Genomic DNA, 57,671 nt, shown 5'->3' on the forward strand with positions numbered 1-57,671 from the left:
ACTGCCCACTGGCCCCTCTCATCCCCGAAAACCCAGGGAGACCCCCATGCTGAGCACCTCGACCGACGACCAGCTCGCGCGATCGCTGGGAGGTGGGTTCACCAGTTCCCACGCCGAGGTCAACGGCGTACGGCTGCACTACGTGACCGGCGGCGAAGGCGAGCCGCTGGTGCTCCTCGGCGGCTGGCCGCAGACCTGGTGGCAGTTCCACCGGATCATGCCGGCGCTTGCCCGCACCCACCGCGTGATCGCGGTTGACCTGCGCGGCATGGGCGGCTCCGACAAGCCCGCGTCCGGCTACGACAAGAAGACGATGGCAGCGGACATCCACGCCCTGGTGCGCCACCTCGGCCATGGCAGCGTCCACATAGCCGGGCACGACATCGGCGCCATCGTCGCGTTCGCGTTCGCCGCCAACCACCCCGAAGCCACCCGCAAGCTCGCCCTCCTCGACGTCACCCACCCCAACGAGGGCTTCTACGAGCTGCGCATGCTGCCGCGACCAGGTGACGAAGCCTTCTACGGACACCATCTGTGGTGGTTCGCCTTCAATCAGGTGCCTCAGTTGCCGGAGCAGCTGATCTCCGGCCGCTCTCGCTACCTGATCGACTCGGTCTTCGACACCCTTCTCAAGGACCCCTCATCCATCCCGGACGGCGACCGGCAGATCTTCGCGGACGCCTATGCCGCACCGGACGCGATCCGCGCCGGAAACGCCCGGTACCAAGCCTTCCCGCAGGACATCGAGGACGGGAAGACGTACGGACGCCTCACCGTCCCGGTCCTGGGCCTCGGGGGCGAGAGCAGCGGCTACCAGGTGATGCGTATGGCACTACCCGCACAGGCGGAGAACGCCCGTGTCGTCGAGATACCCGACAGCGGTCACTTCGTGGCCGAGGAGCAGCCCGAGACCGTCATCCGGGAACTGAACGGCTTTTTCCAGGCCGGCTGAGGCCACGCCCAGCAACCCACCGCACACCCGAAGGGAACAGAGAGCCAACAGTATGACCATGACCAAGCCGTTTCGGATGGGCCCCGACCAGGGACAGCATGTCTGGCACCTGGGCGCGATGCTGCGCTTCCTCGCCACCGGATCACAGACCGAGGGCCGCTTCTGGCTCGCCGAGTTCACCGCCCCGCAGGGCAATACGCCCCCCATGCACGTCCACACGCGCGAGGACGAGACGTTCATGGTCGCCGAGGGAGAGCTCACGGTACGCGTGGGCGAACAGACCCTCGAACTGGGACCGGGCGACCTCGCCTACGCACCCCGCCACATGCCGCACGCCTTCCGTGTGGAGTCGGAGCAGGCACGCTTCTTCGTCCTCAGCTCTCCGGCTGGCTTCGAGAACTGGTTCATGGAGACGGGCATCGCAGTCCCCGACCCGTCCGCCTTCCCCCCGGCCGATTTCCAGGACCAGGCCCCCGATCCGGCCGCGTTCGCAGCCTCCCTGGCCAGGTATGGCAGCAAGCTGCTCCACTGAGCCGCTCATCCCGGAGCCGTGGGGCGGCTCGATCGACCTCGCGGGCTCGAACAGCACGATGATCGACAAGGCGTCGTCGTTCGTGCCGGCGGACAACCCGCTGCCGGAGGCCGACCCGTACGGCTGGTGACGCCCTGGCCGCCGTGGCGAAGCAGTCGCTCTCTCCGTGCGGAGCTGACACGACATTCACAGCCCGCGCCTCAGCGCCGTACGCGTCGCTGAGGCGCTCTCGCGCGTGCAGGGCTCCCAGCCCATGGTCTTGCCGCAGGCCACCTGTGCGAATATCTATGCAGGGGTGTGGGCGTCGCTCACCACACTGAGTGGCGGGTCCGTGAGGGAGGCCGGAAGTGGTGTCCGTTTCGAGTGCTGACGAAGAAGTGCGGATCATGACGCATGTCGCGCGTCTCTACCACCTCCAGGGCATCCGGCAGCCGGAGATCGCCGCGCGCCTCGACCTGTCGCAGGCGAAAGTGTCGCGACTGCTGAAGAAGGCTCAGGATCGCGGCATCGTCCGCATCACGGTCACTCCGCCGTCGGGCACGTATCCCGAACTGGAGGACGGACTGCAGGAGCGTTACGGGCTACGCCTGGCGCTGGTCGTGGAGACCGACCCGGACACCGAGCGGACGATGCTGGCTGACCTGGGAGCCGCTGCCGCGTACTACCTCCAGACCACGCTGCGCTCCGGGGACAAGGTGGGCATCTCCTCCTGGAGCGCGAGCCTGCTCGCCATGGTGCAGGCCATGCAGCCTGTGCCCAGCCTCAAGAACGTGCGGATCATCCAGGCCGTGGGCGGCGTGGGCGATCCGGCCGCAGCCGCGCACGCCTCCCGGCTCTCCGGTCAGCTGGCCCAGCTCGTCAACGGCGAGGCCGTGTTCCTTCAGGCTCCGGGGCTCGCAGGCAGTGTGGAGAGCGCCCGGGCCCTGCGGGAGGACCCGTATGTGGCCGCCACCCTGCGCGAACTCGACGACCTGGACCTTGCCCTCGTGGGCATTGGAGAGATCACACCGTCCAGCACGCTCGCGCGGAGCGGGAACACCTTCTCCGACGAGGAGCGGGCAGCACTGGAGAACATGGGGGCCGTGGGCGATGTGTGCCTGCGGTTCTACGACGTGCAGGGTGCGCCGGTGGAGTCCGACCTGGACATGCGCGCGGTGGGCATCACGAGGGAGCAACTGGCTGCGGCGGGCCGCAGGGTGGGCGTCGCCGGTGGCGGCCGCAAACACACGGCGGTCCGTGGTGCTCTGGCCGGTGGCTTCCTGGACGTACTGGTGACGGATCAGGAGACCGCGGCGGCCCTGCTGGCGTGACACGAGTCCGGGGGCCGCACACGATGCGGCCCCCGGATGACGGTGGAGGTGGGACGTGGCCGCCCGCGTCACCAGCAGACGTAACCGCCGTCGACGAGCAGGTCGGCGCCGGTGACGTAGGCGGCGGCATCGGAGGCCAGGAAGACGGCCGGGCCGACCATCTCCTCGACCCGCGCGATCCGGCCCAGTGGGGTCTCGCCCGCGAACACCTTGAGATTGTCCGCGACTTCGGGCCGCTCGTTCATCGGCGTGAGGGTGTTGCCCGGGCTGATCGAGTTGACGCGGATGCCGCGGTCGGCCCACTCGGTGGCGAGGCTCTTGGTCAGGTGCATCACGCCGGCCTTGGAGGAGTTGTAGTGGGCCTGGAGCAGCCCGCGGTTGGCGATGGTGCCGGACATGGAGGCGATGTTCACGATGGCGCCGCCGCCGTGCTCCAGCATGACGCGGGCCTCGGCCTGGGAGCTGAGGAAGACACCGGTGAGGTTGATGTCGACGACGCGGCGGAAGTCCTCGGCCGTCATCTCCTCGGCGGCGGCGGCACCGGCGACACCGGCAGAGTTCACGGCGGTACGGATCGGGCCGAGCGCCTTGACCGCGGTGGTCACAGCAGCGCGCAGCGACTCGGGATCGGTGACGTCGCCGCTGAGCGCCACCGCCTTGCGCCCGGTGGCGATGATGGTCTCAGCGGTGGCGCGTGCGGCGTCCTCGTTGCGGTCGAAGCAGGCGACATCGGCGCCGCTGGCTGCGATGCCGAGGGCGATCGCCCGGCCGATGCCGCTTCCGGCGCCGGTGATGAAGGCGGGCTTGTCCTGCAGCGAGAAGGCTTGAGGGGTGAACGTCATGATGCGGCTCTCTTTTCGGGCGCCGGGGGAGCGATTCGGGGGAGACGACGCGGCTGGGCCCTGTCATGCGACAGGGCTCGCCAGAGCGGTGTGTCAGGCATGCCGCCCGCGGGCGCAGGCGACGGCGTCGCGCCAGTCGGCCATGCGCCCGTTGCGCCAGGCGTCGTCGTGCCGCGGCAGGAAGCGCGTGGCGTGAGACGACGACAGACCGGCCAGGTCGGCGTCGTCCCAGACGCCGAGGGCGGTGCCCGCCAAGTGGGCGGCGCCGAGCGCGGACACCTCGGGGCGGCCCGCGGGCAGGACAGGTCGGCCGATGAGGTCGGCCTGCAGGGCCATCAGGCGCTCGTTGCTGGTGGGCCCGCCGTCGGCGCGCAGTTCCGCAGCGGGGGTCCCGAGTGCCGTGTCGAACCGGGCGAGGGTGTCGGCGACCTGGAACGCCATCGATTCGACGGCGGCCCGGGCGACCTCGGCCGCCCCGGTACCGAAGCCCATGCCGATCAGCACGGCCCGCGCGGAGCGGTCCCAGTACGGTGCTCCGAGCCCGGAGAACGCGGGAACCAGATAGACGTCGTGATCCTCCTGGGCATCCGCGGCCAGGGCGGCGATCCCGGCCGAGTCGGTGCCCAGGAGCTGAGCTGCCCAGCGGATGGCTGTGCCGGCCGAGGCGATGTTGGCTTCCAGCGCGTGGGCGGCCCGCTCGTCGCGACCTCGCCGCCAGGCCAGGGTGGCGGCCACCCCGTCAGCGGGCTCGTACTCCTTCGGATTGAGCACCATCAGCGAGGAACCTGTCCCGTACGTGGCCTTGACGACCCCGGGGCGACCGTGGCTCTGCGCGAACAATGCGGCATGCGAGTCGCCGAGCACCGCGCCGATGGGCAGGCCGTCGCCCAGACCGGGCACATCACGGGTGTGGCCCAGCTCCGCGCCGCCACCGTCGGACACGGCGATCCTGGGTAGCGCGGCACGCGGGATGCGGAACACCTCCAGAAGGTCCTCGTCCCACTCGGCCCGGTCAAGGCGCATCAGCTGGGTGCGGGAAGCGCAGCCGGTCTCGGTGGCGTCGGTGGCACCGCTGGTGAGGCGGTGCAGCAGCCACGCGTCGACGGTTCCGACCCGTAGCCGGCCGGCCGAGGCCCGCTCCCGGCCGGGGTCGATCCGGTCGAGCAGCCACTCGGCCTTGGTCGCCGAGAACATCGGGTCCACCGGCAAGCCGCTGCGTGCCGTGATCATGGCGCCCTGCGGGGAGGCCTCGAGCTTGGCGCAGCGCTCGGAGGTGCGCCTGTCCTGCCAGCTGACCAGCGACGACAGGGCCTCGCCGGTGGCCGGGTCCCAGGCCAGCACGGCCTCGCGCTGCACGCTCAGCCCGAGTCCGGCGACGCGTGTGCCGTGCGCGGCGGCCTGCGCCGCGAGTTCCCCGGCGACCTCCGTGACACTGCGCCACAGGCATGCCGGGTCCTGCTCGACCCAGCCCGGCTGCGGGTACTGCTGCGTCAACGGCCGGTGCGCGGTGGCAACGACCTGGCCGTCCTCAGCGACCAGCAGGCCCTTCGTGCCGCTGGTGCCCTGGTCGAGAGCGAGCAGGGCACCGCGCACCGCAGTCACGCGGCCGCTCCCTGCCCCGCGGCGGTCAGCTCACCGGCGGCGCGGGCGATGGACTGAGCGTCGATGCCGAAGTACTGGGCAAGGAAGCCGGCGCTGCCGGTCGGCGTGAACTCGTCACGCACCCCGAGCAGCCGCATCGGAACGGGCTGCCGCGTCGCGAGGAACTCGGCGACAGCGCTGCCGAGCCCGCCGGCGATGTTCGCCTCCTCGACCGTGACGATCCGCCCAGTCTGCCCGGCCGCGTCCAAGATCGCCTGCCCGTCGAGCGGCTTGATGGTGGAGAAGTTGAGCACGCGGGCCTGGACGCCGTCCGCCGCCAGCTTGTCCGCCGCGTCCAGCGCCGCGGACACCGTGGTGCCCGTGGCGATCAGCGTGACGTCGTCACCGTCGCGCAGGCGGGCCGCCTTGCCCATCTCGAACGGCACGCGCGGGGTCAGCGCGGGAACCTTGGTGCGGCCGATGCGGAGGTACACCGGTCCGTCGTACGCGTGAGCCCAGCGCACCGCCTCGCGGGTCTCGGCCGGGTCGGCCGGGTTGAGGACCACGAGCTCGGGAAGTGTGCGCAGCCAGGCGAAGTCCTCCACGCCGTGGTGGGTGGGACCGAGCTGCCCATAGGCGAAGCCCGGGCTCATCGCGCACAGCTTGACGTTCGTACGCGAGTACGCGACATCGGCCTTGATCTGCTCCAGAGCACGCCCGGTGAGGAACGGCGCGGCAGCGCAGACGTACGGGATTCGTCCGCCGTTGGCGAGCCCGGCGCCCGCGCCGACCATCAGCTGCTCGGCGATGCCGACGTTGACGAGGCGCTCGGGGAACTGCTCCTGGAAGCCCTTGAGGTTGGACGAACCGACGGAGTCGTTGCACACGGCCACCGTGCGCTCGTCCTGCTCGGCGAGCTCGATGAGCGTTTCGGCGAAGGCTTTGCGGCAGTCGAACAGTTCGGCATTCATGGTGGCTCCGGTCACGGTGGTCATCGGGTGCTCAGCTCCTGGAGGGCGGCGGCGGTCTGCTCGGCGGTCGGCACCTTGTGGTGCCACTCGGCACGGTTCTCGATGAACGACACGCCCTTGCCCTTGACCGTGTCGGCGATCAGGCACAGTGGCCGGCCGTCGGCCGCGCGCTCCTGGCTGAGCTCCTGGTACAGGGCCTCGTGATCGTGGCCGTCGACGGTGCGGACCTCGAAGCCGAACGAAGCCCACTTGGCGTCGAGCGGGTCCAGGGCCGAGGTCTCCTCCGTGGCTGCCCCCTGCTGGAATCGGTTGCGGTCGACGATCACGGTGAGCCGTCCGAGCCGTTGCTGGGCAGCACTCATGGCCGCCTCCCAATTGCTGCCTTCCTGCAGTTCGCCGTCACCGGTCAGTACGAAGGTACGCCGCTGGGAGCCGTCGAGCTTTGCGGCCGTGGCCATGCCGACGGCGACGGGGAAGCCGTGCCCCAGCGGACCGGTGTTGGTCTCCACGCCGGGGACCTTGCGCCGGTTGGGGTGCCCGTTCAGGGGGGACAGCGGCTCCATGAAGGTGGCGAGCTCGGCCTCGTCGAAGAAGCCGGCGTGGGCCAGCGTCGAGTAGAGGATTCCCGCCGCGTGCCCCTTGCTGAGGACGAACCGGTCGCGCTCCGACCACTGTGGGTCGCCGGGACGGACCTCGAGGACGGCGAAGTAGAGCGTGGTGACGATGTCGGCGGCCGAGTAGTCCCCACCTATGTGCCCCTGGCCGGCCTTGTTGATCATCGCGAGGTCGGCGCGGCGGATGGAGTACGCCAACTCACGCAGTCGAGCGGTGCGTTCACCGGGGAGCGCACTGCTCAGTTCGCGTTGGATCGCCCCGAGCCGCTCGGTCGCGTCGGGGACTGCTGCGAGCATCATCTGCATATCCATTCAGGCTTGCGTGTCGATTCACTTGAAGTGAAGCTCGCTCGTCGGCTCGCGTCAAGTGGTGAGGGTGGGCGCCAGGGTCCGGGGTGGCGGTTCAGGTCCGGGGAGGGGTTGACGATCTCTACCGTGCGGGCTTTACTGCTCGCGAATAGACACGCAATGCTGCATGGAAATTCACCTATGGTTTGTGCTCGGCGCTCAGCGCCCGTCGAGGCGGCCCCGAGCTCACGTTCCGCCTGTGCGTGACGCCGAGGCCGCAGTTGCCGGCGCGGCAGGACCTGACCGCATGCGCCGCCGCCCTGGCGTGGTGCTGCACAGCACTCGCACAACACCCCACCCGCACCAAGGAATTCGGAGGATCCCCATGGCCGAGCGGCGTTATGAGGGCAAGACAGTGGTCGTCACCGGAGCCGCCCGGGGGATCGGGCGGGGCATCGCCGCACGCTTCGCGGACGAGGGCGCCCATGTCGTCCTCGCAGACCTGGACCCGGCGGTCGACGAGGCGGCCGAGCACATCACCTCGCGCGGTGGCAGCGCGCTCGCCGTGCGCACCGATGTCACCGACTCCGACCAGGTCGACGAGCTGTACGCCACGGCCGAAAGCACCTTCGGGGCGGTCCACGTCTCCGTGCAGAACGCCGGCGTCATCAGCATCCACCGCCTCGAAGACCTCACCGACCGCGACTGGGACCGCGTGATGGCGGTCAATACCAAGGGCGTCTTCCTCTGCGCCCGGGCCGCGACGGCCGTCATGCGCCGCCATGGCATCCGAGGCCGCATCCTGAACGCCGCCTCCGGACAGTCCCGGCAGGGCTTCATCTACACCCCGCACTACGCGGCATCCAAGTTCGGCGTCATGGGGCTGACCCAGAGCCTCGCCAAGGAGCTGGCGGCCGAGGGCATCACGGTCAACGCGTACGCCCCCGGCATCGTCGGCAGTGACATGTGGGACTACAACGACCGCGCCTGGGGCGAACTGCTGGGCGACTACGGGCCTGGCGAGCTCATGAAGGAGTGGGTGGCCGGCATCCCGGCCGGCCGCGCGGGCACCCCCGACGACATCGCCAACGTCCTGCTCTTCCTCGCCAGTGAAGCCGCCGAATACGTCACCGGCCAGACGATCAACATCGACGGCGGCATGTTCATGAGCTGAACCCGCCGCTCACCCCTCCCCAACTGCCCTGCCCGCAAAGGAGCGAGCATGTCCAGGACTTCAGCATCACCGATCGCAGCAGTGGCATCGGCAGCCTCCGAACCGAACGGTACCCAGGACCCGACGCACGACCGCCCGCACTGGACGACCCGCCTCGGCATGCCCAGAGCCCTGCTGCTCGGGTACATAGGTCTGCTGCTGTTCATGATCGGCGACGGCGTCGAATCCAACTATCTCTCGCCGTTCCTCGTCGACCGCGGCTTCACCGACGGGCAAGCGGCCTCCGTCATCACCGCGTACGGCGTCGCGGCGGCCATCGCCTCCTGGTTCTCAGGCACCCTGTCCGCGCTGTGGGGGCCCAAGCGCGTCATGATGCTGGGCGCCGGCATCTGGATCGTCGTCCAGGTGGTCTTCCTCTCGGTCGCGCTGCCGAGCGACAACTACGTCGTGGTGATGCTGAGTTATGCCGTGCGCGGCTTCGGCTACCCGCTGTTCGCGTTCTCCTTCCTCATCTGGGTCATCGCCATCGCGCCGACCAAGCGGGTCGGCACCGCCATCGGCTGGTTCTGGTTCGGGTTCACCGGTGGGCTGCCCACCTTCGGTTCACTCGTGGCCAGCGGAGCCATTCCCCTGGTGGGCGAATACGGCACCCTGTGGGTGGCACTGACGCTCGTGATCGTCGGCGCGCTGGTGTGCGCCTTCGGCCTCAAGGAACCGACCGGACGCCGCCCCATGGTGGAGAACGCCACCTTCAAGGGGCAGATGATCAGCGGCATCGACATCCTGTGGCGCAGCCCCAAGGTCGCGCTGGCCGGTCTGGTCCGCGTCATCAACACCGCACCGCAGTACGGCTTCTTCGTCTTCCTCCCGGTCTTCTTCACCAAGACCATCGGACTGACCCTGCAGCAGTACCTGCTGATGGTCACGCTGATGTTCGCGGCCAACCTCCCCGCGGGACTCTTCTTCGGCTCGCTCGGCGACCGGATCGGGTGGCGCCGTACCGTGACGTGGTTCGGCTGCGTGGGATGCGCCGTCGCCACCCTGGCCGTCTACTACGGACCGATGGCGGTCAAGGACAACTTCTGGGTGGCCACGGTGTGTGCCATGTTCTGGGGCTTCATCCTCTCCGGCTTCACCCCCATCCCCGCCCTGCTGCTGTCGATGGGCCGTCCCGAAGACCGAGGCAGCGCCTTCGCGGTCTACAGCCTGTGCGCCGGCCTCGCCGCCTTCGTCGGCCCGGCGCTGGTCACCGTCTTCCGCCCGCTGGTCGGCGTGGAGGGCCTGGTGTGGGTCTTCACCCTCCTGTACTTCGCCGCAGCGGTCATGTCCCACTTCCTCAAGAGTCCGGCCGACCCGCAGAACCGGGAGGAAGAGCCGGCCGTTGCCGCGGAGCCGCGGGAGATCGCAGTTTTGTGACCCTCCGCAGAGCAGTGTCCTGGGGCCGCTTGGCCCGGAGCGTAGCTCGCATTCGGTGACCAGGCTCCGGGCGTAGGCGGCCCAACGGGCGTCAGAGTGCCGAACGTACTCAGTTGAACTCCGAGGTTCGGCGCCCTCATCGCACCGGCCGGTCCCAGTGAGCCCACGGTGCGAGATGTCCGGGGCCACGGAAATCCCTACGGCGTGGTGGACCGGGTGACTGGGGGCGAGGAGGGGTGTTCGGTGGCCGTCGATGGCGAGGTAGCAGAGGCCCGTTTCACCGCTCACAGGAGCTTGATCAGCGCTTTCGTAACAGGCCCAGGTCCTTGGCCGCGGCGTGCCGCCGGGGCGCAGCGTGCCTCGGGTACTCGGGCAGACGCTCGGGGAGAGCCCGTTCGAGGGCATCGAGCATCGTCGCCATGTCGTCGATCTTCACGCAGGAGATTCCGAAGGTGACGGTGCCTGCGCGGACGCCGAACTCGCAGGCCAGTCTCGGAATCGTATGTCCGAGCAGGACACCGATGGCAGCCGATGAGTGCCGAGCTGATCGCGCCGTCCCACGTATCTAAGAAAAATTTGATGACGACCAAGACCATTGTGGTGGTGTAGAAGTCTTGTTAGGTTCACGCCTATGTCCAAAGATCAATCCGGCCCTGCCGCCGGTATAGGGGCACGGCTGCGCCGCCGCAGACGGGCCCTCCATCTGACGCTCAAAGCCGTGGCGGAGCAGGCCGGGCTCACCGAGGGATATCTCTCTCAGGTCGAGCGTGACCAGGTCAACGCGAGCGTGCGTACCCTGCAACGGCTATGTGACGTACTGAAGTTGAGCGTCGGCGACCTCTTTGAGCAGGGCGGCTCGGCCGCGAGCCCGGTGCTGCGGTTCCGTGACGCGCACGGCATGTCGTTCGGTGACGGCGCCACGAAGATCAAGTTGACCCCCGGCTCCTTCGACCACCTCGAAGTGCTCCTCGGTCACTTCGCCCCTGGCGGCTCCACCGGTGTGGAGCCGTACACCCATGGCAGCTCCGAGGAGATCCTTCTCGTGCTGTCCGGCGAGGTGGAGGTGTGGGTCCGCGACCAGCACCACCGGCTCGGTGCCCTCGACTCGGTCCATTACCTCAGTAGTGATCCGCACCGCGTCGTCGAGACGACTGGCGTGGACGAGGCCAGGGTCCTGTGGGCGATGGCGCCCCCCACCTACTGAGCCCCACCTGCTGCCCCCCCACCTGCTCAGCCCTCATCCTTCTGAGCTCCGCCACCTTCTGATTCCCGTCACCGCGTCCCGGACGCCCTGATTCCCTTGCGTCCAACTGGAGTTGTCGCATGACCGTGTACCGCAACGGTGAGATATCGCATTGGATACAGGCGTCCCGGCGCGCGGACGAGCCCTCGGGCCCGCCGGCGCGCCGGGACGCCGCACTGCCCGACGAGGAGCAGGACCTCGTGGTCGTCGGCGGTGGTCTGACCGGCCTCTGGGCGGCGTACCACGCGATCCTTGAGCAGCCGACGGCGAGGATCACCGTGATCGAGGCCGAGGAGGTCGGTTACGGGGCCTCGGGGCGCAACGGCGGCTGGCTCTCCCCGCTCATCCCCGGCAACCGTGCCGTGTACGCCAAGAGCGCGCGCCGGCGCGGGGAGGACGGTGCCGCCGCGATCGCCGCGTTCCAGCGGCAGATGGACGGCGCTGTCGATGACACGCTGAGCATCCTCGACAAGGAAGGCATCCAGGCCGACCAGCGGCGCGGCGGGCATGTGCGGGTGGCCACAACTCCAGCCGCCCTGAAGCGACTTGAAGGCACCTACGCCGCAGATCTCGCTGCCGGATACCGGGCCGAGGACCTCGAACTCCTCGACGCCGACGCCGTCAAGCGGCGCATCGCCATCGGGCCCGCGCTCGGCGGCCTCCTCACCCGTACCACCGCCCGCGTCGACCCCGCCAAACTGGTCCACGGCCTCGCGGCGGTCGTCGAGGCCAAGGGCGTCCGGATCTGTGAGAACACGCGGGCCTCGCGCATCGCGGCGGGTGCTGTCGCCACCTCGCGCGGCACCGTGCGCGCCAAGACCGTGCTGACCTGCCTGGAGGCGTACTCCGGCCAGGTCGAGGGCGATGTCCCCGGGCTCGGCAGGCGGGACGTGATTCCCGTCAACTCCTCGATGATCGTGACCAATCAGCTGTCAGCCGAGGCGTGGGAGCGCATCGGCTGGCAGGAGCGCGAGTGCCTGGGCGACGCCGCCCACACCTTCGTCTACGCCCAGCGCACCGCCGACGACCGCATCGCCATCGGCGGCCGCGGCACGCCGTACGCCTTCAACTCCGGCACCCCGGAAACCGGCGCCGTCGACGCCCGCACCGTGCGCACTCTCGCGGAGCGGCTCCAACTCTTCTTCCCCGACGTCCAGTTCACGGTCGAGCACGCCTGGCGGGGCGCCATCGGCGTAACCCGTGACTGGTGCGCCGGCGTCTACTTCGACCCCGCCACCCGCGTCGGCGTCGTCCGCGGCTTCGCCGGGCACGGCGTGACCGCGACGCAGCTCGCCGCCCGCACACTGCTCGACCGGGCGGCGGGCCGGGACACCGAGCTGACCCGGCTGCCGTGGAACGACCACGACTCGGGACGCTGGGAGCCCGAACCCCTGCGCTGGATCGGTGTCCACGGCATGTACCGGCTGTTCGGTGTCGCCGACCGGTGGGAGGAGAGCCGGCACTCACAGAACACCTCGCTCATCGCCCGTTTCGGCTCCCGACTGGCAGGACTCAGCGAATGAGAACCCCCATGACACCGACCACGGCACCGGCAACGCAGAAGTCCTCCGGGACACCCGCCACGACACCGCCTGCGGGAGACGTCCGGCGCGGCCTGTGGAGCATGGCCTTCACGGAACTGTGGGAGCGCTATTCGTTCTACGGACTCCAAGGCATCCTCTCGTTCTATCTGCTGTACGCAATCGGGGAGGGCGGCCTCGCCCTCGACCCGGCCGTCGCCTCCGGTATCGTCGGCGGGTACGGCGGCGCGGTCTATCTGTCGCAGATCCTCGGCGCCTGGCTCGGCGACCGGCTCGTCAGCCCGCAGAAGATGGTCCTGTACGGGGCCGTCGTCATCACCGCGGGGCATGTCGTGCTCGCCTTCGCGCCCGGCCTCTCGGGCCTCGGCGCCGGTCTTGTCCTCATCGTGTTCGGCACCGGCGCGCTCAAGACGAACATCACGTCGATCGTCGGCTTCGTCCTCGACCAGCACGTCCACGACCGCTACCGCGACGCCGGATTCTCGTACTTCTACATGGCCATCAACATCGGCGCGGTGGTCGGCCCGCTCACCACCGGGCTCGCCCAGAACGAGCTCGGTTTCCACTTCGGATTCGGGCTCGCGGCCATCGGCATGGCCGGGGCGCTCATCCAGTACGTCGTGTCGATGAACCGTCTCCCGGAACGCGCCAAGATCGTCAACAATCCACTGTCGACGGGGCGTCGGCCGCTCGTGGCCGCTCTGGTTCTCGTCTGCGTCGCGGGCGTGGGCGGCGCCGTCGCCACCGGACTGCTCCGGGCGGGGAACCTGTCCACCGTGGTCACGATCACCGCGCTGGTGGCCGCGGCCGCGTACTTCCTCACGATGACCACATCGTCGGCGGTCACCCGCGACGAGCGCCGGCGCATCCTCGGCTATCTGCCGCTGTTCCTCGCCTCGGGCGTCTACTTCGGATTCCTGTTCCAGAAGTTCACGGCCATCTCGATCCTGATCACCGAGCGGATCGATCTGCACATCGGAGGCTGGAAGTTCCCGGTCGCCTGGATCACCACCGTCAGCCCCTTGGCGGCGGTCCTCATCACGCCGCTCGTCGCCCGGGTGTGGAAGCGCCTCGGGGAGCGCCAGCCGGGCCCGGTGACCAAGGTCGCCATCGGACTGACCCAGATCGGCTGCGCGTATCTCTTCCTGCTGATCATCTCCGAGGCCACCGGCGACGCGATGATCCCGCTGTTCCTCATCCTGCTCTTCATGATGGCCGCCGGTTCTTCGGAGGTGTTCATCGGGCCGATCGGCCTGTCGCTGGCCACCCGGATCGGGCCGGAGAAATTCCGCTCGCAGATGGTCGGCCTGAACTTCCTCACGCTGGCGCTGGGGTCGTCGCTCGCGGGGCTCCTCGGGCAGCTGTTCACCGTGATCGACAACGCCTCGTACTTCACCGTCACCGCCGTGTGCGGCATCGGCATCGGTCTGGTCCTGTTCGCCGTACGCAAGCCGGTGGGGCGGCTGCTGGAATCGGGACTCGGGAGCTGACCCGAGCCGGTCCGCGTGCTCAGCGGGCCCTCAGCACCACTGGCACCAGTGGCGCGTCGTCCGGCCTCGGACGTAACGGCCGTCAGCTCGTGGAAGCGGGCGAAACGGTGCTGGACCGTGTTGCGGTGGTGACAGAGGGCGTCGGCCGTCGCCGCGATCGAACCGCTGCCCGTCAGCTGAGTGCGGACCGTCTCCCGGAGGCGGTCCGCCTCGCTGCGTGAGGCGCCGGGAGCGCCGAGGCCGTGCAGCTGTCTTCGCTCAGCCTGCCCTGCCTTGGCTTGCCTTGTCCCGGGGCGGGGCAGCGTGCATCGCGAACCGTTCACAGGAAGCGGAAAAGTGCTTCGGGACGCGCGGGAGGTGAGTGTGATCTTGCAGTTTCTTTTCATTCAGCCATTGATTCATTGAAATTAATCATTCATGCTGACGTTCGGCGTCGTCATGGATCTTTGTCACCGGCGCCGCCCACCGTGCCTCCCACCCCCAGGAGACAGCCTTGAGCTCTGCCGTGCACACTCCGCCCTCTGGTGGGATGCAGACGCCCCGGCGGGAACGCGCCGCGGAACCGTTCACCAGGTTCCACCTCCGAGTGACCGCCACCACCTTCGGCGCCAACTTCTCGGACGGCTACGCCCTGGGCGTCATCGGCGCGGCCCTGCCGATCCTGGACACCACGATGGGCCTGTCCGGCGCGTGGTCAGGGCTGCTCGGCGCTTCCGCGCTCATCGGACTCTTCCTGGGAAGCGTCCTGCTCGGCAGCGTGGCCGACCGGATCGGCCGGCAGCGGCTCTATCTGTACAACTTCGTCCTCATCACGATCGCTTCGGCGCTCCAGATGTGGGCCACCGATCCGGCCGCGCTGTTCGCGCTGCGCCTGCTCATCGGCTTCGGCCTCGGCGCCGACTACGCGGTCGGCCCGACGCTGCTCTCGGAGTTCGCGCCGCAGCGGCTGCGCGGACTGCTTCTCGGCTCGCTCACTGTGCTGTGGACCGTGGGCTACGTGGCCGCCAACATCTTCGGCGCCCTGATTCCCGTCACCGACCAAGCCGCGCATCTGCTACTCGCCAGCGGTTCACTGCCCGCGCTCCTGGTCCTGGTGCTGCGTATCGGCATCCCCGAGTCACCGAGCTGGCTGGCCACCCAGGGCCGGTACGCCGAGGCCGCCGAGATCCGCCGCAGGTTCCTCAAGCAGGACATCGACCCGCAGGCCGCGCCGCCCACCCCGGCGGAGCCCGCCCCCACCGTCCGCTACCGGGAGCTGTTCGCCTCGGGGCAGGCCACCAAGACGTGGTTCGGGATCATCTTCTACAGCGCCCAGGTGCTGCCCTACTTCGCGATCTACACCTTCACCGCGCAGATCCTCGGCACCCTCGACATCGGCGACACGACCGCGCAGAACATCGTCATCGACGTGGCCCTGCTCCTCGGCGGTGTCCTCGGCCTGTGGCCGATGCTGCGCATGGGCCGGCGCCCGTTCACCGTGCACAGCTTCCTTGTCCTGGCCGTCGCACTCGGCGCCATGGCGGTGCTCAGCGACGTCGGCAGCTGGGCCCTGATGATCCCGTTCGTCGTCTACACGTTCGTGATGGCAGGTGCCTCCAACATCACCCAGGTGTACCCGGCCGAGCTGTTCCCGACCGCGCTGCGCGCCTCCGGCGTCGGTCTGCTCAATGGCAGCAGCCGGATCGCCTCCGCACTCGGCACCTTCCTGCTCCCGGTCAGCCTGGACTCCCTCGGGGTCGGCTGGACCATGGGCTGGATGACGCTTGTCCTCCTCGTCGGCTGGGCGGTGAGCCTCGCCTGGGCGCCGGAGACCCGTGACACCCTGACCGCCGAGGAATGGCACCACTGATGGATCGCACCACCCCGCTGGCCCTGGAGGGCGCCGACCTCACCGCCGCCGATGTCACCGCGGTCGCCCACGGCCGGGCCGGCGTCACCGTCGCACGGCCGGCCCGGGACCGGGTCGCCGCGGCCCGCGAGAGCGGGCAGCGGATCGCCGCCCGCAGGCCCGTCTACGGCTACACCACGGGCGTCGGCGCCAACCGAACCGCCGCTGTCCCCACGGACGTGGCCGAGGACACCTTCGGCATGCGTCTGCTGCGCAGCCACAGCGGCGCCCTCGGCCCGCTCGCCCCGGACGACGAAGTGCGGGCCATGCTCGCGGTCCGCCTCAACCAACTGCTCGCCGGTGGCACCGCGATCGACGCTGCCGTCCTTGATGCCCTCGCCCAGGCGCTGTCCGGCGGCCACCTCCCGACGGTGCACGAACTCGGTGCGATCGGCACCGGTGACCTCAGCGCCCTCGCCGAACTGGGTCTGACCCTCGCCGGCGAGCTGCCCTGGCGGGCCGGGACCGGCCCGGCCCCGGCGCCCCTCGCCCTGACCCGCTGGGACGCCCTCCCTCTCATCTCCAGCAGCGCCCTGACCATCGGCCGGTCGGCGCTCGCCGCCACCCGCCTGGGCCACGTCCTCGACCAGGTGCCGCTGGTCGCGGCGCTCACCCTGACCGCGCTTCAGGGCTCGCGCGAGCCGTACGCCGCCGTGGTCCACGAGCGTCGGCCGCACTCGGGCGCCCAGCGGGTCGCCGCCCGGATGCGGCACCTCCTGGCCGGCGCGGACTGGCCCGCAGGACTGGTGCAGGACCCGTTCGGACTGCGCTGCCTGCCCCAGGTGCACGGCACCGTCCTCGAAGCGTGGGACGACCTCGACCGGACACTCACCGTCGAGATCAACGCGGCGGCCGAGAACCCCCTGCTCGACCTGGACGCGGAGGACTATCACCACCACGGCGGCTTCCACCAGGCCCCTCTCTCCCTCGCCCAGGACCAGCTACGTCTCGCGCTGCTCTCCACCGGCCAGCTGTCCACCACCCGGCTCGGGGCGCTGCTGGAACCGCGGATCAGTGGCCAGACACCGTTCCTGTCCGACGGCACCGCGGGCAGCAGTGGCCTGATGATCACCGAGTACGCGGCCCAGTCCGCCCTCGCGGAACTGCGCGCCGCCGCACAGCCCGCACTGCTCGGCCACGCCGTGATCTCCCGTGGGGCCGAGGAACACGCAAGCTTCGCCGCCGCGGGATCCATCCGGCTGCGTGAGGCCACGGACTCCTTCTGCCTGGTCCTCGCCTGCGAACTGGTCGCCGCCGTCCGCGCACTGCGCAGGCGAGGCGTCGTCCCTCCGGCAGACGGCACACTGCGTGCCTTCTACGACCGGGCCGCCGCCGTTCTCGACCCGTGCACGGCGGACCGCTTGCTCACCAGCGACCTGGAGGCCGCGGCGCAACTCCTCACCCCGCCGTGCGCATCCCCAACGGCGGAGTCTCCTGCCCCGGCCCCCGTGAACACGGCCGCGGAGCTTGCCGCCTGAACCATCCCCGGTGAATGGTCGAGCGGCCGCCGACGCGCAGGATCCCCGTTCGTAGCGGCCCAGGCGCGGTTGCGGGACCGGGGCTGGCGCCGACGAGTCTCCAGGGGCTCCCGGAGGGGCAGGACGACTCCCTCTCTCGACGTGTTCGACATGTGCCGATATACCGTTCCGGCTCACTCGTTTGAAGAGCGAGGCGGCCTCAAGTGCTTGGCCGGACAGGTCACCCCTGCCGGACGGCAGAGCCCTGGGCCCCAAGGCATCTGGCCCGGATTCGACAGGTGCTTCAGCTACGACGCCAGGTCACCAGGGCGTCCATGGCTTCCACGGTGGAGCCGTCCACCCGTAGCGGGTTGATCTCCAGCGCCTCCAGGTCCTCGGCGAGCGCGAGCGCCAGATCGCCGAGGGACGCCACGACGTTCGCCACCGCGTCGAGGTCGGCCGGGACCGACCCGCGTGCGCCGTGCAGCAGGGGTGCGCCGCGCAGGCCGAGCAGCAGCTCACGTACCTGCGCGGGGGTGACGGGGAGCGGGGCGAGCGCGGTGTCCTTGAGGACTTCGGTGAAGACGCCGCCGAGTCCGACGGCGAGAACCGGGCCCCAGTGTTCGTCGCGGACGACGCCCGCGAGGAGCTCCGTGCCGTCGCGCCGCATCGGCGAGACGAGGACGCCCTCGACGGTGGCGCCCGGCACCTGGCGGGCCGCGTCGCAGACCGCCCCGTATGCCTGACGGACCGCGTCGGGGCCCTGAATGTCCAGGCACACCCCGCCGATGTCGCTCTTGTGCGCGATCTGCGCAGAGACGACTTTGAGGGCGACGGGCCCGTCGAACCCGTCCGCGGCGGCGATCGCCTCGGCGGCCGAAGTGGCCAGGGTCGCCGGGACCAGGGGGACGCCTGCCGCCGCGAGCAGGCCCCGGGCCGCGGTCTCGGACCAGGTGCCATGACGCTCGTCGGGGGCGGGCAGCGTGAACGTGGCCCTTGCGGGGGCCGGTTCGTCTGTGGCGGCTGTGAGTTCGTGGTGCGCGCGCGACCAGTGGACGAGTCCCGCGAGGGCGGTCGCGGCGTGCTTGAGCCCTGGCAGCGCGTACGGGAGGCCTGCGTGGTCCAGCGCGGCGCGGGTGTAGGGCGTGAGGGGCTGGAGGATCTGGCTGACCGGGATGACGGGCCGGGACGCCCGCGCCGCCCCCTCGCCGACCGCGTCCAGGAAACGCTGCCCGCTCCAGGGGCCTTCGCCGAAGGACGGCAGGCCGTTGATGACGGCGACGGCGCCGACGGCCGGGTCATCGGCCACCGTGGTGATCGACTTGGGGAAGAGTGAGGGGTCGATGATGGCGGCGCCGGTGAGGTCGAGAGGGTTCTGCACGGTGCCGTACGCCGGCATGACGGCGGTCAACGCCTTTTCCGTGTCCGGGTGCAGAGCGGGCAGCGAGAGTCCGGCGTCCGCGGCGCGGTCGGCGATGATTCCGCAGGCACCGCCCGAGATCGAGACCACGCCGATCCCCGTGGCGTCCGCGCCGAGCGGTCCGGTGCGGGCGGTGAGGCCCGCGGTGAGGAGCATGTCCTCGATGCTGTCGACGCGGATCACCCCGCACTGTCGGAACACGGCGTCCACGATGCGGTCGTCCCCGACCAGGGCGCCGGTGTGCGCGGCGGCGGACCGGCCCGCCAGTTCACTGGTGCCGGTCTTGAGGACCACCACCGCCTTGCCCGCCGCGGTCGCGCGCGCGGCGGCGCGCCGGAACGTCTCCGGTTCGCGTACGGACTCCATGTAGACGGCGATGGCACGGGTCGCCTCGTCGTCGACGAGGTAGTCGAGGACATGTCCCGCGGTGATCATCGCCTCGTTCCCGAGGGTGACCAGGTGGCTCAGACCGGTGTCGCTGAGGGCGGCGAAGTCGAGCATCGCGCCGGTGCTGGCACCGCTCTGCGACAGAAGGGCCATCGGGCCCGAGGTGCGGGGCAGGCCCGGGATCGAGGTGACCGGGACGCCGTCGACGAAATTGGCGAAACCCAGGTGGTTGGGGCCGAGCAGAAGAAGGTCCAACTCCCGTGCGTGAGCCACGAGTTCGGTCTGTGCCGCATGGCCCGCCGCGCCGGCTTCCGCGTACCCCGCCGACAGGATCACGGCGTTGCGGATGCCGGCCGCCGCCGCGTCCGAGAGAGCGTCGTGCATGCCCGCCTGGGGGACCATCACGAAGGCGACGTCGATCTCCTCGCCGATCGCCGTGCACGAGGTGACGGCGGCCTGGCCGTGCACGGTGCCGCCGCGCCGGTTGACGACGTAGGTGTGGGGGCCGTGGCCGAAGTCGCGCAGGTTGCGGTGGACGGAGGCCGAGAAGTGCGACTTCTCGCTGGCCCCGATGAGCGCCACTCCGCGCGGCCGGAACAGGGTGCGCAGACGGGTGGGTGTGACGGAGGAGGTCATTCACAGCTCCTATGTGGGCTCCTGCATGGGCTCGTACGGGGTGTCCCGCGCGCGGGAGTTCAGCGCGGCAGGCCGAGACCGCGAGCGATGAGAGCGCGTTGGATGTCATTGGTGCCGCCGCCGACGACGTACATCACCGACAGGCGCAGCCCGTGCTCGAAGGCACCGCCGCCCGGCACGTCGGTCACCGGGGCGGCGGCGGCCGACAGCGCCGCGTCGGGGCCGAGGATCTCCAGGACGCTCTCGCCGAACTGCTCGGCGAGTTCGCCGCCCATGACGCCGGCCATCGGCGCCTCGAGCCGGGCGCCCGTCCCGGCCGCGGTGGCGCGGATCGCCGACGCGACCAGGGCACGGTTGGCCTGGACACCGACGGCGAGCGCGCCGAGGCGCTCGCGCCGGGCGGAGCCGCGCGGCCCCACGGTGGTGTCGGGGTCGGCGCGTACGACGGCGAGGAGGTCGTCGAGCTGGCGGTGCAGGGCGGCGGCGATGTTGCCCATGGTGATGCGCTCGCCGGCGAGGGCGTCGGTGATGACCCGCCAGCCGCCGTCGACCTCGCCGACGCGCAGGTCGTCGTGGACCCGTACGTCGCCGTAGAAGACGGTGCAGGAGACCCCGCCGGACAGGGACGTGTGCTGCTGCACCGTGATTCCGGGTGTGTCCATGGGGACGAGGAAGACGGTGATCCCGGCCTGCCGTGGGGTGGCGTCGGGGTCCGTCCGCACCGCCAGCCACACCCAGTTGGAGAGATGGCCGCCGGTGGTCCACAGCTTCTGCCCGTTGATCACCCAGCTGTCGCCGTCGCGTACGGCACGGGTACGGAGAGAGGCGAGGTCGGAACCTGCCTCCGGTTCGCTGTAGCCCAGGCAGAAGGCCATCTCGCCGCGGCGGATGAGGGGCAGGAAGCGGTCTTTCTGCTTCTCGGTGCCGTGCTTGAGGATGGAGTTGCCGAGCAGGGTCACCGCGCCCAGGGCCCGGCCGACGGGGGCGCGGTGATAGGCGGCCTCCTCGTGGAGGACCACCTGCTCGGCCAGCGTGGCCTCGCGTCCGCCCGCTTCCTTCGGCCAGGCGAAGCCCAGCCAGCCCCGGTCGGCGAGCACGCCGACGACGTCCGCGTCGAGGTGTGCCCCGTGGAGGGTGGCACGGTCCGCGAACTGTTCGAACAGGGCGCGCACTTCGCCGCGGAAGGCCTCACCCTTCTCGCCCAGGTCGGCCGCCGGCAGCGATTCCGTCCCCTCGACCAGGGCATCGGCGACGGAGCCCGCGGCGCGCGGCAGATCCCGCAGGCGCGCGAGGTCGCCGTGGACACGGCGGAACAGCCAGGGCGCGGCGTGCTCCTCGAAATAGCCGACTGCCGCCAGGGTGTGGTGGGCGCCGAGCTGGATGCCGGGCGCGTGGGTGCGGACGTGCTCCGTGGCGATCTCGGCCGTGAGCAGCCGGTCGGCGGTGCCGTGCTCGAACGCCCGTACCGCCTCGTCGACGAGGAGCGTGCCGGAGGCGACCCCGATCTGGCAGTCGGCCGTGCGCTGCTGGACGGCGCCGAAGGAGCCGATCACCTTGCCGAACTGCCGGCGATTCACCGCGTGTTGCACGGCCAGTTCGTGCGCCCGACCGGCGGCGGCCAGGGCGCGCACCGCGAGTTGGAGCCGCAGCAGGACGAGGGCCTCGTCGGCGCTCTCCGCGTCGACGGGCGCGGCGGCCGTCGCGGCGCCCGGGGTGATCTCGGACCAGGCGGGGACGGCGAGTCCCGGAGTCGGGCATGTCGACATCACCGGGAGCAGTAGCGCCTGGCCGCCGGCGGGCGGGATCGTGAGCAGGTGCGTCGCGTCCGCCGCGGCGTCCACGTGCCGTACGGGGGCAGCTTCTTGGTCCCGCGACGTCGCGACGACCCGGATCTCGCCCGCGGTGATCCGGCCGGTGACGTCGCTGTCGTGGGCGAAGAGCCGTCCGGCCAGATAGCCGTCGAGCAGCGGCAACGGGCAGGCGGCACGGCCCAGTTCGCGCACGGCGGCCAGCGCCGCGGCCAGGGCGCCGTCCGCCGCGAGCCCGAACCAGCCGTGCTCGGCGGCGTCCGACCACAGAGGCGTCAGGCCTGGATCGGCAGCGGCGGCGGTGGGGTCCGGCCAGTGCCGGGTGAGGGTGCCGCGCACGCTGTCGGCGAAGGCGGCGACGTCCTTGGCGGACATCGGGGTGACGGCGGTGACCACGGGCAGGGGTCTCCTCTCGGACGTGCCGGTGCGGTGACCGGAAGGCATGTCGAGACTGGGGAGATGGGGGACGACGGAAGCGTCGTCGAACTGTGCCGCGGACGGCGTCCGCGTGCCGACCATAAAACCGACGGGTCCCGTTCAGCAATAGGGTGCGCAACGGCTCGGGCCTATTGCTGAACGGTTTCCGTCCGATTTACGGTGCCCGGTGGCTGCACCCAGTCGGGATCCAGTCCGCAGCCGTCTGAGAAGGAGACCGTCATGAAGACGCCCATCTGTGACCTGCTCGGAATCGACCTGCCTCTCCTCGCCTTCAGTCACTGCCGCGACGTGGTCGCGGCCGTCACCAACGCCGGTGGCTTCGGTGTCCTCGGCGCGTCGTCGCACACGCCGGAGGATCTGGAACACGAACTCGCCTGGATCGACGAGCGGGTGGACGGCAAGCCGTACGGGGCGGACCTCGTCATCCCCGAGAAGTTCGAGGGCAAGGGGCAGCACCTCACGGGCGAGGAACTGGCCGCCAGGGTGCCCTCCGGGCACCACGCGTTCGTCGACGGCCTCCTCAAGGAGCACGGCCTGGAGACCGGAGGCCGCGACAGGTGGCCGGCCATGGCCAATGTGCCGGCCGACGGGATCGGCGAGGAACTGCTCGACGTCGCGCTGCGCCACCCGATCAAGCTGATCGCCAACGCGCTCGGCGTGCCGCCCCGTTACATGATCGACCGGGCCAAGGAGGCGGGCGTCCCGGTCGCCGCCCTGGTCGGGGCCAAGGAACACGCGGTCAAGCAGGTCAGGGCCGGTGTGGATGTGCTGATCGCCCAGGGTACGGAGGCCGGCGGACACTGCGGCGAGGTCGCCACCATGGTCCTCGTCCCCGAGGTCGTCGAGGCGATCCGCCCGATCCGGGAGGTGCCGGTGCTCGCCGCGGGAGGCATCGTGACGGGTCGCCAGATGGCGGCCGCGGTCGCCCTCGGCGCGGCCGGGGTGTGGACCGGTTCGGTGTGGCTGACCACCGAGGAGGCCGAGACCGCGCCGTACACGGTGCAGAAGATGCTCGCGGCCTCGTCCCGCGACACCGTGCGCTCCAGGGGGCGTACGGGCAAGTCGTGTCGGCAGCTCAAGTCCGCCTGGACCGACGCCTGGGAGCGGTCCGGTAATCCGGAACCGCTGCCGATGCCGCTCCAGTCACTGGTCTCCGAGCGCGCGCTGCGCTACGTCGACACGCAGGCCGAGAGGGGCCATCCGGGCGCACAGGACCTGGCCACCTACTTCGTCGGCCAGGGGGTCGGGCTCATCGACCGGGTCCGGTCGGCCCACGACGTGGTCTACGGGATGGCCGAGGACTTCGTGGAGGCGGCCGAACGGATCGCGACCGCGATGGGGGAGCGGGGCTGAGCTGAGCCGACGGCTGCTCGGCGCCGTATTCGGTGCAGGCATTGATCGCATAATCAGTGCACGCATTATCTGCTCACGTTGCGCCGCCGGCGTGTAGAAGCCTGCCTGACATCGCTTGATCGTCAACTTCTTACTCGTCGACGCACATTGACGGCCACTCGGCGGATTAATACAGTGCACTCAATTCCTATGTGCACTTCGTCCGACATGCCCGAAAAGGTCATATCCCCCGAGGCGCGAGCGACGACGCTCGCCCAAAGTGAGGTGGCACGATGCTCCTAGGCAAGCGACTTCAGCGACTCCGGCGACATCGGAGGCTTCGAGGTGTCTGCGCCGCCGCCTGTCTCGTCCTCACGGCGGCGGCGTGCTCGGTCCAGGAGAGCAGCGTCGAACAGGCGCCGCGGACCGCCTCCCCGCAGGCGGCCGACGACGCGAAGCTGAGCGGCGACCCGGTCGTCATCGGCTCGATGTTCCCGGTGTCGGCGCCGCTCTCGACCTTTCCCCAGCTCCCGTACATCGCACAGATCGCCGTCAGGACCGTCAACGCGGAGGGCGGCATCAACGGTCGCCCGCTCAAGTGGGTGCACTGCGACGACAAGGGCGACCCCAACGTCGCGGCCAAGTGCGCGGACAAACTGCTCAACCAGACCAAGGTCAGGGCCCTTGTCGAATCGGTCGGCGTGCAGGGCAACATTGCCTGGCCGGTCATCAAGAAGGCCGACGTCATCAACTGGTTCAACGTGCCGATCTGGCCGGACGACACCACCAGCCCGCTCGCGTACCCCGCCGGCCTCGGCATCTTCGCCCACCAGAACATGGGACTCCTCGTCAAGCAGCACGAGTTCAAGAGGGTCGCCTGCCTGACAGCCGAGGGCACCGTCTCCACGAAACTCTGCAACTTCGCCAAGGAGTCCCTCGCCGCCAAGGGCGTCACGGACTTCAAGAAGGTCACCTGGCCCGCCGACACGACCACCTTCCTGCCCTACGCGGCCAAGGTCCTGGCCGACGGCTACGACGCCGTCGTGATGGGGGTGGGCGACGCGATCTCCGCGCCCGTGCTCCAGGCGCTGGCGGACATGGGCGTCGACGTCCCCGTCCTCGCCCCGAGCACCTCGATCGGCACCCAGTCCATCAAGGCGGCCAGGGAGACCGGCCTGAGACTGCGGGTGGCCAGCAGTTGGGCCGCCGACCCGGCCGAGAACGCGGCCCGCGCGCAGATGCTCGAAGCCATCCAGAAGTACGGTCCGTCCGTCGGAGCGCCGCCGCACCTCGACACCGTCAGCGACAACGCCTTCAACATGTACGAAGGCATCCGCTCACTGGCCGCTGTCATGAACGGCGCCAAGTCCCTCAAGACAGCCGACCTTCAGGCCTACATCGCCGAGCACCCGGTCGTGACCGGGGCGACGCCACCGCTGGACTGGACCAAACCGGGCCCCGTACCGGGATCCCCGCGCGTCGTGCAGGTCTATGCCGAGCCCTCGCGGCTGTCCAAGGACGGGGTGCTGACCGCCCCCTCCGACCTCTGGGGGTCCGTCTTCCCCGGAGTCGACGACATCAAGTGCTGTTCGGCCCCAACTACCGCCAGTGGGAGGTGAGTCGGAGTGTTCCAGCTGTGGACCTTCATCATCGTCGGGCTCTCGGCCGGCGGTGCGTACGCACTGACCGCGATCGGCGTGGTCACGATCTACCGCGGCTCCGGCGTGCTCAACTTCGCGCACGGCGCCATCGGCATGGCGGGCACGTACGTCTTCTGGGAGCTGTACGAGGACGGCGCCGCCACCCACGGACTGCGGGCCCTGGCCCGGTGGCCGATCGGCCTCGCCATGGCGGCCGGGATCGCGGCCGGCGCGCTCCTCGGACTCGCCGTCTATCTCCTGGTGATGTATCCCCTGCGCAACTCCTCGGAGCTGGCGCGCGTCATCGCCACCCTCGGTGTGCTGCTCATCATCCAGAACGCCGCGCTGATGATGTACTCCTCGGAGACCGTCGTCATCCCGCGGTTCCTGGGCCGCGGCAACTTCCCCGTCTTCGGCGTACCCCTGCGCTACGACTCCGCGATCGTGCTCGGAGTCGTCCTCGTCCTCGCCGTCGGCCTCACGCTGCTGTTCCGCTACACCCGCCTCGGACTCTCCGCGAGCGCGCTGCAGAGCCGCCCGGTGGCGGCCGCCACGCTCGGCATCTCACCCCACCCCGTCGGCATCATCACCTGGACCCTGGGCGGCTCGCTCGCCGCGGCCGCCGGCATCCTCGTCGTCCCCACCATCGGGCTCTCGCCGACCCAGCTCACCCTGCTCATCAACTACGCCTTGGCCGCGAGCCTCGTGGGCAAGTTCCGCAACTACGGCACCGCCGTCGGGGCGGCTCTGCTCATGGGCATCGCCGAAGCGGTGATGATCCTCTACGACGTGCCGACATGGATTCGCCTGATGACACCGTTCGTGGTCATCCTGGTCGCCCTCGTAGCGGGCGGCACGGCCGTGCCGGGCCGGGGGTTCGCCGAGAGCCGGCTGCCCAGGGTCGGCGCCGGGCTGCTGCGCCCCGTCCCGGCCGCGATCGGGTTCGGCGTGGCCGTCTTTTTCGCGCTCGGCCTGGGCAGCGGCTGGTCCGGCGCGGTCGCCAACGCGGCGATCGCCGCGCTCGTCAGCCTCGCCATCGTCATCGTCACCGGCTACGCCGGGCAGATCAGCCTCGCCACGTACGCGCTGATGGGTGTCGGCGCGATGGCAGGTGCGCACGCGGCGGGATCGTGGGGGCTCGGCTATGCGATGACTCTCGTCCTCGGTACCGCCGCGGGGGCCACCGTCGGGTGGCTCATCGGGCTTCCGGCGATCCGGGTCCGTGGCATCGACCTGACCGTCGGGACGCTGGTGTTCGGCGTGGTCATCGCCAACACCGTGTTCATCTCGCCCACGTTCATCGGCAACGACAGCTTCGGCGGGATCATCGTGCCCGAGCCGAGCCTGTTCGGCCTCGACCTCGATCCCAGCGAGCATCCGGGCCGGTTCGCCCTCCTGTGCCTGGCGGCGCTCCTGGCCGTCGGGATCGGGACCGCGAACCTGCGCCGGTCCGTGGCGGGGCGCCGGCTGCTCGCGGTGCGCGCCAACGAGCGGGGAGCCGCCGCTCTCGGCATCTCCGTCGGCGGTGTGAAGGTCGCCGCCTTCGCGCTCGGCGGAGCGGTGGCGGGCCTCGCGGGATCCCTCACCGTCTTCCAGAGCCGGACCATCACGCTCACCAACTTCGACGTCTTCAAGTCGATCTTCGCGCTCGCCTTCACGATCGTCAGCGGCGTCGGGTACGTCACCGGGGCGCTGTACGCCGGACTCATCAGCTCGGGCGGCCCGCTCTCGTACCTCTTCAGAGACCTGTCCTCGAAGATCGACCTGATCTTCGCGGTCGCGTCGGGCCTGCTCGTCATCCAGATCATGCTGCAGGACCCGGACGGCATGATCCCCATGCTGCGGCGGCAGTTGACGCCGCTGACGCACCGGGCGGGGCGGCTGCTGCGGCAGGGCCGACGTGGCGGAGTGGGGCCCGCGCAGGACTTCTCCGTGGAAGCGATACCCGACGCCGGACTCGAACCCGTACCGCGCTCCGACGAACCCCTCCTCCGCGTAGACCACCTGAGCCTCGCCTACGGCCCCGTGCACGCGGTCGACAACGTCAGTCTCCAGGTCCGCCCGGGCAAGGTCGTGGGGGTGATCGGGCCCAACGGCGCGGGCAAGACGAGCCTCATCGACACGCTCACCGGTTTCGCGCGCCGCAGCACCGGCACCGTCCGCCTCGGCGATGTCGACGTCTCCGAGTGGACCATCCGCCGCCGCGCCCGTGCCGGGCTCGGCAGGACGTTCCAGAACCTCGAGCTCTTCTCGGACATGACGGTCCGCGAGAACCTCCTCGCGGCGCAGGACCCGCGTGGCATCGGCGCTTACCTCAGCGGATGGGTGCGCCCCGGTTCCGCGCGCCTGGACGGCGTCGCCACGCAGGCGGTGGCACTCCTCGGACTTGAGGAGTGGCTGGACAGCGAGATCCGGACCCTGCCTCAGGGGACACGTCAACTGGTCGCCCTCGCCCGTGCGTTGGCGGCCCGGCCCAGGATCCTGTGCCTGGACGAGCCCGCGGCCGGACTCGACGAGAGCGAGCGCGAGGCGATGGCGGCGGCGCTGCGGCTCGTCGTGGACCGGCTGCACATCGGGGTGCTGCTCATCGAGCACAACATCGATGTCGTCGCGGGACTGTGCGACCACGTCCTCGTCCTCGACTTCGGCGCGGTCGTCGCGAGCGGCGTCCCGGCGCAGGTGCTCGCCTCGGACGTCGTACGGCACGCCTACCTCGGGACCGGGGGAGTGCCGCAGAAGGTGGAAGTGCTGGCCGGCGAGGAAGAGGTGAACTGATGGCGACCCAGACCGAGAGCCAGGCCGGGACTGCCACGGCGGGCGTGAGCGGCCTCGACGTACGCGACTTGGCGGCCGGGTACGGGTCGGCCCCGGTGATCTCCGGCCTCGACCTGGCGGTCGCGGCGGGCGAGGTCGTCGCCGTGCTCGGGCGCAACGGTGTGGGGAAGACGACGGCACTCATGGCGATCGGCGGCTTCCTGAAACGGGCGACGGGCACGGTGACCGTGAACGGCACCCCTGTCGTCGGAGCGTCCCACCGGCGCATGCGCCGCCAGGTGGGACTCGTCCTCGAAGGCCGCAGCGTCTTCCCCTCGCTGACCACCGCGCAGAACCTCAAGGTCGGCCGGGTGGAGGTGGGTGACGTGCTGAGAGTCTTCCCCGACCTCGGAGCGCGCCTGCACGTACGGGCCGGTAACCTCTCCGGCGGCGAGCAGCAGATGCTCAGTCTCGCCCGCGCCATGTGCAGGCGGCCGCGCGTGCTCCTGCTCGACGAGCTGTCCTTCGGACTCGCCCCGGTCATGTGCGACCAGCTGTTCTCCGGAATACGGAGGTTCGCCGCGGACCACGGCATCGCTGTGGTCGTCGTCGAACAGCACCTGCACTACGCGGCGATGGTCGCTGACCGCGCCGTGGTCATGCACCAGGGCCGTCTGGCCCTGGAACTCCCGTCGTCCGAACTCGTCGCGCGCAGCGCCGAGATAGAGCAGCTCTACCTGGGCGGGCCGGACACGAGCGGAACCTGACCAGCTCCTGGATGCGCGACAGAGCCGTTGCGCCCGGGAACGGGCGTGGCGGAGCCACTTGGCCTCGGAGGTGAAGCCGAGCACGGCCTGCATCGTCGCGAGGGAGTCCAACTCTGTCTTCACACACGGACGTTGGACTCCCTTCCCGCCTTACGGGGCCGATCGCTTTAAGTGCCCTTAATGCCGTCAAACTCACCTCTATGCATAAGAATTCTTCTAGAAAAGTGCACTTAATTACAGTACTGTCGGGATGGCCGGCCTAGGAGGGCAGATGTCAGACGCCGAGGTGTGCCGTGAGCGATGATGCCGAGTGGCGGACAAAGTGGCAGGGGGATCTCGCCCGGCTGCTGACACCCCGGAACGTGGTGATCGTCGGGGCGAAGGACTCGTCCCCGTCGTCCTACGGGGTGGTCGAGGCCCTGACGCGCGTGGGCTTCACGGGTCGCATCTTCGCGGTCAACCGATCGGCCACACCCGCCCATGGCCTCGCGACCACGTCCACGTGCGCTGCGATCGGTGAGCCGGTGGACGCCGCCGTCCTCCTCGTTCCGGCGCACGCGGTGCACGAGGTTCTCGGCGACGTGGCCGAGTCCGGTGTCCGTAGCGCGGTCCTGCTCTCCTCCGGCTGGGCGGAGGCCGGTTCAGCAGGCGAGGCCCGGCAGCGCGCGGTCGTGGCGCGGGCTCGCGAGCTCGGCGTCACGCTCGTCGGACCCAACTGCCTCGGCTTCCTGAATGTGGCGGCGCGCACCGGCGCGTGGATCGCGAGCGTTCCGCCCGGCGTCCGGCCGGGCCCGGTCGCGATCGTCTCCCAGAGTGGCGGAATGGGTAACGCCCTTGCCGATCTGGCCGCCGAGTTCGGCGTCGGCCTCAGCTGCGTCGTCACCACGGGCAACGAGGCGATGCTGACGACCACCGACGTGATCGAGCACCTGGTCGAGGACGAACACACCCGCAGCATCGCGCTGTTCGCCGAGGCCATCGCGGATCCGGCGCGGTTCATGGCTGCAGTGGACCGGGCCCGCGAGCTCGGCAAGGCCGTCGTCGTCCTGAAGGCGGGCACCAGCGAGATCGCCGCACGCAACGCCGTCTCCCACACGGGCAGTCTCGTCGGTGACGACCGCGTCGTCGACGCCGCGCTACGCCAATGCGGTGCCCTCCGCGTCCGTTCGCCGGAGGAACTGGTGATCACCGCCAGTGTCCTCGCCACCGCAGGACCGCTGCGGGCACCCGGCATCGCCGTCGTGTCGATCAGCGGCGGTTCCGTGGACGTCGTCGCCGACGAGGCCGAGCGACTCGGCCTGGAACTACCACAGTTCGACGAGTCGGCGACGCGGGAGATCGATGCCGTGCTGCCCGCGTTCGCCGGCGTCGGAAACCCGCTCGACATCACCGGTGCGGCGCTCGGCGACGAGTTCGAGCGGGTGCTCCGGATCGTGGACCGGCAGAAGGAGTTCGGTGCTGTCGCGATCCTCAGCAACGTGCCGGCCTACGACTCCTGCAAGACGACCGGCATCGGCGGCCTCCTCAAGGCCATCGGCCGGGGAACAGAGGCAATCGGCCTGCCCGCCTTCCTGCTGTCCCAGACCCTCGCGCACCTGAACGACACGGGTCGGGCGGCCGTCGACGCCGTCGGGCTGCGTGCGCTGCCCGGCCTGGCGCTCGGTACCACCGCCATCTCCCATCTCTCCCACTGGTCCCGGCGGTTGCCCACGCTCGCAGCCCGGCCCCCGCTCCCAGTCCGGCCCGCGCCGCCTCTCGCCCCCGCCGACCGCGTGCTGTCGGAATGGGCCGCCCGCGCGCTCCTTGCACAGGGCGGAGTGCCCTTCGTTCCGGCAGGGCTGGCACGTACCGCCGACGAGGCGGCCGAGATCGCCGCGGGCTTCGGCGGTCCGGTCGCGGTCAAACTCGTCTCGCCCGACGTGCCGCACAAGAGCGATGTGGGCGCGGTGATCCTCGGCGTCACCGGCGATGACGCTGTCCGGCGTGCCTTCGATGAGGTGCGCGCCGTCAGCATCGGCGCGCCCGACGGCATGCGGGTCGAGGGCGTGCAGATCTCGCCCATGCGCCGTGGCGGTGTGGAACTGGTGGCCGGTGTGACCCGGGATCCCCAATGGGGCCCGGTGCTCGCGGTCGGGTTGGGCGGAGTGTTCGTGGAAGTGCTGGCGGACGTGGCGCTGCGACTGCTGCCTGTCACCGCGACGGACGTCGAGGAGATGCTCGGCGAACTGCGGGGCCGCGCGGTGCTCGACGGGGCGCGGGGCCGGCCACCGGTCGACCGGGCCGCCCTCGTGGCCGCGATCTGCCGCATCGCCGACGTGGCCTGGCAACTCGGTGACGAGCTCGATTCGGTCGAGGTGAACCCATTGCGTGCCACCCCCGCGGGAGCCGAGGCCTTGGACGCGCTCGTCGTGTTCCGCTCACGCCGACGCGCCGTCGAAGGGGGGCGCCATGAGCACAGTGCTCCGGCCGCGCCGGTGACGAAGGAGGAGTCATGAGTTGGCACAACGAGGTCGAGGCGCTGCGGGCAAGGCGCGAGATCGCGCTGGGCATGGGCGGTCCGGAGAGGGTGGCCCGCCAGCACGAGCGCGGCCGCCTGACGATCCGTGAGCGGATCGACGGTCTGGTCGACCCCGGCTCGTTCGTCGAGTTCGGGCAGCTCGCCGGTACCGGCACCTATGAGCAGAGCACGCTCACGTCGTTCGTCCCCGACCCGTACGTGGCCGGCCTGGCCACCGTGAACGGCCGGAACACGGTCGTCGGCGGTGAGGACTTCACCGTCCGGGGTGGTTCCGGCAGCGGGCCGGGCCAGCGCAACAAGCGTGACCTGGCCTATGCGATGGCCAAGGAGTACCGGGTCCCGATGGTGCAGTTCTTCGACGGGGCCGGGGCGAGTATCCGCACGATGGAGAGCCTCGGGCGTTCGTACCTGCCGAACAGCAAGGACTGGACCGACCCGCTGCAGCTGCTGGGGGAGGTGCCGGTCATCGGTGGGATCGCGGGCGCGGTCGCCGGTGGCATCGCGGCGTACGCCCTGCTGACGCACTGGACGTGCATGGTGGAGGGAGCGGAACTCTTCGCCGCCGGACCCGCGATCGTGAAGCGGGCGATCGGCGTGGATGTCACGAAGCAGGAGCTCGGTGGCACGGGAGTGCACGTGCGCAGGAGCGGTGTCGCCGACAACGAGGCGGCCGACGAGAAGGACTGCTTCGCTCAGATGGCGACGTTCCTGTCCTATCTGCCGCAGAGCGTGTGGGAGTTGCCACCCTACGTCCAGCCCGACGATCGCCCCGACCGGCGTGAGGAGGAGCTGCTGACGATCGTTCCGCACGAACGCCGTGGCTACGACATGCGCCGGCTGGTCGAGTTGGTGGTGGACGAAGGATCGATGTTCGAGATCAAGCCCTACTTCGGCCGATGCGTCATCACCGCGTTCGCCCGTCTCGACGGTCACGTCGTCGGCATCGTGGCCAACGACCCCCTGTACCAGGCCGGCGCGGTCGACGCGGAGGGAGCCGACAAGACGACACGCTTCATGGAGCTGTGCGACACGTTCCGCATCCCGCTCGTCCACTTCGTCGACGTCCCCGGCTTCATGGTCGGCCCGGAGGCCGAGGCGTCGGGCACGCTGCGGGCCGGGATGCGGACCCTGTGGCTGGCGCACCAGATCACCGTGCCCTCGGTGGCCGTGCACGTCCGCCGCTGCTTCGGCATGGCCGGCGTGGCCACGAGCACTCCGGCGCATCTCGGGCTCCGGCTGGGCTGGCCATCGGGGGAGTGGGGCTCGCTGCCCGTCGAAGGAGGGGTCGAGACCGCCTACCGGAGCCTGATCGCCGCGGCACCCGACCCTGAGGAAGCGCGCAAAGAGATCGAGGCGCGTCTCGTACGGATGAAGAGTGTGTTCCCCATCGCGGAGGCGTTCGGCGTGGAGGACGTCATCGACCCGCGCGACACCCGGCCGCTGCTGATCCGCTATCTGGAGGCAGCCATTCCGCGCCTGGGGCACGACCTCGGCCCCAAGCCCCGGTACGGCATCAGGCCCTAGCTCCAGACAGGGCCCGGTCCTGTCGTCGAACTTCCCTCGCCCGCTCGACGCCTGGCACGCTCCCCGAGCACTTCGTGCAGGGGAGACCTCGTCTCGGGGCAACAGACGCCGCGGGGCCGCCCTTCGGGGGGCGGCGGGAGTTTGGCGACAGGACCTAGCCTGATTTCCGACGATCGGCCCGGCGTGCTGCCTGAGCCCGCAGTTCACGCCGCAACAGCTTGCCCGCCGGCGTGTACGGCAGCGCCTCGCGGAACTCGATCTGCTTGGGCACCTTGAACCGGGCCAGCCTCCCGCCGGCGAAGGCACGAAGCTCGTCGACGAGATCACCGGTGGGCGCCACTCCCGGGGCCGGCACGACGACCGCGTGGACGCGCTGATGCCATTCGGGGTCGGGTATGCCGATGACCGCCACATCGGCGACCGCCGGGTGCCGGCGGAGGGCGTCCTCCACCTCGGCGGGGTAGACGTTGACCGCCCCGGAGAGGATGAGATCGGTACGCCGGTCGACGATGTAGAGCCAGCCCTCGGCATCCAGACAGGCGATGTCGCCGACGGTGAAGTACTCCCCGCGCCGGTTGGCCGCGGTGCGCTCCGGATCTCCCAGGTACGCGGAGTTCACCCCGGTCGGGTTGCGCACCCAGAGCGTTCCCGGTTCGCCCGGTGGCAGTTCCTTTCCGGAGTCGTCGAGGATCTTCATCCGGGCACCTTCGGCGTCGTGGCGCCCCACGCTGCCGGGGTGTTCGAGCCAGTCGGACGGCGAGATGGTGGTGCCCCAGCCTTCCGTCGCTCCGTAGTACTCCCACAGGATCGGCCCGAGCCAGTCCATCATCCGCCGCTTGACGGCGACCGGAGTCGGCGAGCCCGCGTGACTGACGATCCGCAGCGAGCTCAGGTCGTACGACGTGCGGACCTGCGAGGGCAGTTGCAGCAGGCGGTGGAAGTGGATCGGCGCCAGTTGGGCGACGGTGACCCGGTACTCCTCGACGAGGCGCAGGAACTGCTCGCTGTCCCACTTGCCGCTCAGCGCGATGGTGTGCCCCCGGTGCAGCCCCGCCAGCGCCCAGGAACCCGGCGCCCCGTGGTGCAGCGGTCCGGAGATCAGGTTCACGGCCGTGGGGTCGTGCCGCATCCCCCGCTGTTCCATGATCCAGTCCAGCGCGGCGACCCCCGCCTCGGGAGTGGCGCTCATGTCGACCGGCCAGACCACGCCCTTCGGGCGCCCCGTCGTTCCCGACGTGTACATCGACCGCATGGCGTGGACCCGGTGCGCCGGCTCGGTCTCGGGACAACCGGCGACAAACGCGTCCAGGGACCGCGGACCGTCCGCTGCATCGATCGTGATGAGGTCATCGGCGGACCGGCCGAGCTCGGACATGCCGGTGCGGACCTGGTGGGCGAACGACTCCTCGGTGAAGACCAGCCTGCTCTCGCTGTTGCCCAGGATGTACGTCAACTCGTCCTGCGCAAGGTGCGTGTTGACCGCGACCATACGGACGCCGATCTGCGAAGCGCCCAGCTCCAGCGCGAGGAAGCGAGAGGTGTTCGAGGCGAGGACGGCGATCTTCGCGCCCGTCTCGACCCCGGAGGCGCGCAGGGCGTGCGAGACGCGGTTCGCCTGCCGGTGAAGTTCGCCGTACGTGACCCTGCGCCCGTCCGACTCGATGACAGCGGTCCGCTGCGGAAGTGCCTGCGCGTAGCGGTAGAAGCTTGCGGGCCGTGCGTTCATCATCCGCGTCCTTCTTGTCGTCCGTAGCACCGACAGGAGTAACTAGCGATTATAGGGCACTGATTGGGCTTGTTGGGTGGCAAGTCTCCTAGAAATAGGGCACATTGACTCGATAAAGAGTGTAAGAATAACGTTTCCTTCTTGGATGGATCCAGTCGGCAGGAGGCAATCCGATGCTCGAATTCGATCGGCTGTTCATCGGCGGCCAGTGGCGTGCGCCCGCCGGACCAGGAAGGTGTGAGGTGGTGTCACCGGCCACCGAGCAGGTGATGGGGCGGCTGCCGGCCGCGGAGAAGGCCGACGTGGACGCTGCCGTCGCGGCGGCCCGGGCCGCGTTCGACACCGGGCCCTGGCCGCGCATGCCGTTCGAGGGACGGGCCGAGATCGCCCTCCGCCTCGCCGACCAGCTCGTCCCGCGAGCCGAGGAACTGGCGCTGCTGCAGACCGACGAGATGGGCGCGCCCGTCCGGTTCACCAGGCCGAGCACCGCCCATGTCGTGCGCGGGCTGATCGAGCGCTACATCGAGACGGTACGCGCGGTGGAACTCCGGCAACTGCGGCAGGGCGGCGGTGGCCCCTCTCTGGTGGTCCGTGAGCCGGTCGGCGTCGTCGCCGCGGTGATCCCGTGGAACGCGCCGCTCGGGCTGATCCTGTCCAAGATGCTCCCGGCCACGCTCGCCGGCTGCACGGTGGTCGTGAAGCCCGCACCGGAGACTCCGCTGGACGGCTATGCCGTCGGCGAGGCGGTACGGCAGGCGGGCTATCCGGACGGCGTGGTCAGCATCGTTCCGGCGGACCGCGAGGTGGGTGAGCATCTCGTGGCGCACCCGGACGTCGACATGGTGACCTTCACCGGCAGTACGGCCGCGGGCCGGCGCATCGGCGCCATCTGCGGTGAGCAGGTCAAGCGGGTGACCCTCGAACTCGGCGGCAAGTCCGCCGCGATCGTGCTGGAGGACGCCGACCTGGAACGCGGCATCCCCAAGATGGTCAACGGCGCGATGCAGAACAACGGGCAGATCTGTGCCGCGATCACCCGGGTTCTCGCGCCGGTGAGCCGCTACCAGGAGGTGGCCGACCGCTACTGCGCCGCCGTGTCCGAGCTGACCGTCGGCGATCCGCGGGCGGACGCGACGGACATCGGCCCGCTCGTCTCCGCGCGCCAGCGGGACCGGGTGGAGGGCTATCTGGCGTCCGGCCGGGAGCAGGGTGCCAAGGTGGCCGTCGGCGGCGGCCGTCCGGCCGGCCTGTCGCGGGGCTGGTTCGTGGAGCCCACCGTGTTCGTCGACGTGGACAACGCGATGCGGATCGCCCGGGAAGAGATCTTCGGCCCGGTCTCGGTGATCATTCCGTACGCGACCGAGGCGGACGCGGTGCGCATCGCCAATGACTCGCCGTACGGGCTGTCCGGATCGGTGTTCACGACGGATGTCGAGCGAGGCATCGACGTGGCCGGGCGGATCCGCACCGGCCAGGTCACCGTGAACGACTTCCGCATCTCCTCGAGCGCCCCCTTCGGCGGTTTCAAGTGCTCCGGCATCGGGCGCGAGGGCGGCCCCGAGGGCGTCGGCGCCTATCTGGAATACAAGTCGGTGAACCTGCCGGAGGGTGCCGTCGGGACACGGAGCGAAGGCGCGGGAGCGGTACGCCGACCGGGAGCGTGACCCCTTCCTCATCCCGTATCGATCGGCTGCCGTCCTGGTCTCTTCCGGAACGACGGCATCGTGCCGAGGACTCAGGTCTGAGCGGCTGGATCCCCGCCGCCGGCCCCCTCCCAACAGCCTGAACACGCCTCCACGAACCTACGCGGAGCAGCGCTGGCCCCAGGGTGTGCGGCAGAGCCATTGCGCTGTCGCACACCCTGGCGCACGTGCCCTGGCCCTCAGTCCCCGCCGTCACTGTCACTGTCGCCGTAGACGACGACCGACCGGGTCACCCGCCCCTTGCGCATGCCCTCGAAGGCCTCTTCCACCTGGTCCAGGCTGATCGTGCGCGACACCATCGACGCCAGGTCGAAGCGCCCGGCCTCGGCGAGCCGGACGATCTCGGGGATCAGCTTCTGCGCGTCGCCGCCTGCGAAGATCGACCCCTTGAGGGTCTTCCTGCTGTGGATGATGTCGTCCGCGGTGAGGACGACCTTCTCCGCCGGTGCGGCGGCGCCGACCACGACCACCGTTCCGCCGCGACGGGTGATCCGCCACGCGTTCATGACGGTCGCCGCGGAGCCGACCGCCTCGATCGCGACGTCGACCCCGCGCCCGTCGGTGAGTTCGGCGATCGCCTTCTCCAGGCCCGCGTCCGGCGCGAGCGCCACGGACGCGCCCACGTGCCGGGCGGCCGCGCGCTTGAACTCCACCGGGTCGATCGCCACGACGCACGCCGCGCCCGAGAGCGCCGCCGCCTGGACGGCCGACTGTCCGACCCCGCCGCAGCCGACCACGGCGACGGTCGTGCCGGGCTCGACCCGCGCCGTGTTCACCACGGCGCCGACGCCGGTGACGACGCCGCAGCCGACCAGGGCGAGCTGGTCGTCGGGCAGGTCGGTGCGGACGGGGACGACGGACGACTCGTGCACGGTCATCCGCTCCGCGAACGTGCCGAGTCCTGCGAGTCCTTGGAGCGTGCCGCCGTCCGCGTCGAGGAAACGGGGTGTGGTCGTACGGACGGCGATCTCGTCGCAGTTGTGGGCCTCGCCGCGCACGCAGTAGTAGCACCGGCCGCAGGAACCGGCCGCCGCGGTGACGATCCGGTCACCGGGGCGCACCCGTTCCACGGCGGAGCCGATCCGCTCCACGACCCCCGCCCCCTCGTGGCCGAGCACCGCGGGCACGGGCGCCCGCAGATCACCGGTGAGCATGTGCAGATCGGTGTGGCAGACCCCGCTCGCGGTGAGCCGCACGACGACCTCCCGCGGCCCCGGCTCCGCCGTTCTCACCTCCCGTACGACGAGGGGGCGGCCCGGACCTTCCATCACGGCTGCGCGCATGAGGCTCCTCAGGTTCCTTGGGTTCCGTACGTTCACTGGCTTCCCTGGCTTCCTCGCAGGGCTAATTGAGTACACTCAACTCGCCGAATGTTGCCCGCAGAGAAGGGGTAAGGCAAGTGAACGGACATGTCGACCACATCGTCATCGGAGCCGGGTCCGCCGGCTGCGTCCTGGCCAACAGGCTCTCGGAGGACGGCCGGAGCAGCGTCCTGCTGCTCGAGGCCGGGGGCGAGGACCGCAGCCCCTTCATCCATGTCCCGGCGGGCTTCGCGCTCCTGGACGCCGAGAAGTACAACTGGCGGTACACGGCGGAGCCCGACCCGAGCCGCAACGGCATCGTCGAACACTGGGGCGGGGGCCGGGTGCTGGGCGGATCGAGCTCCATCAACGGCGAGGTCTGGACCCGCGGCAACGCCGCCGACTACGACGCGTGGGCCGCACTCGGGTGCGAGGGCTGGGACCACGCGAGCGTCCTGCCGTACTTCATGCGCGCCGAGACGTTCCGGGGCGCGCGGGGCAACGATGGCAGCGGACGCCTGCGCGGCCGGCGGGGTCCGCTGCACGTCTCGTACCCGCGCTTCGACCACCCGCTCACCGAGGCCTATCTGGCCGCCGCCCAGCAGGCCGGACTCCCGTTCAACGACGACTACAACGGCGCGGTCCAGGACGGCGTCGGGTACGGGCAGTTGAGCCAGCGACGGGGCTTTCGGCACAGCACCGCCCGCGCCTATCTGGCGCCCGCGCGGCGCCGCCGCAACCTCGCCGTGCGCACCGGCGCCCTGGCCGCGCGGATCCTCGTAGAGAACGGCAGGGCCACCGGCGTCGAGTACCGCAAGGACGGCAGGACGGTGCGGGTCAGGGCCCGGCGCGAGGTCATCCTCGCGGCCGGCGCGCTCGCCTCGCCCAAGCTCCTCATGCTGTCCGGCATCGGCCCGGCCGACGCGCTCGGCGAGCACGGCATCGACGTCCTCGCCGACAGCCCGCTGGTGGGCCAGGGCCTCCAGGAGCACATCTACGCGACCATGGCGTACTCGGTCGGTGTCCCGACCCTCAACATGGAGCTCACGCCGCTCGGATTCCTGCGCCACGGCCTCGACTTCGCGCTGCGCGGGCGCGGCGCCGTGACCGTCGCGGCGGCGCACTCCATCGCCTTCGGGCGGCTGCGGGAGGACTCCGCACGCCCCGACTACGAGATCATCTTCGCGCCGATGGGGCTGAGCGGCTCGGTGCCGGGGACCGACGCGGGTGAGGGCGTCGAGTACCGGCACGACGTCAACGAACTGCGGCCCATGAAGACCTCGACCTGCATGGCGATGCCGTCCGTGAGCCATCCGCGGGCCCGTGGACGGGTCACGCTGCACTCCGCGCGCCCGCAGGACAAGCCGCGCATCGAGCACCAGCTGCTCGCGGACCGGGACGACATCGCCGAACTGACCGCCGTGTGCCGCAAGACCCGCGAGATTTTCGGCCGTGACGCCCTGCGCCCTTACGTCGAGGGGGAGTTCCTGCCGGGGCCGAAGGTCCAGTCCGACGAGGAGTGGGAGACGTACCTGCGCAGCTACGCGTGGCGAGGCGAACACCCCGTGGGCACCTGCGCCATGGGGAGCGACGCGTCCTCGGTGGTCGACCCGCAGCTGCGGGTGCGGGGTGTGGAGGGGCTGCGGGTGGTGGACGCGTCGGTGATGCCCACGCTGATCACCGGGCACACCAACGCCCCCACGGTCATGATCGCCGAACGGGCGTCGGACCTGATCAGGTCCGACGCCCGGGGAGGCATGTCGTGACTGTATTACTCAACTCCGGTTCGCGCGGCCGGAGGTGAGACCGCCGTCGACGTAGAGGACCTGGCCGGTCACGTACTGGGCGGCGTCCGAGGTCAGATAGGCGACCGCGTCGGCGATGTCCTCGGGGCGGCCCATCCGGCCCGCGGGGATGGTCCGCTCGCGCTCCGCCCGGTCGGCAGGGGTGAGTATCCGCGCGGTGGCCTCGGTGGCGATGGAGCCGGGGGCCACCGCGTTCACCCGTACGCCCAAGGGGCCGAGCTCCACGGCGAGTTGGACGGTCAGCGCCTCGATCGCGTTCTTGGTGACCGGGTAGATGCCGGTGCCCGGGGAGTGCATGCGGGCCGCACCGGAGGAGAGGTTGACGACGACCCCGCCGCTGCCGGACGCGGCCATGGCGGGGACGAACGCCTGCACACACCACAGCGTGCCGAGCAGGTTGACGTGCACGACGTCCTCGACGGCGTCGCGGCCGAGGTCGAGCAGCGGGCCGAAGCGCCAGACGCCGGCGTTGTTCACCAACAGGTCGACAGGGCCGACCTGTTCGGCGAGAGCCCTGACGGCGTCGCGGTCGGCGACGTCGCAGCCGAAGCCCCGGCCGCCGACGGATGCCGCCGCGTCGAGGGCGCTCTCCTCGTCGATGTCGACGGCGACGAGCGTGTGGCCGAGCTTCGCGAGCTTCTGTGCGATCTGCAGGCCGAGTCCCCGGCCGGCTCCTGTGACGACGGCGACGCCCATGTGCGTACTCCTGTCTCGCAGTTGATGCCGACAGTCGGAACCAGTACTCGGTTCCGGTACTCGTGCCGACCGTCGGCGCTCACTCCTGTCGCGCCCATTTGCTGGGAACGGCGGCCATGATACCAATAGAGTGCACTCTTAATGATTGGTGCTGGGTGAGGGAAGGTGGCAGGACCATGGGGAAAGCACCGTCGTCCGAGGACGAACTTCTCGTTGAGCGGGACGGGCATGTCGTTGTCCTCACGATCAACAGGCCGGAACGGCTCAACGCCTTCTCGCGCTCGGTGCGCGGCAAACTGAGTGAACTCTGGCCGAAGTTGGACGCCGATCCCGAGGTGCGCGCGGTCGTGGTCACCGCCGCCGGGGACCGTGCCTTCTCCTCCGGCGGAGACGTCTCCGAGCTCGACGGTCCCGAGGACTATCCGCGCTACACCGCCCGCCAGGCCGGGGTCTTCACCCCGACGATCACCGCGGTCAACGGGATGTGCGCCTCCGCGGGGCTGCACTTCGTCGCCGACGCCGACGTCGTCATCTGCAGCGAGAACGCCACGTTCTTCGACACCCATGTGCACGTCGGCCAGGTCAGCGCCCTGGAGCCGATCGGCCTGGCGCGTCGACTCCCGCTCGGTGAAGTCCTGCGCATGGTCGCGCTCGGCAAGGCCTACCGGATCGACGCGCGCCGCGCCCTGGAACTCGGCCTGGTCAGCGAGGTCGTACCGGGCGAGAAGCTGCGCGAGCGCGCGGTCGAGCTCGGCCACATCATCGCGAGCGCGTCACCGGCCGCCGTGCAGGCGTCCCTGCGTGCGGTGTGGAAGAGCCTGGACCGCGGCCTCGACGACGGACTCAAGCACGGCTACCAGATCCTCCAGGACCATCTGGACCACCCCGACGCCACGGAGGGCCCGGCGGCCTTCATGGCCAAGCGGTCCCCGAACTGGACGGCGTGAGGCGGCCGATGATGCCCGACATCGACTTCACGGGGCGGGTGGCCGTCGTCACCGGGGCCGGCCGCGGTCTCGGCCGCGCGTACGCCCTGCTGCTCGCCGCACGCGGCGCGGCCGTCGTCGTCAACGACCTGCCGGGAGTGCCGTCCTCGGCCGCCGACGAGGTCGTCGCGGAGATCGCCGCGGCGGGCGGCCGCGCCGTCGCCGCGACCGACTCCGTGGCCACCCCCGAAGGGGGCGCGGCGATCGTGCACCGGGCCCTCGACGCCTTCGGCCGGGTCGACCTGCTCGTGCACAACGCGGGCGTGGTCAGTGCGAGTACGTTCGCCGACCAGCCCATGGACGAGGTGCACGCCGTGCTCGGTGTGCATCTGCTCGGCGCCTGGCACGTCGGCCAGCCCGCCTGGCGGGACATGGAGAAGCGCGGCTACGGCCGGATCGTCCTGACGACGTCGATGGCCCAGTTCGGCCACTTCCGCCAGCCCGCCTACGCGGCCGCGAAGACGGGCGTGATCGGCCTCGTCAAGTCGCTCGCGCACGAGGCGCTGACCAAGGACCTCGATATCAAGGCCAACGCCATCGCCCCGCTGGCAGGCACCCGGCTCGCCCGACCCGAGGCGAAGGAGCGGTGGGGCGAACTGATGTCACCCGACAACGTCGCCGGAGTCGTCGCGTACCTGCTGAGTGAGCAGTGCCCGGTCAGCGGGCAGGTCGTGCACGCCGGCGGCAGTCACGTGGCGCGGGGCTTCCTCGCGCAGACCCGCGGCTGGGCCGCCCGCGCCACCCCGCTGACCCCGGAACAGGTCCGTGATCACTTCGCGGAGGCCTGCGATCCGGCCGTGTACGAGACCCCGGCCGACGCCAACGACCAGATGCGGATCGTCGAGCGCACGGTGCTCGGCTGACGTTCCATCAACACCCTTGTGAGCCAGGAGGATTCGTGCCACTCACCGACGACATCAAGATGATCTCCATCGACGACCACCTCATCGAGCCGGCCGGTCTGTGGACCGACCGCCTGCCCGCCAAGTACCACGACCGCTGCCCGCACGTGGAGGAGATCACCGAGGAGCGGATCGAGCCGTTCTACGCCAAGACGGTGCATCTCAAGCCGGGCATGCAGATCTGGCGCTACGAGGACATCCTGGAACCCAACGTCGGCCTCACGGCGACCGCGGGCACCGATGTCAAGGACCGCAACTTCAGCCCGATCCGCTTCGACCAGATGCGCCCCGGCCACTACGACCCGGTGGCCCGCCTCGCCGACATGGACGAGGACGGGGTGTGGGCGCAGGCCCCGTTCCCGAGCTTCCCCGGGTTCTGCGGCAACAAGTTCGTCTTCGCCAAGGACAAGGACCTCGCCCTGCTCTGCGTACGGGCGTACAACGACTTCGTCCTCGACGAGTGGTGCGCGGCCGCGCCCGACCGCTACATCCCCCTCACCATCCTGCCGCTGTGGGACCAGGAGGAGTGCGTCGCCGAGATCGAGCGCTGTGCCGCCAAGGGCGCCCGCTCGATCACGTTCCCCGACAACCCGGCGGGGCTCGGGCTGCCCTCGTACCAGGGCACCGCCTGGGACCGGGTCTTCGCGGCGGCGGCCGCGCACGAGATGCCGCTGTCCATGCACTTCGGCGGGTCGAGGATCGTGCCGTTCGTGTCGCCCGAGGCCCCGCAGGCCGCGGTCACGGCGCTGTTCGGCATCACCCTGTTCAACTCCATGGCCGAGCTGGTCATGTCGCCGGTCTTCGTCAAGAACCCGAGGCTCAAGGTGGCGTACTCGGAGGGCGGCATCGGCTGGGTGCCGTACGCGCTGATGCGGATGGACCAGGTCTGGGAGTCCTACCGGGAGTTCCCGCTGGAGAACAACGTCGACCCGGACCGCCGCCCCTCCGACGTCGTCCGCGAACACATCTACTCGTGCTTCATCGACGACCCGGTAGGGATCGGCCTGCGGCACGACATCGGGGTCGGCAGGCTCCTGTGGGAGAGCGACTACCCGCACGCGGACTCGCTGTGGCCGAACAGCCGCGAGAACGCGAAGAAGGTCTTCGCCGACGTCCCCACGGACGAGGTCCGCAAGATCGTGGAGACCAACGCGCGGGAGCTGTTCCGGTTCCACTAGGCGCTGCGTCCGACGTCAGGTGTGTGGTTGCGGCGAGTGAGGAGGGCGTTTCGAGATGAGCGATCCAGGGGCGAGATCCGGCGTGACGCGGCGGCGGGTGCTCGAGGGGGGTGCGGGGGCCGCCGCGCTCGCCATGGTGGGGCCGGCCCGGGCGGCAGCCGAGGCCGGCGCCGCGCCCGACTCGCCGGGCGGGCCGCGGCGCGAGCAGTCGTTCGACGAAGGGTGGCGGTTCCACCGCGGCGACGTGGGCGGGGCGCAGGGCCCCTCGTACGACGACAGCGGCTGGCGGGTCCTCGACCTTCCGCACGACTGGCGGATCGAGGATCTGCCCGGCGCCACGTCCGACGACGGCGGCGCGACCGCCGCCCCCGCCACGTTCGCGTTCGAGACGAGCCCGTCGTCCGACGGTGAACCGCCCGAGCGCATCGGTCCGTTCGACGTGAACGCGGATCCCACGCCGGACGCCGACTTCACGTACCCCGGCCTCGGGCACATCCTGTTCCCCGGCGGCCGGAGCCAGGGGTACACCGTCGCGGCGGTGGGCTGGTACCGCAAGCGGTTCACGCTGCCGGACGCCGACGACGACCGGCGCGTCGAGCTGTACTTCGACGGCGTTTCCACGAACGCCGACATCTGGTGCAACGGTGTCCACCTCGGATCGCACCCGAACAGCTACACCTCCTTCGCGTACGACCTCACGCCGCACCTCGACCCGCGGGGCACGAACGTGATCGCGGTCCGGGTCGACAACAGGGGCAAGACGAGCCGCTGGTACAGCGGCTCGGGGATCACCCGGCACACCCGCCTCACGGTCACCGGACCGGTGCGGATCCCGCTCTGGGGCGTCCATGTGACGACCCCGGTGGTCGACGAGCGCCGGTCGGTGGCCCGCGTCGAGGTCAAGGCCGTGGCCTCGGGGACGCCGGCGGAGGCGAGCGCCCGGATGACCGTCCTGGACGCCCGGGGCCGTCAGGTCGCCACGTCGACGACCCCGGTCAAGGCGGTCGCGAGCGAGGACGGACAGACATACACGGCCGAACTCGCCGTCACCCGAGCTGACTTGTGGTCACCGGAGCAGCCGCACCTCTACCGGGTCCGTGCCGAGATCCTGATCGCGGACCGGGTCGTCGACGCCGTCACCACCACCTTCGGGTTCCGCTCCCTCGTCTTCGACGGAACCGAGGGCTTTCTGCTCAACGGCACGCCGTACAAGGTGCGCGGCGGCAACATCCACGAGGACCACGGGCCGCTGGGCGCCGTCGCCATCGAGCGCGCGGAGGAACGAAAGGTGGAGATCCTCAAGGCCGCCGGGTTCAACGCGGTGCGCGCGGCTCACAATCCGCGCTCCACCGCGCTGCTCGACGCCTGCGACCGGCTCGGGATGCTCGTGCTCGACGAGTTCACCGACATGTGGGACGCCCCGAAGTTCCTCTCCGACGACTACAGCCAGTACTTCACCCAGTGGTGGCGGCGCGATCTGACCGGCATGGTGCTGCGCGACCGCAATCACCCCAGCGTCGTCATCTGGTCGATCGGCAACGAGATCGGATCGGTCCCCGACGACCACGACTACGGGCCACGGCTCGCGGCCCTGGTCCACTCGCTCGACATGACGAGACCCGTCTCGCTGGGCGGCATGAACCCGGCCCCGAGCGGTGGCGACCCGTGGCGTTACGTCGACATCGGCGACTACCACTACGACGCCCCGTCCGCCGAGGACCACGCCGCGCACCCGGACAAGGCGTTCCTCCAGAGCGAGGACACCTCCTCCGAGATGTACGACGACTGGAAGTTCGCCGAGGACCACGCCTGGTACGTGGGGAGTTGGGTGTGGTCGGCGTGGGACTACATCGGGGAATCCGGCGGCGGTGCGGCGGTGGTCGCAGAGAGCGAGGCCGCGGCCGAGGCGAGGAGCCTCGACTCGTCCCTCGGCAAGATCCCGTACCCCTGGTTCGTCAATTTCCAGGGCGACATCGATCTGATCGGAGAGCGCAAGCCGCAGAACCACTGGCGGGCTGTCGTCAACGGGCTCAGCCCGCTGGAGATGATGGTCGAGCGCCCGACACCGGCCGGCACGCACCAGTACCACGTCCGGTCCTGCTACTTCGACGAACTGCCCAGCTGGACCTGGGACGTTGGAGAAGGCACGGCCATGGTCGTCCGTGTCTACACCGGCGGCGACAGCGTGAGCCTGCTGCTGAACGGGGAGCGGATCGCGACCAGGGCCGTGACGGAGGCGGATCAGCGCAGGGTCGCCTTCGACGTGCCCTATCGGCCGGGGAGGCTGACGGCCGTCGCACGCCGCGACGGCCGCGAGATCGCCCGTACGACACTCACCACCACCGGCGAGCCCGCCGGTATCCGGCTCACCTCGGACGTGTCCTCGCTGACCACCGGCCGGGGCGAACTGGCGCATGTGCTGGTCGAGGTGATCGACCGGGAGGGTCGTCCGGTCCCTGACGCCGTGGTCAAGGTGGGATTCCGGGTCGAGGGCGCCGGTGACCTCGCGGCCGTGGGTAGCGGCAACCCGCACAACGTCGACAGCTTCCGGCGCCCCCGGCACTGGACCTGGCACGGCAAGGCCCTGGCTGTCCTGAGGCCGGCCACGACCCCCGGCGCGATCACGCTCACCGCCACCGCGCACGGGCTGGAACCGGCCACCCTGCGCCTCGGGGTCGCCACCGAGAACGGGCGGCGCTTGTTGCCCCTCACGTAATTAAGTACACTCTTTTATGTGAGGGCTCTGGTGGCTCCGACGAACAGAGGCAGCGGATGGATCTGGCGTATGGACCCGAGTACGAGCATTTCCGGGAGGAGGTGCGGGCCTTCCTCCGGCAGCACTGGCAGGACCAGGACTGCCGCGACGATCCGGCGGAGGTGGCGGCCTTCCGCAAACTGGCCGTCGACGCCGGTTATCTCTACCGGTCCGTGCCGCGGCGCTACGGCGGCAGCGAGCAGCCCTCCGACGTACTGAAGGCAAGAGTCGTGCGCGAGGAGTTCACGGCCGCCCGCGCACCGATGGAGATCCGGTCGCTCGGCACCCAACTCCTCGTCCCCACGCTCCTGGAGGCGGGCACCGAGTGGCAGCAGGAGCGGTTCGTCGAACCGACCGTCAACGGGCGGATCACCTGGTGCCAGGGGTACAGCGAACCCGGCGCGGGCAGTGACCTGGCGTCCTTGCGCACCCGGGCCGAACGGGTCGACGACCGCTGGGTGATCAACGGCCAGAAGGTGTGGACGAGCTTCGCCCATGAGGCCGACTACATGTTCCTGCTCGCCCGCACCGACCCCGACGTCCCCAAGCGCAAAGGCCTGACGTACTTCCTCGTCCCCATGGACCAGGCGGGGATCGACGTGCGCCCGCTGCGCCAGATCACCGGCGAGTCCGAGTTCAACGAGGTCTTCCTGACCGACGTCGGCACCCCCGCCGACTGGGTCGTCGGCGCGGTGGGAGACGGCTGGCGCGTCGCCAACACCACGCTCAAGCACGAGCGCGCCTGGGTCGGCGACGTGGCCGAACCCGAGCGCCTGGTGAACAGCCTGATCCGGCTCGCCCGGCGCACCCCGGGACCGGGGGGACGGCCCTGGATCGAGGACACCGGCATGCGCTCCCGGCTCGTCGAGGTCCAGGGGTACCTGGAGGCTCAGCGCTACTCCGGCTACCACCAGCTGTCCCGGGCGCTCAAGGGGCAGAGCGCGGGGCCGCTCGGCCTCACCAACAAGATCTCCAGCACGAACATCGCCGCCCGCGTCGCCGCGGTAGCGCTCGACATCATCGGCGACGCCGCTCTGCTGCCCCACACCGGCGCGGGCGGCGGAGCCTCGGTCGGGCCCGAGCGGTGGATGAACCAGTACTTCGGTTCCCTCGGCAGTGCCATCGCCGGAGGCGCCTCCAACATCCAGCGCACCATCATCGCCCAGCGCGGCCTCGGACTTCCGCGCGACGAGCAGAAGTAGGGGAGCCAGGGGTGGATTTCGATCTGACCGACGAACAAAGGCTGCTCGCGGAGTCGATCGACTCGTTCGCCGCGAGCCGCTGCCCGCTCACGCGCGTACGGGAGTGCTACGGGGACGAGGGCCTGCCGGGGCCTCTCGACGCCTTCGACGAGCTCGGCCTCGCCGAGATGCTGATCCCTGAGGAGTACGGGGGCGGCGGCGCGAGCGTCCTCGACGCGGCGGTCGCCGCCGAGCGGCTCGGCGCGGCCGCCGCACCGGGGACGTTCCTCGCCCGCGCCCTCGCCGGATACGCGATCGCACTCGCCGCGAGCCCGGCCCAGCGGGCCCACTGGCTGCCGCAGTTGACGTCCGGCGCTCGCCGCGCCACCCTCGCGGTCGGCGAGCCGGGCGGGCGCTGGGAACCGGAGACGCTCCGCATGCGCGGCGAGCGGCTCACGGGCGAGAAGCACGGTGTCCTGGTGGGCGGGGGAGTGGACCTCGCCGTGGTCGTCCTGGCCGACGGCCTCGCCCTGGTCGACCTCACCGCCGAAGGTGTCACCGTCACCGCCACCGACGCGCTCGACCGCACCCGTCCGGCAGCCACCCTCGCCTTCGCCGCCCCCGACCACGAACGCCTCCCGGGCGGCGCCGATGCCGCCGCCCGCGTCCTCGACCTGGGTGCCGTGCTCCTGGCCGCCGACGCCTACGGAGGTGCCGCCACCTGCCTCGACCTCGCGGTCGGCTACGCGCGCACGCGCGAGCAGTTCGGCACGACGATCGCCCACTTCCAGGCGATCCAGCACCAGCTCGCCGACCTGGCCGTCGACGTGCTGCCGGCTCGCGGCATGTACTGGTACGCCGCCCACGCCCTGGACAACCGCCAGGGCGACGCGGGCGGTTTCGCCTCGCTCACCAAGGCCCATCTGACGGAACGGTACGTGGCGGCGGCGCGGCGCGCCGTCGAGGTGCACGGCGGCATCGGCTACACCTGGGAGTGCGACCTGCACTTCTATCTGCGCCGTGCCGTCTTCGACCGTACGTATCTGGGCGGGCCCGAGCTGCACCGCCAGCGACGTGCCCGCAGCGAGTTCGAGACGGCGAGCTGACGGAAGGGAGTGGGAGAGCACATGTGGGACTTCTCCACCGAGCCCGAGTACCAGCGAAAGCTTGACTGGGCACGGGAGTTCGTCACGACCGAGGTCCGGGACCTGGAAGTGCTCGGCGTGGATCGGGAGGCCCTGACCCGGCTCCAGGAACCGCTCAAGCAGAAGGTCAGGGACGCGGGGCTGTGGGCCGCGCATCTGCCGCCGGAACTCGGCGGCGGAGGACTCGGCCAGTTGAAACTGGCCCTCCTCCACGAGATACTCGGCCAGGCCTTCTACGCCTCCGAGGTGTTCGGCAACATGGCCCCCGACTCGGGCAACGCCGAACTGATCGCCGTCGGCGCGAGCGAGGAGCAGAAGGAGCGGTGGCTGTACCCGCTCCTCGCCGGCGAGCTCCGCTCGGCCTTCTCCATGACCGAGCCGGGGGCCGGCTCGGATCCCACTCTGCTCACCACACGGGCCGTGCGGGACGGCGACGACTGGGTCATCAACGGGCACAAGTGGTACACGTCCAACGGTCCCAGCGCCGACTTCCTCATCGTGATGGCGGTGACGGACCCGGACGCCCCGCCGCACCGGCGCGCCTCCATGTTCATCGTGCCCAAGGGCACCCCCGGTGTCCGCATGCTGCGCACCATCGGCACCATGGCCGAGCCCTGCGAACACCACCTCAACTGGTCCACCGGCGACTCCGAGATCCTCTACGAGGACGTCCGCGTCCCCGGCGACCACCTCATCGGCGGTCCGGGCGAGGGCTTCCTGCTCGCGCAGAAGCGCCTGGGACCCGGCCGGATCCACCACTGCATGCGCTGGATCGGCATGATGCGGCGCGCCTTCGACATGATGTGCGAGCGCGCGGTCTCCCGGTACACGCACGGTTCGCTCCTCTCCGAGAAGCAGTCCGTGCAGAACTACATCGCGGACTCGGCGGCCCAGATGCACGCGGCCCGGCTCATGACCCTGCACGCGGCATGGAAGATCGACCAGGTCGGCGCCAAGGAGGCACGGACCGAGATCGCCATGATCAAGTACTTCGGCTCGCGGATCCTCTTCGACGTCGTGGACAAGGCGATCCAGGTCCACGGATCGCTCGGCTACTCCACCGATCTGCCCCTGGAGCTGATGTTCCGCCAGGCCAGGTCGTTCTCCGTCGTGGACGGCCCGGACGAGGTCCACCGGGTCACCGTCGCCCGCCGGACGCTGCGCGGGTACGAGGCGCGCGAGGTCCCGGGCGAGCACATCCCCACGCGCGCGGCGGCCGCGAAGGAGCGCTTCGCGGACGCGATCGAGGCGCTGAGTCTCAACCACTGATCCACTCACTCCCCTCCACTGACTCTCAACCACTGACTCTCAACCACTGACTCTCAACCCCTGATTTCTCGACTACTGAGAGGCGGTTGCCGGTTCATGACGGACCTGCGGAGCTTCGTCGACGAGCGCTCCCTGCTGCCCTACCTGGAGCGCGCGGTCCCCGAGATCGGCGTCGTGCACGACATCCGGCGCATCACCTCGGGCAGCTCCAACGAGATCTTCGAACTCTCCACGACGGACAGCGGTGCACCGGTGATCCTGCGTACCCCGCCGCGCCGCCGCCTCTCCGCCTCCGCGCACGACGTGGCCCGCGAGTACCGCGTCATGCGCGCGCTGCGCGGCACCCCCGTGCCCCGCCCCGAGGCGCTCCACCTGTGCACCGACGAGAGCGTTCTCGGGCGGCCGTTCCTGCTGATGTCCCAGGTCGAGGGGTTCCACCTCAAGGCCCCCTACCCCGAGCACGCGCTCGCCGACGGGGCGATGCGCGCGATGATGTACGACTTCATCGAGGTCATCGCCCACCTGTCACGGGTGGACTGGGAGGCGGCGGGACTCGCCGGATTCGGCCGCCCGGCCGGCTATCTCGACCGTCAAGTGGACCGCTGGCTCGGCCAGTTGGCCCACTACCGCACCCGCGATCTGCAGCACCTCGAAGACGTCGCACAGTGGCTCCGGGCCCATCAGCCGGTCTCCGGGGCGCCCGGGATCATCCACGGCGACTACCAGTTCCTGAACGTGCTGTTCGCGAACGACCTGCCGCCCCGTGTCTCGGGAGTCCTCGACTGGGAGCAGTCCACCGTCGGCGACCCGCTCGCGGACCTCGGCTGGGTGCTCGGCCTGTGGACCGAACCCGGCGAGGAGTCGCCGCTCAACGCCTTCTACGGCAACGCGAGTCAGCACCCCGGTGCCCCCACCCGCGCCGAACTGGCGACCCGGTACGCCGAGGTCTCCGGCCGCGACGTCACGCACCGCCGCTACTACGAGGTGCTCGCCCTCTTCAAACTCGGCTGCATCGCAGAGGGTTCGTACCACCGGCACCTCACGGGGCGCAGCGACACCGCACTGCACGCCGACTTCGAGTGGATCGTGCCCAAGCTCATCGCCACCGCCCATGCCATCACCCGAGGGGAACGCGACTGATGAACCGCTGGGGCCTGACCGTTCCCCTCGACGGCGTACCGCTCGATCAACACCCGGGTCTCTACCGGGAACTGGCGGACATGGGCTACTCGGACGCCTGGTCCTCCGAGTCCAACGGCGCCGACGGTTTCACCCCGCTCGCCCTCGCCGCGGCCGCCGAACCGAGACTGCGCCTGGGCACCGCGATCGTGTCCTCGTTCACCCGCGGCCCCGCCACCCTCGCCCAGTCGGCCGCGGCGCTCGCCTGTGCGGCGCCCGGCCGGTTCACGCTCGGCATCGGCGCCTCGTCGCAGGCAATCGTGCGCAAGTGGAACGACATCCCGTACGAGACCCCGTACGCGCGCACCCGCGACCTGGTGGCCTTCCTGCGCGCCGCGTTCACCGGCGAGCGGATCAAGCAGCGCTACGAGACCTTCTCCGTCGACGGCTTCCGGCTCGGGCTGATGCCGCCGGCACCCCCGAAGATCCTCGTCGCGGCGCTGCGCGAGCGAATGCTGCGGCTCGGTGCGCGGGACGCGGACGGGGTGATCCTCAACTGGGTGTCCGCGGAGGACGTCCGCCGGATCGCGGAGATCGTCCACGCCGAGGACCCGGACGCGGAGATCGTCGCCCGGATCATGGTGTGCCCGTCCGAGGACGCCGACGCGGTCAGGGCCGTCGTCCGCACGCTGATCACCGGTTATCTCACCGTCCCGGTGTACCGCGCCTACTACGGCTGGCTCGGTCACGGTGACCTGCTCGCCGACATGTGGGCCGCCTGGGACGCCGGGGACCGCAGGGCCGCTGTGGCCGCCGTACCGGACGAGGCGGTGGACGCGGTGTGCGTGCACGGGTCCCCGGCGGCGTGCCGTCGCCGCATCGACGACTATGTGCGGGCCGGCGTCACCACGCCCGTGTGGGCGCTGCTCCCGAGCGGTCTCGACGTGCGGGAGGCCGCCGCGGCTCTCGCCCCGACGGCCTGAAGCGGTTGCGGGCTATCGCAGTACGAAGCCCTCGTATCCGCGTCCGACCACCTCGTCGCACTTCATGCGGTAGGCGCCGACCCCGGCCACGTACGGCATGAACACCCGTGGTTTTCCGGGGATGTTGTCGCCCAGGTACCAGGAGTTCGCCTTCACGTGGAGCGTGGCTTCGGCCGCATCCGTCACATGGGCCACCCACGCGTCCTGGGCTCCGGCCTCGGGCTCCATCGACGCGATGCCGTGCTCGCGCAGATGCACGAGGGCATCGGTCACGAAGTCGACGTGCTGCTCGATCGAGACCACCATGTTGCTGAGCACCGAGGGACTGCCGGGTCCGGTGATGGTGAACAGATTGGGGAACCCGGCCACTTGGATGCCCAGGTAGGCGCGCGGTCCCTGTGCCCAGGCGTCCCTGAGGTCCTGGCCGCCTCGCCCGCGGATGCCGAGCCTGAGCAGCGGCCCGGTCATCGCGTCGTACCCGGTGGCGAAGACGAGGGCGTCGAGCTCGAACTCCCGCTCACCGGTGGCGATGCCGCTCGGGGTGATCTTCTCGATGGGGGAGCGGCGCACGTCGACGAGGGTGATGTTGTCGCGGTTGTACGTCTCGAAGTAGCCGGTGTCGACACAGAGCCGCTTCGCGCCGAAGGCATAGCCGGACGGGCACAGCTTCTCCGCCGTGTCAGGATCTTTGACGGTCTCCCGGATCTTGCCCCGGACGAACTCGGCGATCGTGTCGTTGGCCGCCTCGTTCAGCATCAGGTCGTTGTAGCACTGCTGGATCAGCGGCGCTCCGCCGAGTTGCCAGCGGCGCTCGTACTCGTCCCGCCGCTCCGAATCGCTCGCCTCCAGGGCCGACTTCACGGGCGGGATGGCCGAGTGCCCGCCGCCCGAGTACTTGGCCCGCTCCCGGTAGGCGCGGTAGGTGTCCTTGCGGCTCTCGCGGTACGCGGGGGTCAGCGGGTGGTTGCGGGCCGGCACGCTGAAGTTGGGGGTGCGCTGGAAGACGTACAGCTCGGCGGCCTGCTCGGCGATCCGGGGTATCGACTGGATGCCGCTCGACCCGGTGCCGACGACGCCGACCCGCAGGCCGGTGAAGTCCACGGTCTCCTGCGGCCAGTTGCCGGTGTGGTACGTCTTCCCCTGGTACGACTCCAGGCCCTCGAAGTCCGGTACCTGCCACGCCGACAGACACCCTGTGGCGGCGATCAGGAAGCGGGCGTCGACCGTGTCGCCGTGTTCGGTGGTGACCGTCCAGCGCCCGGTCTCCTCGTCGAGGACGGCGGAGGTGACCCGGGTGTCGAAGCGGATCATCGGCCGCAGCCCGAACCGGTCGGCCACGTGCTCCAGGTAGCGCAGGATCTCCGGCTGGGCCGGGAAGCGCTCGGTCCACTCCCACTCCTGCTCGAGCTCCTCGGAGAACGAGTACGAGTAGTCCATGCTCTCCACGTCGCAGCGGGCGCCGGGGTAGCGGTTCCAGTACCAGGTGCCGCCGACGCCTCCGCCGGCCTCGAAACCCTGCGTGGTGAAGCCGAGTTCGCGCAGCCTGTGCAGCTGATAGAGGCCTGCGAACCCGGCGCCTATCACCACTGCGTCGACCTGTCGTGCCATCCGTGCCTCCCGAAGTGAGCCGGTCCGGCTTGTTCTGCGCTTGTTCTTCGCGGTACGTCGCGAGTTATTTGAGTATACTTTATTAGTCCTCGTTTCGGTCCGAGAGATCTCGCGTGGGAGATGTCGAGTGAGGGATGTCGTGTGAAGGAACTTCAGGGCAAGGTCGTCGTCGTCACCGGAGCGGCCGACGGGATCGGCCGGGCACTCGCCGAGGCGTTCGCGGCCGAGGGGGCCAGTCTCGTACTCGCCGATGTCGACGGCCCCAACGTGGAGGCGGTCGGGCGCGAACTGGCCGACAGCGGTGCGGACTTGATGGCCGTCCGCACCGATGTGTCGGACCAGGAGCAGGTGCTACGGCTGCGGGACGCGGCCCTGGACCGGTTCGGCGCGGTGCACGTGCTGTGCAACAACGCCGGGGTGATGGGCCCGGTCGGCGATCCGCTGTGGGAGCTCCCCGTCGCCGAGTGGCGGCGTGTGATGGACGTCAACCTGTGGGGCGTGCTGCACGGCATCCAGGCGTTCCTGCCCGCGATGCTCGCGGCGGGTCACGCAGGGCATGTCCTGAACACCGCGTCGATGCAGGGAGTCACCTCGGGGACGCCGATCCCCGAGTACGCGGTGAGCAAGCACGCGGTCGTCTCGCTGTCCGAGGCTCTGCACGCCCAACTCGCCGCACGCCAGGCCGTCGTGGGGGTGTCCGTCCTGTGTCCCGGTGCGGTGAGCACCGGGCTTCCGGCGAAGGAGGAGCAGCGCCTCACCGCGGCCGGGCGCCGGGAAACGTGGGCCCTCGCCCCCGGGTCCGGGAGCCGGGAGCGGACCTGGGGGGAGGCCCTGACACCGGCCCAGGTGGCGCGAGCGGCCGTGGCCGCGGTCCGGGACGAGCGCTTCTACGTGTTCACCCATCCCGGCTCCGCGGACCGGGTGCGGGCACGGACCGGCCCGCTCCTGGAAGCAGCGGACCGGGCCGGTGGACCGGGCACGGACCGGGTCAGCCGCCCAGCATCAGCCGGGCGATCATCTCGCGGTTGAGCATCGGGTCGACGAGGTAGTTCTCGTCGAACTTGGCCCGCTTGAACAGGCGGTGGCAGTCGTGCTCCCAGGTGTAGCCGATGCCGCCGTGCACCTGGATGGCGTCCCCCGTGACCTTCGCCGCCGCGTCCTTCGCGTACGCGCCCGCCACCGCGACAAGGCGGCGGGCGTCGCGGCCCTCGTCCAGGGCGCCCGCGGCGGCCTCGACCGCCAGCGAGGCGCCCCGGACGAGCAGATACATGTCGGCGAGCTTGTGCTTGACAGCCTGGAAGGAGCCGATGGGGCGGCCGAACTGCTCGCGCTGCCTGGCGTACTCCACCGCCATGTCCAGGGCCCGCCGCGCCGCGCCCACCGAGTCGGCGGCGAACGCCACCGTGGACCTCTGCGTCAGCGCCGGCCACGCCTCCGAGCTGTACGGCAGGCGCGCCGAAGCCTCCAGACGGACATCGCGCAGGACGAGCGTGCTCATCCTGCGGGTGCGGTCGACGCTGAGCAGATCGGTGATCTCCAGGCCCGGAGTTCCCCGCTCCACCACGTACAGGTCGGCCCCCGGCCGCTCGGCACGGCGCGCCGCGACCACGAGCAGATCGGCGTCCGCGGCGTCCAGGACGAACCCGGCCGTGCCGTCGAGTACGGGCCGCCCGTCCTCGATCCGCGCCCGCACATCGACGAGTTCGGGATCGGGGCGCCCGCTCGGCCCCGTCAGCGCCACCGCCCCGCGCAGCTGTCCGGCGGCGAGAGGGGGCAGCCAGCGCGCCCCCGTCGCCGCGTCACCACCCACCGAGAGGGCGGTGCTGGTGAGCACCGCGCTGGAGACGAACGGGATGACGGCCAGATGTGCCCCCAACTCCTCGGCGACAACCGCCACTTCGCGCATTCCGGCGCCCGCGCCGCCCCGGCGCTCGGTGATCAGAAGCCCCAGCCAGCCGAGCTGCGCGGCCTGCCGGAAGGCGGCCGCGTTGTCGTCCTCGGCGGACCAGACGGGACGTATCCCGCGCTCGGTCGCCGTGCCGCGCAGGACGGCACGGACCGAACGACGGAACTCCTCGCGCAGATCGTCCGGTTCCGGATCCGGTCGGGAGCGGGTGGGTGCGGGGGTCTGGGTGAGGGTCATGACTGCGGCTCCCGGGGCAGGTCGAGGACGCGCTCGCCGATGATGGTGCGCTGGATCTCGTTGCTTCCGGCGGCGATCGTCCAGTTCCACGACTTGAGATGGTCGATCATCCAGTGACCCGAGGTCCACGTCGTGGCGAACTCGCGTCGCTGGTCGAGCAAGGCCGGCATGCCCTGGGTGCGCAGGGCGAGGCCGGTCAGTTTCTGCAAGGTCTCGCTGTAGAGGAGCTTGACGAGTGACCCCTCCACGCCGACCTCGCCGGTGCGCTCGACGCCCCGGGCCAGGTGCTGCCCGAGGAGGCCGAGCACCTCGATCTCCGCGGCCCGCGCGGCGAGGTCCTGGCGGAACGCCGTGTCGTCGGCGGCGGTCCCGTCGCCCGCCGGCACCGTGTGGGCCTGGTCGGCGATGTCCTGCGCCGCCACCGCCAGCCTGGCCTGCAACTCCAGGGTGTTGAAGACGCGTTCGGCGGCGAGAGTGGTCTGCGCCAGGCGCCACCCCGTGTTCTCCTCGCCGATCCGGTGCGCCACCGGGATCTCGACATCGGTCAGGAAGATCTCGCTGAACTCCTCGGTGCCCGTCGCCTGCCGGATCGGCCGCAGCTCGACACCGGGCGCGGCGAGGTCGAGCATCAGCAGCGACAGGCCGCGGTGCTTGGGCGCGGTGGCGTCGGTGCGGGCGAGCAGCAGACACCAGGACGCCTGGTCGGCATAACTGGACCAGATCTTCTGCCCGTTGACGATGTACACGTCCCCCCTGCGCTCGGCACGGGTGCGCAGCGACGCCAGGTCGGAGCCCGCGTCCGGCTCCGAGAACCCCTGGCACCAGATCTCCCCGTCCAGGATGGCCGGCAGATGCGCACGCTGCTCCTCGGTGCCGTGCGCGATGAGCGTCGCCGCGATGTGCGCGAGCGAAATCTCCAGGAGGCGTGGCTGCGGGAAGTCGGCGCGTACCAACTCCTCCTGGATCAGCAGCTGCTCGCGGAAGCTGAAGCCGCCGCCCCCGTACGCGGCCGGCCAGTGCGCGGCGAGCAGCCCGGCCGCGCGCAGGGCACGGGCCTGACGGATGGTGAAGGCGCGGAACTGCTCCTTGGTGGCGGTACGCAGTTCCTCGTGCCAGTCGTCCGGCGTGTGGACGGCGAGCCAGTCACGCAGCTCACGGCGGAGCCGTTCGTGGTCGTCCGTGGGGGTGAAGACGGTCGTGGGCTCAGAGGTCATGGGGCTCAGCTCCGCAGCAGGTCGAGGAGTTGCCGTTGGGCGATCTTCATGGTGGGCGTGCGGGGCAGCGCCTCGACCGCTCGGATCCGGACGGGCACGGCGTAGGGGACGAGACGCTCGCGCACCCAGTCCTGCAGCGCGCCCTCCAGCTCCTCGTCCGGCCGCTCCTGCCGTGACGTGCGGAGCACCACGGCCGCGACGGGGACCTGGCCGAGGCGCGGGTCGGGCAGCGGGACCACCGCGGCGTCCGCCACGTCCGGGTGCAGCCGCAGCACGTCCGCGACCGCCCCCGGGTCCACCTTGAAGCCGCCGCGGATGATGATGTCGTCCACCCGGCCCTCGATGAACAGGAAGCCGTCCTCGTCGATCCGGGCCAGGTCGTTGGTACGGGCCCAGCCGCCGGGCTCCGAGCCCGCGATCTGCGGGGCCCGTGCGAGCAGTACGCCGACCTGTCCGGGGCCCAGCACCTGCCCCTCGGCCGGGTCGACGATGCGCAGCTCCACCCCGGGATGCGGCCGGCCGACGCTGCCCCGCTTCGCCGAACCCCAGCGTCGGCGGTCGGCCATGGTGAGCCCGGCGAGCGCACCGGAGAACTCGGTCGCGCCGTAGGAGACGATCAGCGGAATCCCGTACCGCTCCTCGAACTCCTCGGCGACCGACGGATCGAGCGGCGCCGAGCCCGAGCGCACGACCTTCAGACTGCTCAGCCACTCCCTCGGGATCCCCGCGTCGAGGACCATCCGCAGTGCGGCGGGCACGAGCAGCGACACGACGACCTGGTGCTCGCGCACCGCACGGCCCCAGGCCCAGGGCTCGAACCGGCGCATCAGACACACGCGGCGTCCGGCCGCGACGGTCATCGCGATGTCGAGGTACGAGGTGATGTTGAACAGGGGCAGGTCGATGATGGTCGTGGCATCGCGCAGTCGGGGCGCCGCGTCCGCGCGTGCGCCCTCGTGGTGCCGGTTGGCGGCGTGCACCGCGTGGGCGAGCCCTTCGTACGTCAGCGCCACCCGCTTGGGCGGGCCGGTGGTGCCGCTGGTGAGCATGACGGCGACGGTGCCGGCGGCCGGCGTGAAGTGATCGGCGACCGGATCGTGCCGGGTGCCCGTCAGGACGCCCGGGTCGTCCCCGGCGCGGATCCCGACACCGCCCACCGCCGTCAGCGCGTCGACGAGCCCCGCACGGTCCGCGTCGGCGGGCGGGACCACCAGGGCGGCCGGGCGGCAGGCCCGTACGTCGTCGGCGAGCGCGGCGTCCGGAAGCAGCCCGCTGAAGGTGAGCACGGGGCGCCGGGCGCGCAGCGCGGCGAGGAGCACGGCGACGCACAGCGGCTCGTTGCGCAGGAGTACACCGACGGCGCGGTCGGGCGCCACGTCCGCGCCCGCGACCAGGTCGAGCACCACGTCGCCGTACGCGGTCAACTCGTCCCAG

The 57,671-nt window shown here is 70.5% G+C and carries 43 protein-coding genes and 2 pseudogenes (1 of these 45 cut by a window edge); 29 read left to right on the top strand and 16 right to left on the bottom strand.

Annotation, left to right across the window (positions count from 1 at the left end; genetic code table 11):
- The first annotated feature begins 46 nt into the window (after window positions 1-46).
- From ACZ67T_RS33290 to ACZ67T_RS33305, 4 genes are all read left to right on the top strand, one after another.
- Window positions 47-952, top strand: a complete 906-nt coding sequence (locus ACZ67T_RS33290; RefSeq protein WP_469988968.1) for an alpha/beta fold hydrolase — start codon at window positions 47-49, stop codon at window positions 950-952.
- A 58-nt stretch (window positions 953-1,010) separates the two neighbouring features.
- Window positions 1,011-1,484: a quercetin 2,3-dioxygenase gene (locus ACZ67T_RS33295; protein WP_469988970.1), complete on the top strand. Its 474-nt coding sequence runs from the start codon at window positions 1,011-1,013 to the stop codon at window positions 1,482-1,484.
- Entirely contained in the window at window positions 1,462-1,614 is a 153-nt protein-coding gene (locus tag ACZ67T_RS33300; RefSeq protein WP_469989114.1) for a hypothetical protein, read from the top strand. The genes ACZ67T_RS33295 and ACZ67T_RS33300 overlap by 23 nt, the downstream gene beginning before the upstream one ends.
- Window positions 1,615-1,870: 256 nt before the next feature.
- A complete protein-coding gene (locus ACZ67T_RS33305) occupies window positions 1,871-2,794 on the top strand; it encodes a sugar-binding transcriptional regulator (RefSeq protein ID WP_469988972.1) in 924 nt (307 codons plus the stop codon).
- A 68-nt stretch (window positions 2,795-2,862) separates the two neighbouring features.
- Here the strand turns inward: ACZ67T_RS33305 and ACZ67T_RS33310 are convergent, their stop codons facing one another.
- The 4 genes from ACZ67T_RS33310 to ACZ67T_RS33325 all read right to left on the bottom strand — a co-directional run bounded on the left by ACZ67T_RS33310 (window position 2,863) and on the right by ACZ67T_RS33325 (window position 7,102).
- Window positions 2,863-3,636, bottom strand: a complete 774-nt coding sequence (locus ACZ67T_RS33310; RefSeq protein ID WP_469988974.1) for an SDR family oxidoreductase — start codon at window positions 3,634-3,636, stop codon at window positions 2,863-2,865.
- Between the two features lie 93 nt (window positions 3,637-3,729).
- Window positions 3,730-5,238, bottom strand: coding sequence for an FGGY family carbohydrate kinase (locus ACZ67T_RS33315; protein WP_469988975.1), 1,509 nt, complete (start codon window positions 5,236-5,238; stop codon window positions 3,730-3,732).
- On the bottom strand, window positions 5,235-6,212 hold the full coding sequence (locus ACZ67T_RS33320) for a transketolase family protein (protein WP_469988977.1): 978 nt from the start codon (window positions 6,210-6,212) through the stop codon (window positions 5,235-5,237). The genes ACZ67T_RS33315 and ACZ67T_RS33320 overlap by 4 nt, the downstream gene beginning before the upstream one ends.
- A complete protein-coding gene (locus ACZ67T_RS33325) occupies window positions 6,209-7,102 on the bottom strand; it encodes a transketolase (protein ID WP_469988978.1) in 894 nt (297 codons plus the stop codon). Before ACZ67T_RS33325 ends, ACZ67T_RS33320 begins: the two co-directional genes overlap by 4 nt.
- Window positions 7,103-7,475: 373 nt before the next feature.
- On the opposite strand from ACZ67T_RS33325, the gene ACZ67T_RS33330 reads away from it, so the two are divergent.
- Window positions 7,476-8,264: a glucose 1-dehydrogenase gene (locus ACZ67T_RS33330; RefSeq protein WP_469988980.1), complete on the top strand. Its 789-nt coding sequence runs from the start codon at window positions 7,476-7,478 to the stop codon at window positions 8,262-8,264.
- Window positions 8,265-8,312: 48 nt separating this feature from the next.
- Complete coding sequence (locus tag ACZ67T_RS33335) at window positions 8,313-9,680, top strand: MFS transporter (protein WP_469988982.1); 1,368 nt, start codon at window positions 8,313-8,315, stop codon at window positions 9,678-9,680.
- A 298-nt stretch (window positions 9,681-9,978) separates the two neighbouring features.
- On the opposite strand, the gene ACZ67T_RS33340 is transcribed toward ACZ67T_RS33335, so the two are convergent.
- Window positions 9,979-10,116: a hypothetical protein gene (locus ACZ67T_RS33340; RefSeq protein WP_469988984.1), complete on the bottom strand. Its 138-nt coding sequence runs from the start codon at window positions 10,114-10,116 to the stop codon at window positions 9,979-9,981.
- 195 nt (window positions 10,117-10,311) lie between these two features.
- Here ACZ67T_RS33340 and ACZ67T_RS33345 point away from each other — a divergent pair, with 195 nt between their 5' ends.
- From ACZ67T_RS33345 to ACZ67T_RS33355, 3 genes are all read left to right on the top strand, one after another.
- Window positions 10,312-10,884 (top strand): helix-turn-helix domain-containing protein, encoded by a 573-nt coding sequence (locus tag ACZ67T_RS33345; protein WP_469988986.1) that lies wholly within the window; start codon window positions 10,312-10,314, stop codon window positions 10,882-10,884.
- Between the two features lie 119 nt (window positions 10,885-11,003).
- Complete coding sequence (locus ACZ67T_RS33350; protein WP_469988987.1) at window positions 11,004-12,446, top strand: NAD(P)/FAD-dependent oxidoreductase; 1,443 nt, start codon at window positions 11,004-11,006, stop codon at window positions 12,444-12,446.
- An 8-nt stretch (window positions 12,447-12,454) separates the two neighbouring features.
- Window positions 12,455-13,954 (top strand): peptide MFS transporter, encoded by a 1,500-nt coding sequence (locus ACZ67T_RS33355; RefSeq protein ID WP_469988989.1) that lies wholly within the window; start codon window positions 12,455-12,457, stop codon window positions 13,952-13,954.
- An 80-nt stretch (window positions 13,955-14,034) separates the two neighbouring features.
- Here ACZ67T_RS33355 and ACZ67T_RS33360 read toward each other — a convergent pair.
- A pseudogene (locus ACZ67T_RS33360) lies at window positions 14,035-14,340 on the bottom strand (helix-turn-helix domain-containing protein); the annotation flags it as partial.
- Between the two features lie 200 nt (window positions 14,341-14,540).
- Here ACZ67T_RS33360 and ACZ67T_RS33365 point away from each other — a divergent pair.
- Together ACZ67T_RS33365 and ACZ67T_RS33370 are read left to right on the top strand one after the other, a co-directional pair.
- Window positions 14,541-15,803 carry an MFS transporter gene (locus ACZ67T_RS33365; RefSeq protein WP_469988990.1) on the top strand — a complete coding sequence of 421 codons (1,263 nt, stop codon included), beginning with the start codon at window positions 14,541-14,543 and terminating at the stop codon, window positions 15,801-15,803.
- A complete protein-coding gene (locus tag ACZ67T_RS33370) occupies window positions 15,803-17,320 on the top strand; it encodes an aromatic amino acid ammonia-lyase (RefSeq protein ID WP_469988992.1) in 1,518 nt (505 codons plus the stop codon). The genes ACZ67T_RS33365 and ACZ67T_RS33370 overlap by 1 nt, the downstream gene beginning before the upstream one ends.
- Before the next feature lie 283 nt (window positions 17,321-17,603).
- On the opposite strand, the gene ACZ67T_RS33375 is transcribed toward ACZ67T_RS33370, so the two are convergent.
- Together ACZ67T_RS33375 and ACZ67T_RS33380 are read right to left on the bottom strand one after the other, a co-directional pair.
- Entirely contained in the window at window positions 17,604-19,742 is a 2,139-nt protein-coding gene (locus tag ACZ67T_RS33375; protein ID WP_469988994.1) for an acetate--CoA ligase family protein, read from the bottom strand.
- Between the two features lie 59 nt (window positions 19,743-19,801).
- On the bottom strand, window positions 19,802-21,946 hold the full coding sequence (locus ACZ67T_RS33380; RefSeq protein ID WP_469988995.1) for an acyl-CoA dehydrogenase family protein: 2,145 nt from the start codon (window positions 21,944-21,946) through the stop codon (window positions 19,802-19,804).
- A 261-nt stretch (window positions 21,947-22,207) separates the two neighbouring features.
- On the opposite strand from ACZ67T_RS33380, the gene ACZ67T_RS33385 reads away from it, so the two are divergent.
- The 4 genes from ACZ67T_RS33385 (at window position 22,208) to ACZ67T_RS33400 (ending at window position 28,481) form a co-directional block, all read left to right on the top strand.
- A complete protein-coding gene (locus tag ACZ67T_RS33385) occupies window positions 22,208-23,341 on the top strand; it encodes a nitronate monooxygenase (protein ID WP_469988997.1) in 1,134 nt (377 codons plus the stop codon).
- A gap of 272 nt (window positions 23,342-23,613) precedes the next feature.
- Window positions 23,614-24,939 (top strand): ABC transporter substrate-binding protein, encoded by a 1,326-nt coding sequence (locus ACZ67T_RS33390; protein ID WP_469988998.1) that lies wholly within the window; start codon window positions 23,614-23,616, stop codon window positions 24,937-24,939.
- Window positions 24,940-24,945: 6 nt separating this feature from the next.
- A complete protein-coding gene (locus tag ACZ67T_RS33395) occupies window positions 24,946-27,735 on the top strand; it encodes an ABC transporter permease subunit (protein WP_469989000.1) in 2,790 nt (929 codons plus the stop codon).
- A complete protein-coding gene (locus tag ACZ67T_RS33400) occupies window positions 27,735-28,481 on the top strand; it encodes an ABC transporter ATP-binding protein (RefSeq protein ID WP_469989002.1) in 747 nt (248 codons plus the stop codon). The genes ACZ67T_RS33395 and ACZ67T_RS33400 overlap by 1 nt, the downstream gene beginning before the upstream one ends.
- Window positions 28,482-28,502: 21 nt before the next feature.
- Here the strand turns inward: ACZ67T_RS33400 and ACZ67T_RS33405 are convergent.
- Window positions 28,503-28,595, bottom strand: a pseudogene (locus tag ACZ67T_RS33405) (IS982 family transposase); the annotation flags it as partial.
- A gap of 179 nt (window positions 28,596-28,774) precedes the next feature.
- On the opposite strand from ACZ67T_RS33405, the gene ACZ67T_RS33410 reads away from it, so the two are divergent.
- Together ACZ67T_RS33410 and ACZ67T_RS33415 are read left to right on the top strand one after the other, a co-directional pair.
- On the top strand, window positions 28,775-30,976 hold the full coding sequence (locus ACZ67T_RS33410; RefSeq protein WP_469989003.1) for an acetate--CoA ligase family protein: 2,202 nt from the start codon (window positions 28,775-28,777) through the stop codon (window positions 30,974-30,976).
- Window positions 30,973-32,523: an acyl-CoA carboxylase subunit beta gene (locus ACZ67T_RS33415; RefSeq protein WP_469989005.1), complete on the top strand. Its 1,551-nt coding sequence runs from the start codon at window positions 30,973-30,975 to the stop codon at window positions 32,521-32,523. The genes ACZ67T_RS33410 and ACZ67T_RS33415 overlap by 4 nt, the downstream gene beginning before the upstream one ends.
- A gap of 154 nt (window positions 32,524-32,677) precedes the next feature.
- Here the strand turns inward: ACZ67T_RS33415 and ACZ67T_RS33420 are convergent, their stop codons facing one another.
- Window positions 32,678-34,252, bottom strand: coding sequence for an AMP-binding protein (locus ACZ67T_RS33420; RefSeq protein ID WP_469989007.1), 1,575 nt, complete (start codon window positions 34,250-34,252; stop codon window positions 32,678-32,680).
- A gap of 170 nt (window positions 34,253-34,422) precedes the next feature.
- On the opposite strand from ACZ67T_RS33420, the gene ACZ67T_RS33425 reads away from it, so the two are divergent.
- A complete protein-coding gene (locus ACZ67T_RS33425) occupies window positions 34,423-35,913 on the top strand; it encodes an aldehyde dehydrogenase (protein ID WP_469989009.1) in 1,491 nt (496 codons plus the stop codon).
- A gap of 218 nt (window positions 35,914-36,131) precedes the next feature.
- Here the strand turns inward: ACZ67T_RS33425 and ACZ67T_RS33430 are convergent, their stop codons facing one another.
- Window positions 36,132-37,235, bottom strand: a complete 1,104-nt coding sequence (locus ACZ67T_RS33430; RefSeq protein ID WP_469989011.1) for a zinc-binding dehydrogenase — start codon at window positions 37,233-37,235, stop codon at window positions 36,132-36,134.
- A gap of 116 nt (window positions 37,236-37,351) precedes the next feature.
- Between ACZ67T_RS33430 and ACZ67T_RS33435 the strand changes: the two genes are divergently transcribed.
- The gene (locus ACZ67T_RS33435; protein ID WP_469989012.1) at window positions 37,352-39,019 is read left to right on the top strand and encodes a GMC family oxidoreductase; all 1,668 of its coding nucleotides are present in this window, start codon (window positions 37,352-37,354) and stop codon (window positions 39,017-39,019) included.
- A gap of 9 nt (window positions 39,020-39,028) precedes the next feature.
- On the opposite strand, the gene ACZ67T_RS33440 is transcribed toward ACZ67T_RS33435, so the two are convergent.
- Window positions 39,029-39,754, bottom strand: coding sequence for an SDR family NAD(P)-dependent oxidoreductase (locus ACZ67T_RS33440; RefSeq protein ID WP_469989014.1), 726 nt, complete (start codon window positions 39,752-39,754; stop codon window positions 39,029-39,031).
- Between the two features lie 176 nt (window positions 39,755-39,930).
- Here ACZ67T_RS33440 and ACZ67T_RS33445 point away from each other — a divergent pair, with 176 nt between their 5' ends.
- The 9 genes from ACZ67T_RS33445 (at window position 39,931) to ACZ67T_RS33485 (ending at window position 51,272) form a co-directional block, all read left to right on the top strand.
- Window positions 39,931-40,701, top strand: a complete 771-nt coding sequence (locus tag ACZ67T_RS33445; RefSeq protein ID WP_469989015.1) for an enoyl-CoA hydratase/isomerase family protein — start codon at window positions 39,931-39,933, stop codon at window positions 40,699-40,701.
- An 11-nt stretch (window positions 40,702-40,712) separates the two neighbouring features.
- On the top strand, window positions 40,713-41,603 hold the full coding sequence (locus ACZ67T_RS33450; RefSeq protein ID WP_469989017.1) for an SDR family NAD(P)-dependent oxidoreductase: 891 nt from the start codon (window positions 40,713-40,715) through the stop codon (window positions 41,601-41,603).
- Between the two features lie 35 nt (window positions 41,604-41,638).
- A complete protein-coding gene (locus tag ACZ67T_RS33455; RefSeq protein WP_469989019.1) occupies window positions 41,639-42,820 on the top strand; it encodes an amidohydrolase family protein in 1,182 nt (393 codons plus the stop codon).
- 55 nt (window positions 42,821-42,875) lie between these two features.
- The gene (locus ACZ67T_RS33460; RefSeq protein ID WP_469989021.1) at window positions 42,876-45,536 is read left to right on the top strand and encodes a glycoside hydrolase family 2 TIM barrel-domain containing protein; all 2,661 of its coding nucleotides are present in this window, start codon (window positions 42,876-42,878) and stop codon (window positions 45,534-45,536) included.
- Window positions 45,537-45,592: 56 nt separating this feature from the next.
- Window positions 45,593-46,777, top strand: coding sequence for an acyl-CoA dehydrogenase family protein (locus ACZ67T_RS33465; RefSeq protein WP_469989022.1), 1,185 nt, complete (start codon window positions 45,593-45,595; stop codon window positions 46,775-46,777).
- Between the two features lie 11 nt (window positions 46,778-46,788).
- Complete coding sequence (locus ACZ67T_RS33470; protein WP_469989024.1) at window positions 46,789-47,862, top strand: acyl-CoA dehydrogenase family protein; 1,074 nt, start codon at window positions 46,789-46,791, stop codon at window positions 47,860-47,862.
- Between the two features lie 21 nt (window positions 47,863-47,883).
- Complete coding sequence (locus ACZ67T_RS33475; RefSeq protein ID WP_469989026.1) at window positions 47,884-49,170, top strand: acyl-CoA dehydrogenase family protein; 1,287 nt, start codon at window positions 47,884-47,886, stop codon at window positions 49,168-49,170.
- 96 nt (window positions 49,171-49,266) lie between these two features.
- Window positions 49,267-50,310 (top strand): phosphotransferase family protein, encoded by a 1,044-nt coding sequence (locus tag ACZ67T_RS33480; RefSeq protein WP_469989028.1) that lies wholly within the window; start codon window positions 49,267-49,269, stop codon window positions 50,308-50,310.
- Window positions 50,310-51,272 (top strand): LLM class F420-dependent oxidoreductase, encoded by a 963-nt coding sequence (locus ACZ67T_RS33485; RefSeq protein WP_469989030.1) that lies wholly within the window; start codon window positions 50,310-50,312, stop codon window positions 51,270-51,272. Before ACZ67T_RS33480 ends, ACZ67T_RS33485 begins: the two co-directional genes overlap by 1 nt.
- Before the next feature lie 12 nt (window positions 51,273-51,284).
- On the opposite strand, the gene ACZ67T_RS33490 is transcribed toward ACZ67T_RS33485, so the two are convergent.
- Complete coding sequence (locus ACZ67T_RS33490) at window positions 51,285-52,880, bottom strand: flavin-containing monooxygenase (protein ID WP_469989032.1); 1,596 nt, start codon at window positions 52,878-52,880, stop codon at window positions 51,285-51,287.
- A 141-nt stretch (window positions 52,881-53,021) separates the two neighbouring features.
- Here ACZ67T_RS33490 and ACZ67T_RS33495 point away from each other — a divergent pair, with 141 nt between their 5' ends.
- Window positions 53,022-53,909, top strand: coding sequence for an SDR family NAD(P)-dependent oxidoreductase (locus ACZ67T_RS33495; RefSeq protein WP_469989034.1), 888 nt, complete (start codon window positions 53,022-53,024; stop codon window positions 53,907-53,909).
- On the opposite strand, the gene ACZ67T_RS33500 is transcribed toward ACZ67T_RS33495, so the two are convergent.
- The 3 genes in view from ACZ67T_RS33500 to ACZ67T_RS33510 are tightly spaced (at most 5 nt apart) and all read right to left on the bottom strand, a layout consistent with a single transcriptional unit that may run on beyond the window.
- The gene (locus tag ACZ67T_RS33500; RefSeq protein WP_469989036.1) at window positions 53,869-55,023 is read right to left on the bottom strand and encodes an acyl-CoA dehydrogenase family protein; all 1,155 of its coding nucleotides are present in this window, start codon (window positions 55,021-55,023) and stop codon (window positions 53,869-53,871) included. The two genes, ACZ67T_RS33495 and ACZ67T_RS33500, sit on opposite strands and share 41 nt — an antisense overlap.
- Window positions 55,020-56,237, bottom strand: a complete 1,218-nt coding sequence (locus ACZ67T_RS33505) for an acyl-CoA dehydrogenase family protein (protein ID WP_469989038.1) — start codon at window positions 56,235-56,237, stop codon at window positions 55,020-55,022. Before ACZ67T_RS33505 ends, ACZ67T_RS33500 begins: the two co-directional genes overlap by 4 nt.
- A gap of 5 nt (window positions 56,238-56,242) precedes the next feature.
- Window positions 56,243-57,671 carry the 3' portion of a class I adenylate-forming enzyme family protein gene (locus ACZ67T_RS33510; protein WP_469989040.1) on the bottom strand. Its footprint extends 116 nt past the window's final position, so only the last 1,429 of its 1,545 coding nucleotides appear in the window; the start codon falls outside the window, past its right edge; it ends in the stop codon at window positions 56,243-56,245.

The sequence above is a fragment of the Streptomyces sp. NPDC107517 genome (genome assembly GCF_055582645.1).

Bases quoted from the DNA above. Each gene is read 5' to 3' on its own strand.
- ACZ67T_RS33290 (WP_469988968.1), top strand. From the start codon at position 47: ATGCTGAGCACCTCGACCGACGACCAGCTCGCGCGATCGCTGGGAGGT.
- ACZ67T_RS33295 (WP_469988970.1), top strand. From the start codon at position 1,011: ATGACCAAGCCGTTTCGGATGGGCCCCGACCAGGGACAGCATGTCTGG.
- ACZ67T_RS33300 (WP_469989114.1), top strand. From the start codon at position 1,462: ATGGCAGCAAGCTGCTCCACTGAGCCGCTCATCCCGGAGCCGTGGGGC.
- ACZ67T_RS33305 (WP_469988972.1), top strand. From the start codon at position 1,871: ATGACGCATGTCGCGCGTCTCTACCACCTCCAGGGCATCCGGCAGCCG.
- ACZ67T_RS33310 (WP_469988974.1), bottom strand. From the start codon at position 3,636: ATGACGTTCACCCCTCAAGCCTTCTCGCTGCAGGACAAGCCCGCCTTC.
- ACZ67T_RS33320 (WP_469988977.1), bottom strand. From the start codon at position 6,212: ATGACCACCGTGACCGGAGCCACCATGAATGCCGAACTGTTCGACTGC.
- ACZ67T_RS33325 (WP_469988978.1), bottom strand. From the start codon at position 7,102: ATGATGCTCGCAGCAGTCCCCGACGCGACCGAGCGGCTCGGGGCGATC.
- ACZ67T_RS33330 (WP_469988980.1), top strand. From the start codon at position 7,476: ATGGCCGAGCGGCGTTATGAGGGCAAGACAGTGGTCGTCACCGGAGCC.
- ACZ67T_RS33335 (WP_469988982.1), top strand. From the start codon at position 8,313: ATGTCCAGGACTTCAGCATCACCGATCGCAGCAGTGGCATCGGCAGCC.
- ACZ67T_RS33345 (WP_469988986.1), top strand. From the start codon at position 10,312: ATGTCCAAAGATCAATCCGGCCCTGCCGCCGGTATAGGGGCACGGCTG.
- ACZ67T_RS33350 (WP_469988987.1), top strand. From the start codon at position 11,004: ATGACCGTGTACCGCAACGGTGAGATATCGCATTGGATACAGGCGTCC.
- ACZ67T_RS33355 (WP_469988989.1), top strand. From the start codon at position 12,455: ATGACACCGACCACGGCACCGGCAACGCAGAAGTCCTCCGGGACACCC.
- ACZ67T_RS33370 (WP_469988992.1), top strand. From the start codon at position 15,803: ATGGATCGCACCACCCCGCTGGCCCTGGAGGGCGCCGACCTCACCGCC.
- ACZ67T_RS33375 (WP_469988994.1), bottom strand. From the start codon at position 19,742: ATGACCTCCTCCGTCACACCCACCCGTCTGCGCACCCTGTTCCGGCCG.
- ACZ67T_RS33385 (WP_469988997.1), top strand. From the start codon at position 22,208: ATGAAGACGCCCATCTGTGACCTGCTCGGAATCGACCTGCCTCTCCTC.
- ACZ67T_RS33390 (WP_469988998.1), top strand. From the start codon at position 23,614: ATGCTCCTAGGCAAGCGACTTCAGCGACTCCGGCGACATCGGAGGCTT.
- ACZ67T_RS33400 (WP_469989002.1), top strand. From the start codon at position 27,735: ATGGCGACCCAGACCGAGAGCCAGGCCGGGACTGCCACGGCGGGCGTG.
- ACZ67T_RS33415 (WP_469989005.1), top strand. From the start codon at position 30,973: ATGAGTTGGCACAACGAGGTCGAGGCGCTGCGGGCAAGGCGCGAGATC.
- ACZ67T_RS33420 (WP_469989007.1), bottom strand. From the start codon at position 34,252: ATGATGAACGCACGGCCCGCAAGCTTCTACCGCTACGCGCAGGCACTT.
- ACZ67T_RS33425 (WP_469989009.1), top strand. From the start codon at position 34,423: ATGCTCGAATTCGATCGGCTGTTCATCGGCGGCCAGTGGCGTGCGCCC.
- ACZ67T_RS33430 (WP_469989011.1), bottom strand. From the start codon at position 37,235: ATGCGCGCAGCCGTGATGGAAGGTCCGGGCCGCCCCCTCGTCGTACGG.
- ACZ67T_RS33440 (WP_469989014.1), bottom strand. From the start codon at position 39,754: ATGGGCGTCGCCGTCGTCACAGGAGCCGGCCGGGGACTCGGCCTGCAG.
- ACZ67T_RS33445 (WP_469989015.1), top strand. From the start codon at position 39,931: ATGGGGAAAGCACCGTCGTCCGAGGACGAACTTCTCGTTGAGCGGGAC.
- ACZ67T_RS33450 (WP_469989017.1), top strand. From the start codon at position 40,713: ATGCCCGACATCGACTTCACGGGGCGGGTGGCCGTCGTCACCGGGGCC.
- ACZ67T_RS33460 (WP_469989021.1), top strand. From the start codon at position 42,876: ATGAGCGATCCAGGGGCGAGATCCGGCGTGACGCGGCGGCGGGTGCTC.
- ACZ67T_RS33465 (WP_469989022.1), top strand. From the start codon at position 45,593: ATGGATCTGGCGTATGGACCCGAGTACGAGCATTTCCGGGAGGAGGTG.
- ACZ67T_RS33475 (WP_469989026.1), top strand. From the start codon at position 47,884: ATGTGGGACTTCTCCACCGAGCCCGAGTACCAGCGAAAGCTTGACTGG.
- ACZ67T_RS33480 (WP_469989028.1), top strand. From the start codon at position 49,267: ATGACGGACCTGCGGAGCTTCGTCGACGAGCGCTCCCTGCTGCCCTAC.
- ACZ67T_RS33485 (WP_469989030.1), top strand. From the start codon at position 50,310: ATGAACCGCTGGGGCCTGACCGTTCCCCTCGACGGCGTACCGCTCGAT.
- ACZ67T_RS33490 (WP_469989032.1), bottom strand. From the start codon at position 52,880: ATGGCACGACAGGTCGACGCAGTGGTGATAGGCGCCGGGTTCGCAGGC.
- ACZ67T_RS33500 (WP_469989036.1), bottom strand. From the start codon at position 55,023: ATGACCCTCACCCAGACCCCCGCACCCACCCGCTCCCGACCGGATCCG.
- ACZ67T_RS33505 (WP_469989038.1), bottom strand. From the start codon at position 56,237: ATGACCTCTGAGCCCACGACCGTCTTCACCCCCACGGACGACCACGAA.